Source organism: Diaphorobacter ruginosibacter (genome assembly GCF_014395975.1).
GTDB lineage: Bacteria > Pseudomonadota > Gammaproteobacteria > Burkholderiales > Burkholderiaceae_C > Diaphorobacter_A > Diaphorobacter_A ruginosibacter.
Genome location: NZ_CP060714.1, coordinates 3,987,243 through 4,044,913, shown reverse-complemented (window position 1 = coordinate 4,044,913; position 57,671 = coordinate 3,987,243). Strand labels below are relative to the sequence as shown.

Genomic DNA, 57,671 nt, shown 5'->3' with positions numbered 1-57,671 from the left:
CGCCGAGATGCTGCGCGATGCGCTGGACGAGGCCGGCGTGCGCCATCGCGTGATTGCCGTGTCCGCATGCTATTCGGGTGGCTGGATCGCTCCGCTCGAGAACGAGGGCACGCTGATCATGACGGCTGCCGACGCCCTGAACACGTCCTACGGATGCGGCAGCCTGTCGCCGCTCACCTACTTCGGCCGCGCGGTGTTCGACGAGCAACTGCGTGCCACGTACTCGTTCGAGAAGGCCTTTCGCGCGGCCGTGCCCGTGATCCGCTCGCGTGAACAGGAAGTGGGCAAGGAGGACTTCTCCAACCCGCAGATCAGCGTCGGCGCGCGGATCGCGGACGTGCTTGCGGGCCTAGAGCGGCGGCTGGATGCAGGGGAGGAGCCCCGGTGAACAGGTGGGCGCAGGCGAAGTCGACAAATGCGCGCACCTTGGGTGACAGCTGGCGGCTCGAGGGCCACAGCGCGGAGAACTGCCCGGTGTGCGTGAGGTGATCGGCCAGCACGCGCACCAGGTCACCGCGCGCGATGGCGTCCTGCGCCAGGAAATCGGGCATGTAGGCGAGCCCCATGCCGGCGATCGCCGCGCCGAGCATGGCCTCCATGTTGTTGCAGACCAGCGAGACCGGCAGCTTGTCCGGCATGCCCGGCAGTTGCCATTCCTCCAGCTTGCCGTTGGAGAGAAAGCGGTAGCGCAGGCAGACGTGCTGCTTCAGGTCGGCCGGTGACCGCGGTGTTCCCCGGTCGCCGAGATAGGCGGGTGAAGCCGCCAGGATGAAACGGAAGGGACCGAGGCGGCGCGCCACCAGCCGTGAGTCCGGCAGCTCTCCGCTGCGGATCACCACGTCCATGCCGGAATCGATCACATCGACCAGGTGGTCGTTGAAATCGAGGTCGAGGTCGATCTCGGGATATTGCGCGCGGAACGATGGCAGGACGGGCAGCAGAAAACGGTAGCCGATGGTGGGCAGGCTCACGCGCAGCTTGCCGCGTGGCGCCAGTGACAGCTCCTGCATGGCTGCGCGCGCGTCGTGCAGCTCGCCCAGCACACGAAGACAGCGCTCGTGGAACAGCTCACCCTCCTGCGTGAGCCGCACCTGCCGCGTCGTGCGGTGGAACAGGCGGAGTCCCAACTGGCCCTCCAGCCGCGCAATGTTCTTGCCGACGGCCGAGGACGATATGCCTAAGGCGCGGCCGGCCTGCGCAAAGCTCAGGTGATCGGCCGCGCACACGAAGGATTCAATGCCGCTCAGGCTGTCGGTGTTGCGCATGTCATGGGATCGGCAAGGGCGGAGGAAGGACCTGATGGCGATGGCGGAATATTGCCAACCTCAGGTTGGAAGTGAAGAGAGTTCAGGCCCTATTCTCACGGAATTGAGGAGCCCATATCGTTCATTGCGCACCCCTGGTCCCGTACAAGCTCACGCTGAGCGCGTCGATCCGGTCTTCGGGGGCGCGTTCCTTGACGAATCGAAAGCGGCTCCTCCATGACTTCCATTTCCACATCCCCCGGCAGCCCGAGGCCCTGCATGCCGCCACCGGCTGCAGGTGACGCACGAGGCCGGTCACGCGCCGGCGTGCTGGCGGCCGTCTGCCTCGGCGCCATCGGCATGCCGATGAGCTTCACGGGACCGGCTGTTGCACTGACGGCCCTGCACGATGCACTGGGCGGTTCGCCGGCCATGCTTGCGTGGGTGACCAATGCTTTCATGCTGAGCTTCGGCGCCTGCCTGATGGTGGCCGGATCGCTGGCGGATGCGGTGGGGCGCCGCCGCGTCTTCCGCGCGGGGCTGTGGGTGGTGATCTTCAGTTCGTTGGCCATGTCGCTGCTGCCCGGCCAGGGGGCGATGGGCCTGTTCGTCGCGCTGCGGGCGGTGCAGGGACTGGGCTCCGCTGCGGTGTTTGCCGGTGGCATGGCGGTGCTGGCCCAGGCGTTCGACGGCCCGGGCAGGGCACGGGTCTTCAGTCTTGTCGGGACCTCCTTTGGTGCGGGGCTGTCGTTCGGGCCGCTGCTCTCGGGGTGGCTTCTGTCCGCCGTGGGCTGGCGTGCGGTGACGGCCAGCGTGATCGTGGTGGCCCTGCTGTCGCTGGTGCTTGGCTGGCGCAGCATGGCCGAATCGCGCAACCCGGATGCGACCGGGCTGGACGTTCCCGGCGCCGCCAGCTTCACCTGCGCGCTGGCATTGCTCACATGGGGCGTCATGCAGGTGCCGGTGCATGGCTGGCGGGACCTGCATGTGCTGCTGCCCCTTGCGGGTGCGCTGCTTTCGCTGGCCGCATTCGTGCGTGTCGAGAGCCGCAGCGCGCAGCCCATGCTCGATCTGTCGCTGCTGCGGCATCCGCGATTCGTGGGCGTGCAGCTGCTCGCCGCCGCGCCGGCCTATGGATTCGTCGTGCTGCTGATCCTGCTGCCCATACGCTTCATCGGCGTGGAGCGCATGTCGCCGCTGGTGGCCGGCCAACTGGTCTTTGCGCTGTCCCTGCCGATGCTGGTGGTGCCTCCGGTGGTGGGCTGGCTTGTGCGCTGGGTCTCGGCGGCACGGCTGTGCAGCCTGGGACTGGGGATCTGTGCGGCGGGGCTGTTGTGGCTGGCCCGTTGCCAGCCGGGCACGCCGATCCTGCAGATGGCCGCGCCGTTGCTCTTGATCGGTGCCGGCATGAGCCTGCCCTGGGGCCTGATGGACGGCCTCGCGGTCAGCGTGGTGCCGGTGGAGCAGGCAGGAATGGCCGCGGGCATCTTCAACACGGTGCGCGTGGCGGGCGAGGGTATCGCGCTGGCCGTCGTCGGGGCCGCGCTCTCGGGATGGCTTGCCTCGGGCCTGGCCCATGTCGGCGACGCCACGGCCGTCCAGGCGGGCGTGCAGCAGTTGCTGAGCGGCAACCTGTCCGCTGCGCTGGCGGCCATGCCGGGACTGTCGGTGGACGCATTGCTGGGTATCTACGGACAGGCATTCTCGACACTGCTGCAGGCGCTTGCTGCCGTGACCGCCCTGACGGCGTGCGTGGTGTTTGCCTTTCTGCGGCAGCCCGGGCGCTGAAACCACCAATCTGCCTCAAGCTACCCCGAGCCGCCGCAAGCCGCCGGGATGCGGGACAATCATGGTCTTTCCCATTTTGTATCCTGATTGATCGAGCAGCGCGCCATGTCCGAAGAGTCCACAAGCCAGACCACCCCGTCCACGCCTTTCGAATGGATCGGCGGCGAAGAGAAGGTGCATGAGCTGGTCACACGCTTCTACGACCTCATGGACCTGGAGCCGGTCTACAAGGAACTGCGCGCCGTGCACGGCCCGTCGCTCGACGATGCGCGCCAGAAGCTGTTCTGGTTTCTTTGCGGCTGGCTGGGCGGACCGGACCACTACCAGGAGCGATTCGGCCATCCGCGCCTGCGCATGCGGCATTTTCCCTACTCCATCGGCATCCAGGAGCGTGACCAGTGGGTCGCATGCATGGACCAGGCGATGGGCGATACCGGCGTGCCGCAGGCCTTGCGCGACCGGCTGAATCAGAGCTTCATGGGGACGGCCGACTGGATGAGGAACAGGTAGTGACCGAGCCCGGCGCGTTGAGGTTCGGGCGCAACGTCACAGGTATGTAAAGACAACTTTACACACTTCGGGCTTTCCATTTCGAGGCCCGATATGCCCCATCTCTTCGCGCGACATCCTTCCTGCTCCAGCTTCGCGCTTTCATCGTTGTCTTCCCGTCGTCATGTGCTGGGTGCCGTGGCCGCAGCCGCGTTGCTGGCTGCCTGCGGCGGAGGCAGCGACTCGTCGCCCGAAACCAAGGCCGCGACGGCCACGCTCGCGGTGCTGGAAACCACCGACCTGCATTTCAATGTGCGCAGCTATGACTATTTCAAGCTCGCGGAAGACAAGAGCTACGGCTTCGAGCGCACGGCGACGCTGGTGCGCGCGGCGCGCAAGGAGTTCGCCAACACGCTGCTCGTGGACAACGGCGACACCATCCAGGGCACGGCGCTGGCCGACTACGAGGCGGTCGTAAAGACCATTCCCTGCACGCAGCAGCTCTCGATGTACAAGGCCATGGGTGCGCTCGGCTTCGATGCGGGCACGCTCGGCAATCATGAATTCAACTACGGCCTGCCGTTCCTCAACCAGGTGCTGGGCGGTGGCCTGGACGTGGAGGGTGTCGACGCCAAGCAGAAATGCGCCGGCAATTCCTACCCCGTGGCGCTGGCCAACGTCTACAGCAGCAAGACGAAGAAGCCCCTGGTGCAGCCCTACGCGCTGCTGGAGCGCACGGTTGCCGCGAAGGACGCGGACGGCAAGGATGTGAAGCTGCCGATCAAGATCGGCGTGATCGGCTTCACCACGCCCGGCATCATGAACTGGGACAAGCGCTACCTGGAAGGCAAGGTCTATACGCAGGGCGCTGTGGAGGCTGCAAGGCAGTATGTCCCCGAGCTCAAGGCCAAGGGCGCAGACATCGTGGTCGCGATGCTGCACGGCGGACTGGACGGCGCCGCATACTCCGAAAGCATGGAGAACCCGGGCCTGTATCTCTCCAAGGTCGCGGGTATCGATGCCATGGTCATGGGCCACCAGCACGGTGTGTTCCCGGACCTGTCCGCAACGCCCGCGTTCTCGCAGAGCGGCGCCGACAACAAGGCCGGTACCGTGAACGGCGTGCCGGCGGTGATGGCCAGCTCCTGGGGCAAGGCGCTCGGCGTGATCCAGCTTTCGCTCAAGTGGGACGGCAAGGCCTGGAGCGTCGACAAGACCAAGAGCAAGAGCGAGCTGCGCAACATCCAGACCGGAAAGGACGCGGCGGGCAAGGCCGTGTACGTGGAGGCCGATGCCAGCGTCGCTCCGCTCATCGAGACGCAGCACCAGGCGGCCATCACCTACGTGAAGACGCCGATCGGCAGCACGGATTTCCGCATGAGCACGCAGTTCGCCGATGTTGGTGACCCGGGCGCGATCCAGATCGTGAACCAGGCGCAGCGCGACTACGTGGCCGCCTACATCGAGGCGAACCTGCCGCAGTACAAGGGCCTGCCGGTGCTGTCGGTGAGCGCGCCGTTCAAGTCGGGCTTCCAGGGCGCGGCCGACTACACCGATGTGGCAAGCGGGGCACTGTCGATCTCGAGCGCCGCCGACCTGTACCTCTATCCGAACACGGTGTATGCGGTGAAGGTCAACGGCGCCGACGTCAAGGACTGGCTCGAGGCCGCGTCCAAGCGCTTCAACCAGATCGACCCCGCGAAGACCGGCGAGCAGCAGCTCATCAGCAGCTTCCCTGGCTACAACTTCGACATGTTCACGACGCCGGATGTGCAGTACGAGATCGACGTGACACAGGCCGCGGGCAGCCGCATCAAGAACCTCACCTACCTGGGCAAGCCCATCGATGCGGCGCAGGAGTTCGTGATCGCGACCAACAACTACCGCGCAACCAGCGGCAAGAGCTTCATCTCCAAGCTCGACGGTTCGTCCACCATCTGGGCCTCGCCCGATGCGAACCGCGACGTGGTGATCGACTATGTGAAGAAGCACGCCAACATCACGCGCGTGGCCCACGGCAGCGCCAGGAGCTGGCGATTCGCCAAGGTCCGCATCGCGGGTGACGTGGTGTTCAGCTCGGGCCCGAATGCCATCGGGGTGGCGCAGGCCGCGGGCCTGTCGAACATCTCGCTGGTGGCGGCCGACGATGGCTCGGGCAAGGGCACGTCGAAGTACCGCGTGAACCTGGCGGACTGATCGGGGGCCAAGGCATGGGCCGAGGCGGGGGCCGGGAAGGCTAGCCGCCGCTGCCCATGCGGCGCTGTGACGGCTGCAGCAGCACGACCAGCGCGCCGGCCCCGCCCTCCGCGGGCCGCGCCTGGACAAAGGCCAGCACTTCCTTCTTCTGCACCAGCCAGCTCTGCACGCGTCCCTTGAGCACGGGCATCTTCCCCGGCGACCCGAGCCCCTTGCCATGCACTACGCGCACGCAGCGGATGCCGGTGCGAAACGACAGCCGGATGAACTCGCCCAGCGCCTCGCGCGCCTCCTCGGTGCGCAGGCCGTGCAGATCGAGCTGCCGCTGGATGCTCCAGTGCCCCGCGCGCAGCTTGCGCGTGACATCCAGGCCGATGCCGGGCCGGCGAAAGCTCAATTGGTCGTCGGTGTCGAGCAGGGTGCTCACGTCGAAGGCATCGCTCAGCGATTCGCGCAGCACCCGCTCCTCGTCCCGCTCGCGCTGAACGGGGATAGGGTCGGGCGGCTCGGGCGTGTACCAGAGCCGGTCATGCTGGCCCTTGAGCGCCGTGACCGTGCCGATGGCTTCCCTGAACAGATTCTGCCGACGACGCGCCTCGCGCTCGGCCTCTGCCAACGCCCGCTGCCTCTCGGCCTCGCGCTCGGCCGCCTCTGCAAGGGCTTTGCGCAAGGTCTTGAGATCGGAGAGAGAGCGGACTTTGATATCTGGCATGGCACGACTGACAACTATCGTGTTTGTACATCATGCAATGCGAGGATTTCTGCTGGCGAGGAAAGTTTTGGAAAGAGGACTGTTTACATGTCCCCAGACTCCGCCATCGAAAGAACCTCCCCCACCCCCACCACCAGATGATCCAGCACCCGCACATCCACCAGAGCCAGCGAAGCCGACAGCTGCCTGGTCAACTGCACATCCGCCTGGCTGGGCCGCGTATTTCCGCTGGGATGGTTGTGCGCAAGGATCACCGCCGCCGCGTGGTGGTGCAGGGCGCGCTTCACCACCTCGCGCGGATAGACGCTGGCCTGGGTGAGCGTGCCCTGGAACATCTCCTCCATGGCGATCAGCCGGTGCTGGCCGTCGAGGAACAGCACGGCGAACACCTCGTGCATCCTGCCGGAGAGATGCAGCTTCAGGTAGTGCTTGACCACCTGCGGCGAGTCGAACACTGTGCGTGCGCTCAACTGCTCGGCCATGGCGCGGCGCGATAGCTCGAGCACGGCCATCAGCTCGGCCCGCTTGGCGGGTCCCAGGCCCTTGATGCGCCGCAGATCGTCGGCGCTTGCCTGCAGGAGTGCCGAGATGCCGCTGAATCCTCTGGCCGTGCTGCCGGGCGAGGGCTCCCGGATGGTCGGATCGGTGGACGAGGGCGGCGGCAGTGAAATCAGCTCCGTCGCCAGCTGCAGAACCCCCATGCCCTTGATGCCCGTGCGCAGCAGGACGGCCAGCAATTCGGCGTCCGACAAGGCCTGGGGGCCTCGGGACAGCAGCTTTTCGCGCGGGCGGGAGTCGGGGGGCAGGTCTTTGAGGGGCATGGCGGGCAAACGGTCTCTCGTCAGGGGTGGGTATGGGGGAATCCCTGATTTTTTACAATGGAGGCAAATAGCGAGGCCATCCATGTCAAGTTCCACTTCCTCTGCCGATTCCCGTGATTCCACCGTGCCCACGGTGCAGGCAGGCTCCTTTCTCACGTTGCACTATCGTCTGGCCGGTCCGGCGGGCGATGTGATCAACACCTTCGATGGCCAGCCCGCCACGCTGTCCCTGGGGGCGGGTGAGCTGGCACCCGCGGTGGAGGAGCGCCTGATCGGCATGGCCGAGGGCGCGCGCGCCACGTTCGAGCTGCCCGCGGGCGTCGCCTTCGGTGAGCGCAACCCGGACATGCAGCAGTGGCTGGCGCGCAAGGTGCTCAACGAGCTGGGCGATCCCATGGAGCAGTACACCGTGGGCGACGTGGTGCAATTCCCCACACCCGACAATTCGGGCACGTTCGCCGGCACGGTGCTCGATGTGCGCGAGAGCGACGGCGCCGTGCTGTTCGACTTCAGCCACCCCCTGGCGGGCCTGCCCGTGACCTTCGAGGTGCAACTGATCGGCGTGCTCTGAGCCAGGCGCCCAGAAAGCGCCCGCACAAGCACCTCAGACCAAAAATACAGAAGAGAGACCCCGTCAGCCCCATGCAAAAACCCCAGGAAATCGTTCTCGCCGAGCCGCGCGGCTTCTGCGCAGGTGTGGACCGCGCCATCGAGATCGTCGAGCGCGCACTGCAGAAGTTCGGCCGCCCGATCTATGTACGCCATGAAATCGTGCACAACACCTATGTGGTGAACGATCTCAAGAACAAGGGCGCGATCTTCATCGAGGACCTGGACGAGGTGCCCCCGGGCGCGACGCTGGTGTTCAGCGCGCATGGCGTGAGCAAGGCGGTGCAGAGCGAGGCCGAGGCGCGCGGTTTCAGGATCTTCGATGCGACCTGTCCGCTCGTGACCAAGGTGCACGTGGAAGTGGCCAAGCTCGCGCGCGAAGGCTATGAATTCATCATGATCGGCCACAAGGGGCATCCCGAGGTCGAAGGCACGATGGGCCAGCTCTCCGAAGGCATCCATCTGGTGGAGGACGTGACCGATGTGGCGGCGGTGCAGCCCGCGCAGACCGAATTGCTGGCGGTCGTCACGCAGACCACACTGTCGGTGGACGATGCGGCAGAGATCACGGAGGCCGTGCGCAAGCGCTTCCCCCATGTGCGCGAGCCCAAGCAGCAGGACATCTGCTACGCCACCCAGAACCGCCAGGATGCGGTGAAGGTGCTCAGCGGCCAGGTCGATCTGGTGATCGTGGTCGGCAGCCCCACCAGCTCCAACAGCAACCGCCTGCGCGAGCTCGCGGCCCGCCTGGGAACTCCCGCCTACATGATCGACGGCGCCGAGGAGCTGCGCCACGAGTGGTTCGACGGCATCGCGCGCGTGGGACTGACGGCCGGGGCCTCCGCGCCCGAGGTGCTGGTGAAGGACGTGATCGCGCGCATCAAGGAGCTGGGAGCCACGTCCGTGCGCAAGATGGACGGCATCGAGGAAACGGTGAAGTTCCCTCTGCCCAAGGGGCTGAAGATCGACGCGGCCACGGGCCTGGAAATCGAGGTCCACAAGCTGCCGGAGACCGGGCACTGAGCCACAGAGGGCCTGAATCATGGGTTTGTTGCTTCTCTAAAAGGAGCAACAAACATCAGCTGGATGTAGGATTGCGTCGCCTTTTCATCAGAAATTCACAGACGATTCCACCGCGCCAACTATGATGTCCTCCGTGCGCAGCGGGTACTCGTCCAGCCCCCGATGCACAAATCCCTACAATTTGGGCTTCTCTACACCGGGGGAGTGCATCGGACTCCCTGACTATGGAAATAGCAATACTGTTCGCCCTCATCCTGCTCAATGGCCTCTTTGCCATGTCGGAGCTGGCCTTGGTTTCAGCGCGCAAGACGCGACTGCAAAAACTCATCGATGAGGGCGATAGCGGCGCAAAGGCAGCCGTCAAGCTGGGCGAAGACCCCACGCGTTTTCTCTCCACCATCCAGATCGGCATCACCTCGATCGGCGTGCTCAACGGCATCGTCGGCGAGTCCGCGCTCGCCCAGCCGCTGGGCGTGTGGCTCGTCCAGATGGGCATGGAGGCCAAGATGGCGGGCTACGTGTCCACGGGCCTCGTCGTGGTGCTCATCACCTATTTCTCGATCGTGGTCGGCGAACTCGTGCCCAAGCGTCTGGGGCAGAGCTACCCCGAGACGCTGGCCCGCATCGTGGCCCGCCCCATCAACTGGCTGGCGATCGCGACCAAGCCGTTCGTGCGCCTGCTCGCGGGATCCACCGCGGCGCTGCTGCGCGCGCTGGGCGTGAAGGAGGGCGTCGGGAGCTCCGTGACCGAGGATGAGATCCATGCCGTGCTGGCGGAGGGCACCAGTGCCGGCGTGATCGAAACCCACGAGCACCAGATGGTGCGCAATGTGTTCCGCCTGGACGACCGCCAGATCGGCTCGCTGATGCTGCCGCGCGCCGACGTGGTGTATCTCGATGTGGAGGACTCGTTCGAGGCCAACCTCAAGCTGGTGGAAGAGTCCGATCATGCGCGTTTCCCGGTGGTGCGCGGCTCGATGGAAAACATCCTGGGCGTGATCAATGCGCGCCAATGGCTGGCCCGCGCGGTACGCGATCCGGCGGCCCGCGATCTGGCGGAGCAGCCGCTGAAGGCGGCGCTGTATGTGCCCGAAACCATCAACGGCCTGGAGCTGCTCGACGAGTTCCGCCAGTCCGACGTGCAGATGGCCTTCGTCATCGACGAGTACGGCGAGGTGCAGGGCATCGTCACGCTGCAGGACCTGATCGAGGCCATCACCGGTGAATTCCAGCCGCGCGATCCCGAGACCTCCTGGGCAGTGCAGCGCGAGGATGGCAGCTGGCTGCTGGACGGCCACATTCCCGTGCCCGAGCTCAAGGATCGCCTGAACCTGGCCAGCGTGCCCGAGGAAGACCGGGGCCGCTACCACACGCTCAGCGGCATGTTGATGTTCCTCACCGGCAAGCTGCCGGCCGAGACCGACACCGTGCAGTGGGAAAACTGGCGCTTCGAAGTCATCGACATGGATGGCAAGACCATCGACAAGGTTCTGGCCACGCGCCTGCCCGAGCCGGAAATCGATCTCTCCACCGACTCCGTTTCCAACTGAGCCTTCGTTGCCGGGCCCGTGCGCTGCGGCGCGCGGTCCCTTGTGCTGCAAGCGTTTAAAATTCAGCCCCTATGCTAGACATCCTTCAACTCCGTAAAGACCTCGATTCGGTCGTCGCTCGTCTCGAGACCCGCAAAAAGCCTCAGGCATTCCTGAATGTGGATGCGTTCAAGTCCCTGGAATCCGAGCGCAAGACCATCCAGACCCGCACGGAGGAGCTGCAATCCAAGCGCAACCAGCTCTCCAAGCAGATCGGCATGCTGATGGGCAAGGGCGAGAAGGATGCTGCAGAGGCCGCCAAGGCCGAGGTGGCCGCGCTCAAGGGCGAACTGGATGCATCTGCTGCACGCCTCGACCAGATCCAGGCCGAGATGCAGGCCATGCTGCAGGCGGTTCCGAACATGCCGCATGAGTCGGTGCCCGTGGGCGCGGACGAGCATGCGAACGTGGAAGTGCGCAAGTGGGGCACGCCGCGCGCATTCGATTTTCCGGTGAAGGACCACGTCGACGTCGGCACGCCGCTGGGGCTCGATTTCGACATGGGCGTGAAGATCACGGGTGCACGCTTCACCGTGATGAAAGGCGGCATCGCGCGCCTGCATCGTGCGCTGGCGCAGTTCATGCTCGACCTGCAGACCGGCGAGCACGGCTATGCCGAGTGCTACGTACCCTACATCGTCAACTCCGATTCGCTGCGCGGCACGGGCCAGTTGCCCAAGTTCGAGGGCGACATGTTTGCCGCCAAGAAGGGCGGACAAGATGGCGAGCCGGTGCCGGACAACGCGGCGCTCTACCTGATTTCGACCAGCGAGATTCCGCTCACGAACTTCATGCGCGACGAGATCGTGGCCGAGTCCGAGCTGCCGATCCGCCTGACGGCACATACGCCGTGCTTCCGCTCCGAGGCAGGCAGCTATGGCCGCGACACGCGCGGGATGATCCGCCAGCACCAGTTCGACAAGGTCGAGATGGTTCAGATCGTGCATCCCGAGAAGAGCTACGAAGCCCTGGAAGAGATGACGGGGCACGCCGAGGCCGTGCTGCAGAAGCTGGGCCTGCCGTATCGCGTGATGCTGCTGTCCACCGGCGACATGGGCTTCGGCGCGGCCAAGACCTACGACCTTGAAGTCTGGGTTCCGGCGCAGGGCGTGTACCGCGAGATTTCCTCGGTCTCCAACTGCGAGGCCTTCCAGGCACGCCGGATGCAGGCGCGCTTCAAGAATGCGGCAGGCAAGAACGAGCTGGTGCATACGCTCAACGGCTCGGGACTGGCGGTGGGGCGGGCGCTGGTCGCGGTGCTGGAGAACTACCAGAATGCGGATGGGTCGGTGACGATTCCTGAAGTGCTGCGGCCGTATATGGGTGGGCTGGCTGTGTTGAAGGCTGGCTGAGCTTTTTGTTGGGCCTTTTCTGGCTCGGTCTCTGTTTTTGGCCTGCCGTTGGTGGATGAGGCACAGAGGCCGGGAGTGCCCTCGGCGGGGCAGTCCCTTTTTGGTCTTGCCCAAAAAGGAACCAAAAATGCGCTTTGAATGCGGGGGCACGCGGTAAAACTCACTGCGCGCCTGCGGCGCTCCGTTCAGACAGCCACCGTGAGTCAGCTTGCAAGAGGTGTGTACGGCACATCGCTGCGCTCGTGCCGGGGTCGCCCGACTTCGGGCGAGCCGACAGCGCCAAGTTTGAACAGCAGGATTGAATTGGGGCACGCTACATCTCGCGAAGTCGCGAGATGCCCAGGCACGAGCGCAGCGACGTGCCGAATGCTCCTCCCCTTCAACTGACTCACGGCGGCTGTCTGAACGGAGTGACGAAGGAACGAAGAGAGTTCTGACGTGGGTATTAAAACGCCTTTTTGGTGACTTTTTGCGCGTGCAAAAAGTTACTGCCCCGCCGGGGGCACTCCCGGCCTCTGTCATCAAACAGACCTTGGCAACAAATAGTGCCAGCCCAAGAAGTGCCCGCTGCTCTTCTTGTAAAGTTTTCTTCCTGCTCTTGTCATCCCCCGGGTTGACCGCACGTTAAGGACTGGCAGCCGCCTGGCTGCAAGGTGCCTGCATCTGGCCCTTTTCTCTGTGTCCTGACGAATGATGGAGTACTGCCATGTGGAAGCTCGGTCGCCTTTTCACCATGTTCCGAAAGGAAATCATGCTTGCGTGGGCCGTTCTGCGCGACCCGCGTGCGCCTCGGGCGGCCAAGCTGGTGACGGTTCTGGCCGCGCTCTATGTGATCAGTCCCGTGGACTTCGTTCCGGACACCATCCCCATCCTGGGCTGGCTGGATGATGGCTTGATTGGCTACTTCCTGTTGCAGCTGGCGTTCCGGTTCCTGCCGGGGGAGCTGTTGCAGTCGCTGCGTGCACGGGTGGGCACGCGTGGCGCCACGAAGTGAGATGGCTGCCGGCGCCTGATTGCCAGCCAGGTTGACGATCCATATTTTGGTCAATCTGGTTGTGATTTACGTCTTCGAATACCCTATTTAGGTGATAGGCAAACACTCTTAAATCGTATTTAATTGTTTTAGGTACAACAAAATTTGATTTGAGATGGGCCTGCTCTGACGCACATCATCCGGCGTGCATGCGTTGCTGCATTCATGGAATGCAGCAGGCGTCTGCAGCGGAGCGGGCCTTGCAATGAATGGGTTGGCCGCGTTGCAGCGCGGCCCCGCTTCACCTGGCGATGACGATGACGAACGAGACTGGCGCCGTGTGTGGATGGGGAGTGGCTTCATGCTGCAGGCGATGACACGTCCCTCCATCCTCTGCATCGAGGACGAGCCGCAGCTGCTGGCGGATCTGTGCGAGGAACTCAGCGCGGCCGGCTATGCCCCCGTGGGCGTCCCGGACATCGAGCAGGCGCGTCAGAAGCTGTCTGCGAGTACTCCCAGTCTCATCATCTGCGACGTGAACCTGCCGGGCATGAGCGGCATGGAGTTTCTCTCCGAGGTGCGCGAGCGCAACCTGCTTCCTGGTGTGCCTTTCATGCTGCTCACAGCGCTCTCCGACCGGGAGGATGTCCTGCGGGGCAAGTGGGCGGGTGCGGACGACTACCTCGTCAAGCCGGTGGATTACGACATGCTGCTGGCCAGCGTGGCGTCGCGGCTTGCGCAGGTTGGCCGTCTTCAGGTCAGCCATCAGGCGCAGATGAGAAGCCGTGTCGGCGAGCTGCTGTCGCAGTGGACCAACGTGCTGGACAAGGTCAGCCACTGTGCCCTGGTGTGCGATGCACAACTCGGCGTGCGCTTTGCCAATCGCGCCGCCTACAGCTTGTGCGGCAGCGCCGGCGAGGGCCTGCTGTCGGTGGACTCCGCCGGAACGCTGCAGCTCAACAGGAGCATCGTGGGCCACCCGGAGGTGCAGAGCTTTCTGCGGGGCAGCCTCGAGTCGCTGCGGGTGGATATCGCTTCCCAGGAATCACCGCGCAGGCACTGGCAGGTGTCGCTGCTGGCCATGGGCGAGCGCCATCCGGCGTCGGGCCATGACGAGAGCTTCGTCGTGTTCCTCTCCGATCTGCGGCAACGCACGCTGCACAACCGTGCCGCACTGGGCCGGCGTTTCGGGCTCACCCCCACCGAGGTGCAGGTGGCAAGCCTGCTCACCGATGGCCTGAGCAAGCAGGAGATGTGCGAGCAGATGCATGTGAGCGCGGCCACGATGGCCTACCACCTGCGCAACCTGTTCCACAAGACGGACACCAGTCGCCAGGCAGAACTGGTGGCGGTGCTGCTGGCGGTCGCCTGGAATGACATCGTGATGCCGTCTTCGCAGGCGGCGCCACCGGTGCCCGCCAAGTCCTGAACAATGCATCGATGACAGATGGATGTCCCGGACCCGCTCTCACCCGCCGCTTCCGGTGCGCAGGCGCGCCGGCGCTGGACCGTGCTGTCCAGCATCGTGCTGCTGTTCTTCTCGTTCAGCGTGGCCGTGGCATGGCAGCTCGTGGGGCTCTACGGGGAACTCGATGTGCGCGATGGGCGCAACACCTTGTGGCTGCTCACGCAGGCGCACAACATGGGGCACCTGCTGGTGCAGGACGACGAATTGCTGCGCCGCGGCCTCGTCGAGCGCGATGCGCTGGAACAGCAGGAGAACATTTTCAATAACCGGCTCAGGCTGCTGAGCGAGGAGGCGCAGCAGCAGCGGCTCGAGTATTTTCATCAGCGAGAACGGGTGGCTGGTGCGATCGCGCAGTACGAGACCATCGCGCAGGGCGGCTCGATCGCGGATGCACCGCGGGGTTCCAGCATGCACGCCTCGCTGGTGTCGCTGATCGATGTGCTCGAGCGGGCGAGCAGCGATGTCATGGCGCAGGACCAGAACGAGCGCGGGGAGCAGCTGGCGCAGTTCGGCAGCCTGGTGCGCGCGGCCTTCGTTGCGTTCAGCATGGTGCTGATCACGGGCGGTCTGCTGATATGGCAGCTCATGCGCTCCCTGTCGCAGCAACGGGAGCAGACGCGCATCATCGCGGTCCAGCGCGACGAGCTGCAGCAGACCGTGTACGACCTGCACCAGGCGCAGCAGGCGACAGAGACCTATCGCAACTTCGTCTCGCTGGTCTCGCACCAGTTCCGCACGCCGCTTGCGGTGATCGACTCTACCGCGCAGCGGCTCATGCGCAGTGCGCGCGAGGAAGTCCAATCCGGATTCACCGATTCGCAGATGGTGCTGGACAAGATGAACCTCACGCGCAGCACGATCCAGCATCTGAACAAGCTGATCGACAGCGTGCTGACCAGCGTGCGGCTGGAGAGCGGCGCGATCCAGGTGCAGACGCAGCGCGTGAACCTCTCCACGCTGATGGGGGAGGTGGTGGCGGCCAATGCCCACCTGCTGCAGGACCGGCCGCTGCTGTTGGAAACCTCCGGCGATGCGGATGCCTACTACTGCCTGGGCGATGCCGTGCTGCTGGAGCACGTCCTGCAGAACCTGCTTTCGAACGCCTGCAAGTACACGCAGCCGGGGACGGCGATCGCGGTGACGCTCGCGCGCGCGGGCTACGGCACCATCGTCTGCTCGGTGCGCGATTGGGGAGAGGGCGTTCCGGAGAATGAGCTCCCGCTGCTGTTCGAGCGCTTCTACCGCTCCCGCAGGTCGCGTGCCGCCGAGGGCACAGGGCTGGGGCTGTATCTCGCGCGCTCGATCGCGCGGCTGCACGGTGGAAACATGGACGCCAGCCTGCCGGAGGGCGGAGGGCTTGCCATCCATCTGAAGATCCCCGCCGAATACATGAAGGCGCCCCCTCCGCTGGGGTGATGCATCGCGCCCTTGTTGTTAGAAATGTACCGAAATGTGCTTTTCCCCATCCAAACGGATGGGGCGCCGTTCGTTGCAATTTTTTAACATTCTTTCCAACCATCTCCTGTGCGATATGGAGCCTCCGAAACGATCCAACCAGGGTTGATTTCGCGGTGTAAGCAGTAAACGGGCGTATCGCGACCCGTTGGGCACGAGTTGGTGGGTGGGCCGGGCCAGCAGCCCGTCAGCACTCCCGTGGAGCCTTGATCTGTTCCATTGGATCTGCGTGAGCCTGATCGTTTTATTTACAGAAATCTCAAGATGCAACGAGAGAAATTCATTCTTCATCGAGCGCAGGGACGGGGCGCGGCATCGGAGCAGCGATGGGCCCGGCCGTACATCGGTGCGGCCCTCTGCGTGGTTGGCATGGCAAGCTCCGCTGCCGTCATGGCGGCGGGTATCACCGTCAATGCGGGCGATGACGTCACCTGGGGCGCCTCCATGGATCTGGGGTGCGACGATCTCGTCGTCAACGGGATCCTGAATGCGCCCGGCGTGGCCTTCACGCGGGTCGGCAACGTCATCATCGGATCTGCAGGCCAGCTCAACGCCGCCAACACCACGTTCGAGGTCACCAGCAGCTGGCAGAACAGCGGTGCCTTCAGCGGCGCGGGCAGTACGGTCACGGCCTCGAACGCCTGCTCGAACACCAGCACCGCCTTCTCTGGCAACACGAACTTCGCCAACCTGACCGCGACATCGCCCGGCCTGCAACTGAACTTTGCGGCAGGCAGCGAGCAGACGGTGAGCGGCGCATTGACCTTGAATGGCGTCACGCTGACAGGACAGGGAGGAACGGCTTTTCTCACGCTGGCAGGCGGCGGTTCGCAGAACATCGCCAACGTGGGTGTCAACGGCGTGGACGCCTCGCACGGCACGCGCCTTGCGCCGACCGGCACCAACGTCATCCCCAACGGCGCGGCCAACAACTGGTTCGCGGCCAAGACGCCACCGGTCACGCCGACCGCTGCCACGCCGGTGCCGGTCACAGGCCCTGGAGGCCTGGCATTGCTCGCCGGCCTGATGCTGGGCGCGGCCCATTGGGTGCGGCGCCGTTCGCCGGGCTCATCGCGCCGCAAGGCCGACTGACACAGCCACCCAGATCAGTTCATCTCATTCAGATATTCGACCAGACAGGAAGCACTTGTCATGAAAAAGCATACCTTGACCTCTCGCGCAACAACCATCAGCCCCTTGCTCGTAGGTCTGATCGCGCTGTCCTTCGGCTACAGCGCCCACGCGCAAGTGACCATCTCCGGCACCAACGGCGTGGCCATCAAGTCGTCGCCTGGCAATGCCACCATCACCGGCTTTGCCAACGACGGCACGGTCACGATTCCCAAGCTGGCCGCACCGAATGGCGGTTATGTGAAGAGTGACGCGAACGGTGTACTGACCGTGGATACGGGTGTGGGACCGAAGGGGGATCAGGGAGATATCGGCCCTCAAGGGCCCCAGGGGCCGCAGGGCATTCAAGGTATTCCGGGTATCGCAGGCACCCCAGGGCAAAACGGTACTGACGGTATCAATGGTACTAACGGTAGCAATGGTGCTAATGGTACTAACGGAGAAAAGGGGGACGCAGGTGCCAGCATGCTGTCTGGTGCCAACGATCCAGATGCCAACGTGGGCACGGTCGGGGACACCTACGTCAATTTGACAACTGGTGCGACATTCTTAAATAAGCCTAACAACGGATGGGAGCCAACAGGATTGAGCTTGAAAGGTCCCACGGGAGACGTAGGTGCCCCGGGACCTAAGGGCGCAGATGGGCTTCCCGGCGCTCCAGGCCTACCCGGTGCAGCGGGGGAAAAAGGTGATAAGGGCGACATTGGCCCTCAAGGCCCTCAAGGCCCTCAAGGTCTGCAGGGCCTACCGGGCTCCACCAGCATTGCGGCGTTGGGTCTTGAGTGGAAGGAGGCGGAAGGGAATAGCAGTAGTGCTACGGCTTACTGCTCTCCCGGGAAAAAAGTGATCGGTGGTGGTGGAATCCCGCCAAACAACAGCAGCAACTTGCGGTCCAGCAGGCCGACATCGAGCAATACGGCATGGACGGTGACATACGGTGGCGGCGGCAGTGGTGGTGATGCCACCGCCTACGCAATCTGCATCAACGCACAATGACAGAGCGGCTCCTCGTCTCGCCTGATGGCGTGCGAGATGACGAGTCAATCAGCCGTTTTTAGTAGTGAACCCTCGAGCCTCGGACCTGCGTGAGCACCGAGGCCTTTGCGGAGCACAAGAGCCCCCTCTTGTGCTCCGTTTTTCTGTTCCAATCCGGCATGCCTGCCATCAGCTTGCCACTCACCGCCCAACGCTTCATCGAGATTGCACGGGGCAATCCCGTCAACGCAGCGCTTCTCGAGCGCCTTCCGGCACTGGGTCTGAAGCAATGCCATCTCACGGCGGGTTGTCTCTTCCAGGCGCTGTGGAACCTGCAGAGCGGACGCGCGGCCGATTGGGGTGTGAGCGACTACGACATCTTCTACTTCGATGACTCCGACCTCTCCTGGGAGGCGGAGGATGCCGAGATCCGGCGGGTGGATGCCCTGTGCGCCGACCTTGGCGTGAAGATCGAGGTGCGCAACCAGGCGCGCGTGCACCTGTGGTACCCCGAGCGTTTCGGCAGGCCCTATGAGCCGCTTCGAAGTGCACGCGAGGGCATCGATCGCTATCTCGTGGCCTGCACGTGCGTCGGCATCGAGGTGGCCAGTGGCCACCTGTACTCACCCGATCCGCTGGATGACCTGGCGGCGGGCATCCTGCGCGTCAACCCACGGTTTCCCGATCCCGGCCAGTTCCTGCGCAAGGCCGAGAGCTACCGGCTGCGCTGGCCATGGTTGCGGCTGGCGCAGGGCGACGCGGCCACACGGTGATACGGCCTGCGTGACCTGTCGCCTCTTGCGGATGGTCAACATGTTTGCCAATTCCTGAGTGGAAAGCATTGGGAAAGAATACGAACTATTATCATTATTAGGTATTTCTTTTTTCCTCGGTTTCCCACTGCACGCCCCTTTTCAGGGGCGTTTCATCGACTCCCCCATGCTTGAAAATCACACAACAAAGAAGAATGATGCGGGTGGTCTGCACTGCGAATTGACGCAAATCGTCATCGCTGCGGGCCTCTGCCTTTCCGGTGCCGCTGTCCACGCACAGCAGCCATCCGCACCGTCCGCGGGCACGCTGCCGACGGTGAACGTGGAGGCCGCCCAGGAGGTGCCTCTGAACCCGCAGACCTCGTCGCGTGCCAAGTTCACGGCACCGTTGATCGACACGCCGAAGACGGTGAACGTCATTCCCCAGGAGGTGATCGAGCAGACCAATTCGGTCACGCTGACTGATGCGCTGCGGCTGAGCCCCGGCATCACCTTCGGCTCCGGCGAAGGCGGCAACCCGATGGGCGACCGCCCGTTCATTCGCGGCAGCGATGCGCAGGGCAGCATCTACGTGGATGGCGTGCGCGACATCGCCGCCGGTTCGCGCGAGATGTTCAATGTGGAGAGCGTCGAGGTCGTGAAGGGCGCAGATTCGGCCTATGGCGGCCGCGGCGGCGCGGGCGGCTCCATCAACCTGACCACCAAGACCGCGAAGAAGGAAAACTTCATTTCCGGCGACGTGAGCCTGGGCAATGCCGACTACAAGCGCGCGACCGTTGACATGAACCGCATGATCAACGACACCACGGCCTTCCGCCTGAATGCCATGGTGCACGACAGCGAGATCGCGGGCCGCGAAGGCCCCCAGAATAAACGCTGGGGCATTGCACCCACCATCACATTCGGCCTGGGCACTGCCGACCAGCTCACGCTGTCCTACCAGCATCTGGATGTGGACGACATGCCCGACGGCGGCATTCCGTACTACAACGCAAAGACCATTCCCGGCATGACGAGCGACGTCACGCTGCGCCCCACCAACGGCGGCAACCGCGAGAACTGGTACGGCCTGAAGGCGCGCGACAAGCGCAAGGAGCAGAGCGACCTGCTGTCGGCCAACTACGAGCACAAGTTCAGCGACACCAACAAGGTGCGCAACACGCTGCGCTGGAGCGGCTCGGAGCAGGACTACATCTGGACGCAGCCCGACGACAGCCAGGGCAACGTGGCCAACGGCAAGGTGTGGCGCCGCTTCAATTCGCGCTACAGCAAGACCTACACGCTGCAGAACGCGACAGAGTTCACCGGCAAGGCAGAGACCGGCAGCGTCAAGCACAGCTTTGCATTGGGCCTTGAGCTCTCCACCGAGCGCTCCAAGGTCGACAGCTACAGCATGGTCGATGCCAACGGCAATGCCATCGCAAACAGCAACCAGTGCGTGACGGGCCTCTCGCCCTACATGTGCACGAGCCTGACCGATCCGAACGGCAACGACCCCTGGACCGGCAGCATGGTGCGCGCCAACGCATTCACCAACTACAAGACCGATACGGCCTCGCTCTACGCCTTCGATACGCTCACGCTCACTCCGCAGTGGATCGTGAACGGCGGCCTGCGCTACGACCACTACAAGACCAGCCTGGTCAACACCAAGGGCGTCGAATACGGACGTACCGACAACCTGCTGAACTACCAGTTGGGCGTGGTCTACAAGCTGCAGCCCGATGCCAGCGTCTATGCGAGCATCGGCTCGTCGTCCACGCCGGGCAATGCCGGCCTGGGCCAGGGGGCCGACAGCACGATCGATCCGACCGGCGGCCGCACGCCGATCACCAATGCCGACATGCTCAAGCCTGAGAAGACGCGCTCCTACGAGCTGGGCACCAAGTGGGACCTGATGGACAAGCGCCTGGGCCTGACCGCGGCGATCTTCCGCAACGAGACCACCAACGCCCGCATCACCGATCCCACGGGCAACACCGCATCGATGGCCGGCAAGAAGATCGTGAACGGTCTCGAGTTGGGAGCCACCGGCCGCGTGACCAGGCAAGTGGACGTGTTCGCGGGCTATACCTTCATGGACAGCGAGCAGAAGAACATCGGCACCGTGACGTCCGGCGCACTGGCGGGCCGTCCGGCGGCCGGCACGGGCGAAGCGTTCCCGAACACGCCAAGGCACAGCTTCAGCCTGTGGGCCAACTACCGGCCCGATGCCAAGCTCACGCTCGGCCTTGGTGCATTCGGCCAGAGCGAAGCCAATGGCGGCTATGGCTACACCACGGACGGTCACCTGATCACGCGCGGCATCGCCGGCTACGTGCGCCTCGACGCCATGGCCAGCTACAAGTTCAACCCGAACCTCTCCCTGCAGGTGAACATCCAGAACCTGACCGACAAGGAATACTACGCCTCCACCTATTCCACGCACTATGCGACGCCCGCTGCGGGTCGCACGGTGATTGCGACGCTGAAGGCCCGGTTCTGAGCAAACGGGTCATTCGACGGACTTCCGTTGCCGAGATCCTCCAAGGTGGGCCCCGCTTCGGCGGGGCCTTTTTTTGTATTAAGGTGGCAGCATTGCCCGATGCTCAATGCCCGATGGCCTGGCGCAAGGGTTCTGCGGCGCCTCACCGGCAGCATCCATTCTTTCATTGACCTGGACCTCTTTCTATGATGCTTCGAATTCCCGGGCTGCTGACGCCCGACGAAGTGCAACACTGTCGCAATGCGCTCAAGGCTGCGTCATGGCAGGACGGCAAGGCCACCGCCGGCCATCTTGCGGCGCAGGTCAAGCACAACGAGCAGCTGCCGCTGCAGAGCGCGGAGGGCAAGGCGCTTGGCGACCTGATCCTCGACCGGCTCGGGCAGAACCCGCTGTTCCTTTCCGCCGCGCTGCCCGCCAAGGTGCTGCCGCCGCGCTTCAATCGCTATGCGGGCGGGGGCACCTACGGCAACCACGTCGATAACGCGCTGTTCATCATTCCGGGCAGTGCGATCAAGGTGCGTTCGGACGTCTCGACCACGGTGTTCCTCAGCGAGCCGGATGAGTACGACGGCGGCGAGTTGATCGTCGAGGACACCTATGGCGAGCAGAGCGTGAAGCTGGCAGCGGGTGACGCGATCCTGTATCCGGGAACCAGCCTGCATCGCGTGAACCCGGTCACGCGCGGCACACGGCTTGCCAGTTTTTTCTGGACACAGAGTCTGATCAAATCCGCCGAGCAGCGCAGGGTGCTGTTCGATCTGGACCGCTCGATCCAGCAACTGGGCGCCGAACTTCCCGGCAGTCCGAGCGTCGCAGCGCTGTCGGGCACTTATCACAACCTGCTGCGCATGTGGGCCGAAGCATGAAGATCCTCAACGCTCTGGGCGAGCCCGTGCAGCCTGCGCATCAGCGCATTCCCGCCGACATTCTTTCGCTGGCCGACTATGAGCGCCATGCTGTCCACCACGTCGAGCAAGCCGCCTGGGCACACGTGGAGAGCGGCGCGGACCAGGGCATCACGCTGGCGCACAACCGCGCGGCCTACGATGCGCTGCGGCTGCTGCCCGAGCCGCTGGCCGATCTGCGCGAGGCACATACGCGCACCACGCTTTTCGGCCGCGAGCTGATCAGCCCGCTGCTGCTCGCGCCCGTCGCCTACCAGCGCCTGGTGCATGCCGATGGCGAGATTGCCACCGCGCGCGCCGCCATGGCGATGCAGATTCCGATGACGATCAGCACGCTCGCAAGCCACCTGATCGAGGACATCGCGCAGGCCGCGCGCAGCGCAAGCCGGGAACTCGGCCGCAGCGCACCACTGTGGTTCCAGCTCTACAGCCAGCCCGAGCGCGATACGTCGCTTGATCTCGTCCGCCGTGCCGAAGCCGCGGGTTGCGAGGCCGTGGTGTGGACGGTGGATGCCAGCATCAAGCGCTCGCGCTATCCACTGCCCGTGGGCGTTGATGCCGTCAATCTGCGCGGCAACGCCCAGCCTCGCCAGACCAGCGATCTCATGAGTGAGAACATCCTGTTCGGCACGCCTCTGGCGCAGCAGGCGCCGCGCTGGGACGAGCTCGCATGGCTGCGCGAGCAGACCCGACTGCCGCTGGCGGTGAAGGGCATCCTGTCGCCAGCGGCGGCGGTGCGCGCGGTGGACATGGGGGCCGATGCGCTCGTCCTCTCCAATCATGGCGGGCGCGTGCTCGACGGCGTGGTCTCGCCGATCGAGGTGCTGCCCGCGATCCGTGATGCCGTGCCCGCGCACATTCCGATCATCGTGGACAGCGGCGTGCGCTACGGAACGGACATCGTCAAGGCGGTGGCGCTCGGCGCCAGTGCCGTCATGATCGGTCGGCCGCAGCTGCATGCGCTGGCCACGGCCGGCATGCTGGGCGTGGCGCACATGCTGCACATGCTGCGTGCCGAGCTGGAACTGGCGATGGCGCAGACCGGCTGCGCCACGCTGGCGCAGATATCGCCTCGCGTGCTGCAGCCGCACCCGCGCTGAGATCGCCAGCACCTCGGCGTCAGAAGCCGACCGTCATGCTGAGCCAGTAGCGGCGTCCGTCATACACCGTGCCGTAGCCGGTGTAGTCGACCTGCTTGTCGAACAGGTTGTAGATGCCGGCGCCGATCTTCACGTTCTTCGAATAGGTGTAGTTCAGGCCCAGGTCCACGAAGGTGAATGCGGGGGTACCGGCAGCCATGCTGGTGCGGCTCAGGTAGTCCGACGTGCGGCTGCGGAAGTTCACGCGCGTCCACGCGCCGAGCTGTTCGGTGGCCTGCCAGTCCAGCGTGCCGTTGAGCATGTGGCGTGGCATCTGGTTGAGTGGCTGGCCCGAGAATGCGCCGCTCTTCTGCTTCGACTGCGTGAAGGTGTAGTTGGCAGCGAGGCGCAGGCCCTGCTGGAGGGTCCAGGTCGTGGTGGCCTCGATACCGCGCATGTTGGCCTTGTCCACGTTGATGCGGTCGCTGATGAATTTGTAGGCCGTGCCGTGGATGCTGCAGTTGCCCGTCACGATCTTCTGGCCCCGGCCTGCGGTGTCAGCGCAGGTCCGCACCTCGGTGATCTTGTCCTTGAAGTCGGTGTTGAAGAACGTGAGGCTGGCGCTCAGGTCCGCATGGTTGTCCCAGATGATTCCGATTTCCTGGCTCGTGCTTTTCTCGGGCTTGAGCGCCGGATTGCCGCGGATGATGGCGGGGTCACCGCCCCCGCCGGTGATCTGGCCCCAGTCCGCCACGGCCGCGCGCAGCGATGGTGCCTTGAAGCCCGTGGAGATGCCGCCCTTGACGCTCAGGTGCTCGCTGGCATGCCACACGCCATACAGGCGTGGAGTCCAGTCGGTGCCGTAGTTCTCGTCGCGGTTCATGCGCAGCCCGGCGGTCAGTGCGAACGCATCCGTCATGCGCCATTCGTTCTCGGCGAACAGCGCCCATTGATAGCGTTCGAGGTGGCTGATCGGATTGGCCACGCGCAACTGGTTGCCCTGGTCCGACAGGCTTTCCTTGCGATAGGAAAGCCCTGCCGTCGTCAGGTTGCGCGCGCCCAGGGGCATGGTGATCTGGCTGCTGAGCTCGGTGTTCTTCAGGTGCATCTGGCGCGAGGGATTGTCGAACTCCTCGTGCTGGACATGGGTGCTCGAAGTGCCGAGACTCCAGCGCCCGGTGTGCGAGAGCGCGACATGGTTGCGCGCATAGCTGGCATCGGTGGGTGAGCGGCTGGCCGATCTGCCCACCGTGGACAGGCGGTCCTGCAGCATGCGGCCGGCCTCCAGGACGATGTCGTGGTCCTTGTTCGGCGTCAGGCTCAGCTTCGCGGTGCCCGCATTGGTGGCCTGGTGGTTGAAGCCGTTGATGATGCGGTCTTCCTGGCGCCTCGACGTCTGTCCGTGGATCTGCAGGCCGAGCACGTCGCTGCGGATGGGGCCGGCCAGGTAGAAGTTGGACTGGAGGATGTCTCCAGACTTCGAGGACTCCTGCCGTGTGGTCTCGGCGCGCACGGTGCCGGTCCATGCCTGCGGCACCTTGCGCGTGATGATGTTGACCACGCCGCCCATTGCATCCGACCCATACAGCGAGGACATGGGCCCGCGGATGACCTCGATGCGCTCGATCGCCTCCAGTGGCGGCAGCCAGCCCTGCTCGATGCCGGGGCCGTCGCTGTTGGGCCGCGTTTCGCGCGATCCCGTGCGGCGGCCGTCCACCAGCAGCATGGTGTAGCCCGACGCCATGCCGCGGATGCTGATGTCGCTCGTGCTGCCGCCGCCCGTGATGACGACACCGGGCACGTCCCTGAGCGCATCGGTCACATCGCGGTAGCTGCGCTTTTCGAGTTCGGAGCGCGGGATCACGGTGATGGAGGCCGGGGCATCTTCCAGTGCCTGCTCATAGCCCGATGCCGTCACGACGACGGCATCGAGGGCCTTGGCCTCGGCTGCGGTGGTCGTACTTGTGGGATCTTGCGCCTGCGCATGCACAGCGAGGGCGCTGCCCATCAGGCCGGTCAGGCACAGGGCATGGGCCAGGCGGGTTCTTCGGGACGCGCGGGTGTGTTGGGGGAACGGGAAGAAGGGGACGGCACGGGTGGCGCAGAGGGAAGAAATAGTGGAAAGAGGGCGTGAGAGCCGGGATGATGTCGACATGGATGATCTGCTTTGGCAGCCTGGAGTGGAAAAGCAAGCCATCGTGGGAACGCGTTGATTGTAATTTGAGAATGATTCTTATTTAAATTTGTGTAAAGTTGCAAATAGAAATTTCAGATACCGCATGGCATGCCGTGGAATCATTTGCCGCGAATGGCGATGTGGCCTATATGCGCGTCCAGGCGCGCGCGATGATCGCGAAGGCGAGCGGGGTTCAGTTTCCCGGGCTGAGCAGCTGGAGGAGCAGGCCTTTGAACCACTGGTGCCGGGCGGAGGCTTCATGGCGCTGGTGCCAGACCATTTCCACCACGCGCGCAGGCGCCTCGATCGGCAGCGGCCTGCAGACGATGCCGGGCGTGGGTGGCGATGCGGGCAGATCGGACCAGGGCAGCACGGCGATCAGGTCGGTCTGCCGCAGGACCTCGTAGGCGACGAGATAGTGGTTGACGGTGGCGCCCAGCCGGCGGCTCGCACCCAGGCTGCTCAGGAACATGTCATAGGCCGGCACGCTCTTTCCGGGCAGGCTGACGTCGATGTGCAGGGCGTCGAGGAAATCCTGCATCGGCGGAATGCGGTGGTGCGCCAGCGGATGGCCCTCGCGCATGAAGCACATCATGCGCAGGGACCAGAGGCGCCGGGAGAGCAGATTGCGAGGCCGCGAAATCTCTTCGTTGTTCACGCCGACCACGAAGTCCGCCTGGCTTGTCTCGAGCAGTTCGTAGAAATCCACCAGCGAGTTGCTCAGCGTCTGCAGCCGGGTATGCGGCGCATCCAGCGCGAGTGCACTGATCAGAGGCGGGCTGACGACCGCGCTGACGAAATCGGACATCGCGATGCTGAGCTCGCCGTGGTCGGTGCGTGCATCGAACACCTCGCCGTCCACTGATTCGCGTATCAGCTGCAGGGACGGTGCAATGCGGTTCCACAGCTCATGCGCCTGCAATGTGGGGCGCACGCCGCCGCTGGTGCGCACGAACAGCGGATCGTGGAAGGTGTCGCGCAGGCGCTTGAGTGCGTTGCTCACGCTGGGCTGTGTCAGGGCCAGCTTGTCGGCCGCGCGGCTCACGCTGCCCTCGGTCATCAATGCCTCGAACACCTTGAGCAGGTTCAGATCGGTGGTGCGGTAGCGTGCCATGCGTGATATTCATTGAATCAATATAGAAGATCATTACATCAAATTTGCCAATAAGGGACCATCTCCCTAGCATTGCTCGCGGTTCCCCAGGAGTTTGGCAAGAACTCCCAAAACAACTCATAAAGAGAGACTGATCCATGACCATGCTGTCCGCGCGCATCGAGCGCATTCCGTACTCCGGCTTCCACTGGAAGCTTCTGCTGATGGGCGGCTTTGGCTATGCCTTCGACGCGATGGACGCCGCGATGGTGTCCTTCGTGCTCCCCGTGCTCAAGACCGAGTGGAATCTCTCCAGCGTGCAACTCGGCGTTCTGGCCAGCGCCAACTTCATCGGCTACTTCTTTGGTGCGCTTCTGTCAGGCACCTTGGGCGATCTGATCGGGAGAAAGCGGATCATGATGTCCGCGCTGGTCATCTACTGCATTGCCTCCCTGGCCAGTGCCTTGGTGAACAGCTGGGAGCATTTCCTCGCGTTCCGCATCTTCGCGGGTGCGGGAGCAGGGGCGGAGAGCGTGATCATCGCGCCGTATCTCTCCGAATTCGTGGCGCGCAGGTACCGCGGGGCATTCACGGGGGCGCTGGCCGGTTTCTTCTCCTTTGGCTTCGTGGCTGCCGCGCTGCTCAGTTACCTGATCGTTCCCGCTTTCGAAGAAGGGTGGCGCTATGTGCTGCTCATCACGGCGACTCCTGTGGTGATGTTGCTGTGGTGGCGTCGCTCGCTGCCCGAGTCGCCGCGCTGGCTGGAAAGCCAGGGCCGCAACGAGGAGGCCGAAGCCATCGTTGCCCGCATGGAGTCCGAGGCCCTGCGGCGCGGCATCAGCCTGCCGGCGCCTGCGCAGGAGGACATCGACGCGCCGGCGCCCAGCAAGGAGCGCGGCGGGCTCGTCAAGAACTACGGCGTGCTGCTGGGAGCGAAGCTGCGCCGCATCACCTTCATGACCTGGGCGATGTGGCTGTCGATCACGTTCGCCTACTACTCGTTCTTCACATGGATCCCCAGCCTGCTGGTGCAGAACGGAATGACCATCACCAAGAGCTTCGGCTATTCGCTCGTGATGTTCATCGCACAGGTGCCGGGGTATTTCTCGGCAGCGTGGCTGAACGAGCGCATCGGCCGCCGCGCCACCATCGTCTCCTACATGCTGTGCGGCGGCGCGTGCGCGCTCGGCATGGCGTTCACGCAGACCGACATGCAGATCATGGTGGCGGGCGTGCTGTTGTCGTTCTTCATGAATGGGGTATATGCGGGCGTCTATGCCTACACGCCCGAAGTGTTTCCAACGCAGGTGCGCACCACCGGTGCGGGGCTGGCCTCCGCCATCGGCCGCCTGGGAGGCATCGCGGCTCCGATCCTGGTCGGTTATGTCTATCCGGCCTTCGGCTTCGCGGGCGTGTTCGGCATGACCACGGCCGTATTGCTGCTGGGCTCGGCCGCGGTGCTGGTCTTCGGCGTGCGCACCAAGGGCCGCTCGCTGGAGGAGATCACGGCCGGTGAGGTTTCCCACGGCCAGGGTGCGCACTGAGATCCCCAGCCTTCCTATCAACACAATACAACGCAACGCAAGGAGCCATTCCCGTGAACACCCCCCATCCTTCCCACGTCGTCGTCATTCGCAACGCCAACCTGCTCGATCCGCTGAAGTCCGAGCTGCAGGGGCGCCATGACATCCTCATCGAGAACGGCGAGATCAGCCGGGTGAGCCGCGAGGCCATCGATGCACCCGGATCTGCCCTGGTCATCGACGCGGGTGGCAGGACCGTGATGCCGGGACTGATCGACCTGCACGTGCATGTCATCGCCACGCAGTTGAACCTGTCGGCCCAGGTGAGCATGCCCAACGTGCTGATCACGCTGCGCAGCGTGCCCATCATGGAAGCCATGTTGCGCCGAGGCTTCACCACCGTGCGCGACGCGGGCGGGGCGGGGGATGCCTTCAAGCAGTCGATGGATGCGGGGCTGGTCAAGGGGCCGCGCCTGTTCGTGTCGGGACGCGCGCTGAGCCAGACGGGAGGCCATGGCGACATGCGGGCCCGCTCGGACTTCATCGGCCTGGATGCGCCATGCCCCTGCTGCGCCCGCGTGGGTGCCCTCGCGCGCGTGGTAGACGGCGTGGACGCGCTGCGCAAGGCGGTGCGCGAAGAACTGCAGATGGGCGCGGACCAGATCAAGGTGATGGCCTCGGGCGGCGTGGCATCGCCCACCGATCCGGTGGGTGCCTGGGGCTACAGCGAGGACGAACTGTGTGCCGTGGTGCATGAAGCCAGGGCGCGCGGCACCTATGTGCTGGCGCATGCCTACATGCCTGACGCGATCATGCGTGCGGTGCGCTGCGGCGTGCGCACCATCGAGCACGGCAATCTTGTCGATGACGAGGCCGCCGCCGTGATGGCCGAGCATGGCGCCTATGCCGTGCCTACCCTGGTGACCTACGATGCGCTGGCCAGCGAAGGCGCCGATCTGGGCTTGCCCCAGGCGAGCGTGGAGAAGGTGGCGAACGTGCGCGAGGAAGGACTGAAGTCGCTGTCCATCTTCAAGAAGGCGGGCGTGAAGATGGGTTTCGGAACGGACCTGCTTGGCGAGTCGCATCGCCTGCAAAGCGACGAATTCCGCCTGCGCACGCAGGTGCTGAGCAACCAGGAAGTGATTGCCAGCGCAACGGTTATCGGCGCAGAAATCCTGAATCAGCAGGGGCGCCTCGGCCGTCTGCAGCCCGGAGCCTGGGCCGACCTGCTGATCGTCGATGGCAACCCGCTCGAGGACGTCGGTTGCCTGCTGGGCCAGGGAGAGCATATTCCGCTGGTGATGAAGCAGGGCGTGGTGCAGTTCAACGCGCTGGACTGACCTCCGGATTTCTCCTGTCGCACTGGCCACGGCTTTTGCCGTGGCCTTTTTTTATGTGCTCACGATATTTGCAGGCGTTCGAATGGTCTTGAATATGACAGGGGAGGTTTTATGAATAAATATGATTTATTTTGAGCTTCCAGGATGGAGATTATCGAATTGCAAATGATTTCAAGAGCTTGTCGGCGCGACCGCTGAGTAGGGAGAGGAGGGGTTGGGCGTTGCTGAAGGAATCTGCGTGAGTTTATCGACTGATATGTCGTTTTACTCAATATGGCTACGCTGATTCATATTAAGACAAGTTATTGTTTTTGTTTGTTTTTACTGCCAATCTTCGTTTCGGTGGCGTGGATTTGATAGGTGATTTTTTCTTCCATTGAATCCCTGGCATCGAGTGGTTGGCGGTGTTTGATGGATATTCGCGGTTCCGTGTGAATATCGAATGGAGTAGTGCCTCGTGGTGCATCCTGTCGAATTTCCGCTCCTTGCAATGGATGGGGAATGGAGGGCGGGAATGGCGCAGGATGTCGAAAGAAAACTGGGCTTGCCGGCGCTGATCGGCATGGTTGTGGGATCGATGGTGGGCGCCGGGATCTTTTCCCTGCCGCGCACGTTTGGTGGTGCAACCGGCGTTGCCGGAGCGGTCATTGCCTGGGCGATCGCGGGCGGCGGCATGTATGCCCTCGCGCGGGTGTTCCAGATCCTTGCCGAGCGAAAACCGGATCTCGATGCCGGTGTGTTCGCCTACGCGAAGGCGGGGTTTGGCGACTACGCGGGCTTTCTCGCCGCCTTCGGCTACTGGATCGGCAGCTGCATCGGCAACGTGTCGTACTGGGTGCTGATCAAGTCCACGCTGGGCGCATTCTTTCCCTTCTTCGGCGACGGCAACACGGTCGCTGCGATCGCGACCGCGTCCGTCGGTATCTGGGCATTCCACTTCCTGATCCTCAAGGGCGTGCAGCAGGCGGCGTTCATCAACGCGGTGGTGACGGTGGCCAAGGTCATTCCCATCGTGCTGTTCATCCTCATCCTGCTGCTGGCTTTCAAGGCCGACCTGTTCCGCGCGAACCTGTGGGGCTCCTTCAGCCACGCGGGGCTGTTCGAGCAGGTGCGACGCACCATGCTCGTCACCGTGTTCGTCTTCATCGGCATCGAAGGCGCGAGCGTGTATTCGCGCCATGCCCAGAGGCGGTCGCATGTAGGCGCTGCCACGCTGATCGGCTTCACGTCGGTGCTGATGCTGATGGTGCTGGTCTCGCTGCTGCCTTATGCGGTGATGACGCAGGCAGACATCGCCGGGCTGCGCCAGCCCTCGATGGCCGGGGTGCTTGCGCATGTGGTGGGGCCATGGGGCGCGGTGTTCGTCAGCGTCGGCCTGCTGATCTCGGTGCTGGGCGCGTATCTCGCCTGGTCGCTGATCTGTGCGGAGGTGCTGTTCGCGGCATCGCGCAACAACGACATGCCCGCCGTCTTTTCAAGGATGAACCGCAACGGCGTGCCTTCCACCGCGCTGTGGGTCAGCAACGGCGTCGTGCAGCTGTTCGTGATCAGTACCTACTGGTCGAGCGATGCATTCGCTCTGATGCTCAACCTCACCAGCGTGATGTCGCTGGTGCCCTATCTGCTGGTGGCGGGCTATGGCTTCACGCTGGCGCGGCGCGGAGGCGCTCACTCGCCCGCCGAAACACGCCGCCGCGACCTGACGCTGGCCGGCATCGCCGTGGTCTACACGGGCTTCATGGTGCTGGCGGGCGGCACCAAATACATGCTGCTGTCGGCCCTGCTCTACGCGCCGGGTACCGCGCTGTATTTCTGGGCTCGCGCCGAGCAGGGGCGGCGCGTCTTCCGCCGCTGGGAGCTGTGGTTGTTTGCCGCCGCCTGCGCGGGCTGTTTCGCCGCCGTGGTGGGACTGGGACGCGGCTGGCTGGTGATCTGAGCGTTTCCCCTTGATCGATGAACCAACGAGGAGCATGACATGAACGAGAGCCATACCGCCCTGGGCGTGCATTCGGAAGTAGGCCACCTGCGCAAGGTGATGGTGTGTGCGCCGGGCAAGGCGCACGACCGGCTGACACCGAGCAACTGCGATGCACTGCTCTTCGACGACGTGATGTGGGTGGACAACGCCAGGCGCGACCACTTCGACTTCGTCACCAAGATGCGCCAGCGCGGCGTCGAGGTGGTGGAGATGCACAACCTGCTGGCCGAGACCGTGAGCATTCCGCAGGCGCGGCAATGGATCCTCGACCACCAGGTGGTTGCCAACCAGATGGGCGTGGGCCTGCTGGACGAGGTGCGCGATTACCTCGACGGCATGGCATCGCGCCATCTTGCCGAGACGCTGATCGGCGGGCTGTCCACCGATGAGTTTCCCGAGCATATCGGCGGCGGGCAGCTGGCGCTGATCCGGGAAGCCGCTGGCGTGACCGAGTATCTGCTGCCGCCCTTGCCCAACATGCTCTACACGCGCGACACCACTTCCTGGATCTACGGCGGCGTGACGCTCAATGCGCTGTACTGGCCCGCACGGCACGAAGAGACCATCCTGACCACCGCGATCTACCGGTTCCATCCCGACTTTGCGGGCAAGGTGAAGGTTTGGTGGGGTGATCCGCGCGTGGATCACGGCCTGGCCACGCTCGAGGGCGGCGACGTGATGCCCATCGGCAACCGCACGCTGCTGATCGGCATGAGCGAGCGCACCTCGCGCCCGGCGATCAGCCAGCTGGCGGCAGTGCTGTTCGATCACGGCGTGGTGGACCGTGTCATCGTTGCCGCCATGCCGAGGCTGCGCGCGGCCATGCACCTGGATACCGTGTTCACCTTCGCCGATCGCGACTGCGTGCTGGTGTACCCGGATATCGTGAACGGCATACAGGCGTTCTCATATCGCCCCGGCGCGAAGCCCGGGGAGCTCGACTTGCGCAAGGACGAGGGCCCGCTGGTCGACGTGGTGGCCGAGGCGCTCGGCATCGCGAAGATGCGCGTGGTGGAGACGGGCGGCAATGCCTACATGCGCGAGCGCACGCAATGGGACAGCGGAGCCAACCTGGTCTGCCTGTCGCCGGGCGTGGTGATGGCCTATGACCGCAACGTGTACACCAACACGCTGCTGCGCAAGGCCGGCATCGAAGTCGTCACCATCGTCGGCGCGGAGCTGGGGCGCGGGCGAGGCGGCGGGCACTGCATGACCTGCCCGATCATCCGTGATCCGGCCTGACCTGCAAGGGGGCCGCGGCGGTGTGCCGGGGCCTGCTGGTTGCGGGTAACTCCTCTTGTTTGTCCACGCGCATTTGCTGGTATGGTGGGAAAGGGAATGGCGTTTACCATGTGATCGCCAGGATCTAACAATCAGGACAACAAAGGAACAACAGACATGCAGATGCGAAGATTCTGGCCCCTGGCCCCCGTTTCGGCGGCCATCTTTCTGGCAAGTTGCGGCGGCAGCTTTCACGACAATGGTTTCGAGGAAACCCGCATCATCGACAAGAACCCGGCCAGCTGCACGGTATTGAGCAGCAGCGGCGGCTCGGTGGTGGTGGGCTCGGGCGTTGCAGGCGACCCGGCGGCGCCCGAGGCGGCTTCCGGCTACCGGCTCGGAATGAAGGCCAAGACATCGAACAGCTACATGGCGGTTGCCAACACGCCGCTGGCCAGCAAGGCGGGTTGCGAGATCCTCAAGGCCGGCGGCACGGCCGTCGATGCGGCGGTCGCGATGCAGGCCGTGCTGGGGCTGGTGGAGCCCCAGTCGAGCACGGTGGCGGGCAGCGCGTTCATGATCTACTACGACGCAGCCACCAAGAAGGTCGTGGCCTATGACGGACGCGAGGCGGCTCCCGCCGCCGCCACGGGCTACTATCTTTCGCGGCAGGACCAGGCGGACTCCGCCTCGCCTGCTCCCGTGCCTTCGGCGCGCCGCAGCGGCCGCTCGATCGGCGTGCCGGGCGTGATGCGCATGCTGGAGATGGCGCAGAAGGAACACGGCAAGCTGCCGTGGAAGGGGTTGTTCGACGACGGCATCAAGCTGGCCAACGACGGCTTCAAGGTGCCCGGCCGCCTGGGCGCCGCCATCGCGAGCAACGCATCGAGCCTGGCGCTCGATGCGAACGCCATGGCCACCTATTTCCACGCCGATGGCAAGCCCTACGCCACCGGCGAGACCATGACCAACAAGGCCTACGCGAGCACGCTGCGCACCATGGCCGACTATGGCGCGGATGCGCTCTACACCGGAGACATTGCCCGTGCCATCGTTGCCAAGGCCGGCCAGACGGTGGGTGACGATGCGGCCAAGACCCCCATCACGCCCAGCCTGATGACCGTGGCCGACTTGGCCAACTACAAGGCCAAGAAGCGCGAGCCGGTCTGCGTGAACTACCGTGGCGCCTACCATGTCTGCACGATGTCGCCGCCATCGTCGGGCGGTATCGCGATCGCGCAGTCGCTGGGCATCCTGGGACAGTTCGACATGTCGCAGTATCCGCCGACCAATCCCCAGAACGAGGGCGGCGTGCCCAGCGTGATGGGGGCGCACCTGCTGACCGAGGCCGAGCGTCTCGCGTACGCGGACCGCGACAAGTATGTGGCCGACACCGATTTCATTCCGCTGCCCGGCAATGGCGTGTCCACCATGCTGAATGCGGACTACCTCAAGCAGCGCGCGAGCCTCATCAATCCCGACAAGAGCATGGGCACGGCGCAGGCCGGCGATCTCGGCTCCGTGCCGCTGGGCGTGGACAAGACGGTCGAGCATGGCACGACCCACCTGTCGGTGGTCGACGCCTACGGCAACGTGGTGTCGATGACCACCACGGTGGAGGCCAGCATGGGTTCGTTCCACATGGTCGGCGGTTTCCTGCTCACCAACCAGCTCACCGACTTCTCCGCCAATCCCGTCGATGCGAGCGGCACGCCGGTGGCCAACCGCGTCGCACCGGGCAAGCGTCCGCGCAGCACGATGGCTCCCACGCTGGTGTTCAAGGGCGACAAGCCGGGCGATTTCGTCATGGCCACGGGTTCGCCCGGCGGTGGCGCGATCATCCAGTACGTGATGAAGACCGTCGTCGGCGCGCTGGACTGGGGACTCGATGCCCAGCAGGCGACGTCGCTGGTGAACATCGGTGCATCCAACAGCCCGACCACGGGTGTGGATGGCTCGAACACGTCGCTGGACACCTCGGCCCTGGTCGAAGGACTCAAGGCCAGGGGACACACCGTCAGCACCTCCGCGCAGTCGAGCGGGGTCGCGACCATCATGCGGGTGACCAAGGATGGGAAGCCCGTGCTGCAGGGCGGGGCCGATCCGCGGCGCGAAGGCATCGTGCTGGGTGACGGCGCGCTGTAAGAAGAAGGGTTCGTGAAAGCAAAAGCGCCTGTCATTGCGACAGGCGCTTTTTTCGTTGGAGGCTCCTGATGTTGTCCGGGACAGGGCACCCCGCCCCGCCGGAAGCTACTCCAGCACCTGGCGGCAGATGTTCTGCCCGGTGGTTGTGAGTTGCAGACTGCCGCCCATCCACTCCAGCCAGTGCAATGACACCAGATCATCGATGACCGTTTCATCGACCTCGTTGGCGCGCCGTTTCTGCAGCAGCGCTGCCACGCCGGGCAGTTCGCCGCGCAGTTCTTCCCGCCGCGCATGCGGGATGGGGGACACCTGGTTCATACGATCCCTTCTTTCATGCAGTCTCGAAAAAGCAGCGTACACCCGGGATGGGGTGGGCGCGTGAGGGGAGGAACCCCAAGTCATCAGGCCATTCACCTGTCCGTTCGGTCCGGCATGGTGCCATGTTCGCATAAATCGGTTGAACGGCCTTCATCTCGAATCCAACAAGCGTGAAACCATGCGTTTCCACCCCGCAGATTAACTGATGCGGATGATGGGCCGATGTCAGGCGCAACCAGGGTCCTTCGGGGAGCGGGGCGGGCGTGAAGGGCCGCAGTCGCGTACGTGTCGCGCATGAAACAGATGGGGGTGCGAGAATCTTTCGCACCCCCACGCACTCTTTCACCGACACCATGCCGCAAGAGAACATCACCTATCCCATCGAGGCCCCGGAGCCGGGCCACTGGCGCGAAGTGGCGCAGGGCGTCTACTGGGTGCGCCTGCCCATGCCGCTGGCGCTCAACCACATCAATGTCTGGCTGATCGAGGATGGTGATGGCTTCGCGCTCGTAGACACGGGCATGCGCACCGAGCAGACCGTGGAGATATGGAACGCGCTGCTCGGGGCGCCGCCGTTCGACAGGCCGCTCACGCGTGTTTTCGTCACCCACATGCACCCCGATCACGTCGGCATGGCGGGCTGGCTCACGCGGCGCTTCAAGGTCAGGCTGTGGATGTCGCGGCTTGAATACCTCACCTGCCGGGTGATGCTCTCGGACATGAGCCGCGAAGCGCCGCCGGATGCGCTCGAGTACTTCCATGAAGCCGGCTGGCCCGATGCGGCCATGGAGAAGTACCGCACACGCTTCGGCGCCTTCGGAAAGATGATCTATGCGCTGCCCGACAGCTTTCATCGTCTCGCGCATGGGCAGAGGATCCGCATCGGAGCGAGCGACTGGCAGGTGGTGATCGGACGCGGGCATTCGCCGGAGCATGCATGCCTGTACAACGAGGACAAGAAGCTGCTGATCTCGGGCGATCAGGTGCTGCCCAGAATCTCGTCCAACGTGTCGGTCCATCCCATCGAGCCTGCCGCGAACCCGATGCGCGACTGGATGGAGTCGCTGGACTGGATCGAGCAGAACATTCCCGACGACGTGCTGGTCATGCCGGCGCACGATGGGTGCTTCCGCGGCCTGCATGCGCGCGTGCAGCATCTGCGCGAGAGCCAGGAGCGTTCGTTCGAGCGGCTGCGCGCGGCGCTGGCGGAGGGCCCCCGGCGCGTCACCGATGTCTTTCCCGCACTGTTCTCGCGGCCCATCGATCCGAGCTCATCGCACTACCATCTCGCGACCGGCGAGGCGCAATCCTGCATGAACTATCTGCTGGAGCGCGGTGAGATCACGCGCGCGCTGCAGGACGGCGTGGCGTGGTATCGGCTGGCTGGTGAGTGAACGGGGGGGGGCCGGCATGGGGCGAGCCGGCAGGGGCCGAACTTGCCTTGGGTTATAAACCGGGCATGTTCGACTCGTCGCTCCCTTACCTCACGGGCTGGGGGAGTGCTGGCAGGGGATCCCATCTTGAGCGTGCAATTTCTCGTGATTTCCGGTGGTGAGCTGTGGCTGCATGGCCCCGATGGCGCATCCACCCAGATCGTTTCGCCCTTCGCCACGGAGATGCTCCAGCGCGAAACGGACAGGCAGCGCACCACCTCGTGGAAGCATGCCGAGCGCGAGGGCGGCCAGGGCCTGATCGGGCCCGCATTGTGGGGGCGCGGCGATGGCAATGCGAGCCTGACACCCCCGCGCTTTCACCATGTGTGCAGGGCAGGCGATCCGCGCACCATCTACTATGTGCTGAGCGTGGGGCGCACGATCGGGCTGTTCCGATACCACCTGGACGAGCAGCGCGAGATCCGGCTCTTTCATCGTCAGCAGACCCAGATCCTGGGCCTGGCCTATCTGCCTCAGACCCGGCATGTCGTGATGGCGGCGATGCACGGCGACGGCACGGCGCACCTCGATGTGTATGACGAGGAGGGCACGCACAAGGGCTCCATCACGCACGGAGACAGCATCGATGCGGCACCCGCCGCCATGCCGGGGGCGGAGGCCACCGTGGTCTATCAATCCTGGGGCCTCGCGCGCAATGCCGACTCCGGCGCGGTGGTCGGGATCGGGCACTCGGCCGTGCACTGGGTGGACTACCGGGCCGGCGAGATGGACAGCCTGATCGACGATGCCGCCTGGGATCACGTCGCGCCGCGCATCTCGGCGGACCGCGTGCTCTACGCCATCCGCAGGCCCGCCGACAAGCCGTTGCACGAGAAGGCGGGCGGTGCCGCGAAGGACGCGCTGCTGATGCCGCTGCGGCTCGGCAAGGCGGTGTTTGGCTATCTCAACGTGTTCTCCATGCTGTATGGCAAGGAGCCGCTGCGCTCGGCCGGCGGCCCGCGTGCCCCGCAGCTCGACCAGGACCTGGGATCGCTGTGGCTGCACGGTCGGCGCATCGAGCTCTCGAAGGTGCGCAACGATCCCGAGTACGCGGGCAATCTGGTGCCGGGGTCGTGGAAACTCGTGGCGCAGGCCGGTCGCCACGCTGCTGCGCAGGAAATCGCCAGCCACGTCGCACAGTTCGATGTGCTGGACGACGGGTCGCTGCTTTATTCCAACGGTTACGACATCTGGCACTGGCGCGGCGGCGAGGCCCGCAAGCTGGCGCGGCGCGAGCTGGTCGAGGGCCTGCTGGGACTTTGAGCCCTGGATCGTGGGGCGGGTGACACGCCATCGACTTGGCTTTGTCATCAAATCATCACGGACGGTCGCAATCATGATGTTCATTGCGCCTTGGGCGCCGATTGGATAAATGCATCATGGAAACCATTGCCACCCATTCCCGTGGGGTTCAGGCTACGTCCTCTCTCTCGTCATCCCCTGCCGCGCCTCAGGGGCACCGTCCCAATCTGCAAGGCAGGCCGGGCATGGCGTCGATCGTGCTGTTCGTGGGGCTGCTGGCGATGGGGCTGGCCTATGCGGCCTACAGCCTTTCCAGCGACGTGACGGCCGCGGGCATCGGCACGGTGACCTATGTCTCGTTCATCCTGCTTGGCGTGGCGCTGCTGATCGCACTGGGCTTCGAGTTCGTCAACGGCTTTCACGACACGGCCAATGCGGTGGCCACGGTGATCTACACGCACTCCATGCCGCCCGGCGTGGCGGTGGTGTGGTCGGGCTTCTTCAACTTCCTGGGCGTGCTGCTCTCGAGCGGGGTCGTGGCCTTCGGCATCATTTCGTTGCTGCCGGTGGAACTGATCCTGCAGGTGGGCTCCGGGGCGGGCTTCGCGATGGTGTTCGCATTGCTGATCGCCGCCATTGCCTGGAACCTGGGTACATGGTGGCTCGGGCTGCCGGCTTCCTCGTCGCACACGCTGGTGGGGTCGATCATCGGCGTGGGAATCGCGAACGCGCTGATGCATGGCCGCGACGGAACGAGTGGTGTCGACTGGGCGCAGGCCGCATCGGTGGGCAAGGCGCTGCTGATCTCGCCGATCGTCGGGTTCGTCTGTGCGGCTCTGCTGCTGCTGGCAATGAAGGCATTGATCCGCAACCGGGCGCTGTATGAAGCGCCCAGCAGCGATGCACCGCCGCCGCTGTGGATCCGCTGCCTGCTGATCTTCACCTGCACCGGCGTGTCGTTTGCGCACGGATCCAATGATGGGCAGAAGGGCATGGGCCTGATCATGCTGATCCTCGTGGGCACCGTGCCGATGGCCTACGCCCTGAACCGCGCGATGCCCGAGGCCCACATGCAGCAGTTCGTGGTGACGGCGCAGACCACGCAGGCACAGCTCATGAAGCGCACGGCGCTCGTTGCTCCCGCATCGGACAAGGAGGCCCGCGAGGAAGTGGCCGAGTTCATCCGCACCAGGACGCCGGTGCCCGAGGTGGTTCCCGCGCTGGCCACGCTTGCGGGCAGCATCGGCAGGCAGGTGCAGGACCATGGATCGCTTGCCAGGGTGCCCGCGGCCGCCGTGGCCAACGTGCGCAACGACATGTACCTCGCGTCCGAGGCGATCCGCGTGATCCAGAAGAACGGGAACCTGCCGCAGCTCGCTGACGGTGATGCGCAGAAGCAGCTCAAGGCCTTCAAGGGCGAGCTCGACGATGCGACCAAGTTCATCCCGCTGTGGGTGAAGGTGAGCGTGGCGATTGCCCTGGGCCTGGGCACCATGGTGGGCTGGAAGCGCATCGTCGTGACCGTGGGCGAGAAGATCGGCAAGACGCACCTGACCTATGCACAGGGCGCATCGGCGGAGCTCGTGGCCATGGCCACCATCGGCGCGGCCGATGTCTATGGCATGCCGGTTTCCACGACCCACGTGCTTTCCTCGGGCGTGGCCGGCACCATGGCGGCCAATCGCTCGGGTCTGCAGATGTCCACCTTGCGCAACCTGTTGCTCGCGTGGGTGCTGACGCTGCCCGCGGCCATGCTGTTGTCGGGCAGCCTGTACTGGCTGCTGTCGCATGTGTTCTGAGCGGATGCGGACGAACTTTCCTCGCGGGTGCCGATGCGCACATGACTGACACCCTTGCCGCCCAGGCGCTCACAGCCGCAGATGCCGGACTCATCTGCGGCTGGCGCTTTTTCACCGATGCCAGCGAGCCCGCAGAGGTCGTGAACGCGCTGTCGGCGGCCGAATGGCTGCAGCGGCACAGTGCGGGTGATGCATCGCCGCGCGATTTTCTCTGGTTGCACTTCAATCTCTCCAATGCGCTGTCCCTGCGCTGGCTCGAACGCCATGCGGACCTGCCGGACGAGTTCTATGCCGCACTCCGGGAGGGCGTGACGGCCACGCGCCTGGAGCGCTCGGACGATGCGCTCGTGGCCGTGCTCAATGATGTGAACTTCGAATTCAACTACGAGTCCGCCGACATTGCCACGCTGTGGATCTGCGTGAACGAGCGGCTCGTGGTCACGGCGCGCACCAGACCCCTGCGCTCCGTGGACGACCTGCGCGCCGCAGTGCGCCAGGGCGACAGCCCCGCCAGCACAGCGGAATTGCTGGAGCACCTGATGCGCACGCAGGCCGATGTGCTCGTCAAGGTGGTGCGCGAGACCACGGCACGCGTGGACCATATCGAGGACGCCATCATCGCGCAGCGCTACCACCATCATCGTTCGCAGCTGGGCAGCCTGCGCCGCCTGCTGGTGCGCCTGCAGCGACTGCTTGCGCCGGAGCCCGCGGCGCTCTTCCGTCTGCTGCAGCGCCCCCCTGCGTGGATGAGCGAGGACGACCGTCAGGGCCTTGCATCGGCCAGCGAGGAGTTTTCGCTGATGCTGCGCGACATGCAGACGCTGCAGGACCGGATCAAGCTGCTGCAGGAGGAAGTGGCCGCAGCCGTGAACGAGGACAACAACAAGAGCCTGTTCGTGCTGACGGTGGTGACCGTGCTGGCCCTTCCGATCAATATTCTCGCGGGGTTGTTCGGTATGAATGTGGGAGGCATTCCGCTGGCGGAGCATGCGCATGGCTTCTGGATCGTCGTATCCCTGGTCTTCACTTTCACCGTCATCGCCGCATGGGCCGCCTTCTGGCGCAAGCGCCGCGATACCCGTCGCTAGAACGAAGCCTGCTCCGGCCGGCGGGCTTCACGCCATGCTTCAGCGGCGGGCCTCGAAGACGCTGTGCGCGACCCGGGCGATGGCGCCCTCGCGTACCGGCATGTCCGCGGAGGACGCGGTCAGGTAGGCCACCGCGACCACGGGGGGCCTGCCGGGAGGCCAGTAGATGCCCACGTCGTTGGTGGAGCCGCGGCCGCCGGTGCCGGTCTTGCTGCCCACACGCCATCCGCCGGGCAGGCCGCTGGCAAGCCGGTTGCGGTTGGTGGTGGTGGCCTGCATCCATTGCGCGAGCTGTGCACGGCTTGAGGTACTGAGCAGCTCGCCCAGCACCAGAGTCTTCAGCAACTGCGCCATGGCGCGCGGGCTGGTGGTGTCGCGCGGGTCGCCGGGGGTGGCTTCGTTGAGTTCCGTCTCCCAGCGGTCGAGGCGTGTCACATCGTCGCCCGCCATGCGTGCAAAGGCAGTCAGGCCCTGTGGCCCGCCAAGCGTATTGAGGATCAGGTTGGCTGCGGCGTTGTCGCTCTGGGTGATGGTGGCGTGGCACAGCTCGCCCATGGTCATGCCATCCTTGCCGGCGTGCGGCTCGGTCAGTGGCGAGTGGCTCACGAGGACATCGCGGCCATAGGTCACGCGGCGGTCGAGTCGCTCCTCGTTGCGGTCGACGCGATGCAGCACATGTGCTGCGGCAAGCCACTTGAAGGTGCTGCACATCGGGAAGCGTTCATCCAGGCGATGGCCCTGCAGGGATCCGGTCGCCGTGTCGAGCACGGCAATGCCCATGCGGCCGCGAGCGGATCTTTCGATCTCCTCGAAGGAGGGCAGGGCCTGCGCATCGGCGGAACGGGACCGCGCGGCCGTGGGAATGAGGGCAGCGGCGCAGGCCGATAGCGCGGTGAGCGAGAAATGGCGGCGATGGAGCAGGTGCATGGTGATGGGGTGAATGAAGGAAATGAGGTGGGTGATGTCGATGTGATCGTGAATGTGATCACGGCCGCCATGGTGCCTGCCGGCCGCGTCTTCGTAAAATGCAGATTCATAACATTCATAACTTGGAACTCACCATGCCATTGCCGGGTGCCGGCGAGAAGCCGCCCATCGTCGTCGAGCTGCAATCTCCATGGCACATGGGCGAGCGGCCCGCCTCGCGCGTTGCCAACCTGATGCTGCTGGCCATGGCCGTGGCACGGCGTTCCGCGGGCGCAGAGGTTGCCGTGCCCGTGGCCGGACTGGCATGTGCCGCGCCGCCGGGCAATGCCTTCGCGATGGCGGTCAGCCGCGCGTTCGCGCACTTCGATCGTGCCGGACTCGTTGTCGGCTGGGGTGAGGATCCGCTGCAGCCCGTGTCCAGCCTGCCTCGCCGCGGCCGCGTGCACGGGCCGTTCTGGCTTGCGCAGGGCCAGCTGGCGCGATTGCGCTTCCACTACGAAGGCAGGACGCTGACCGCGCGCCAGCAGCGTGCGCTGTGGAGCCAATGCGCGGGCGCGGCGCAAGGGCCGGCAGCCGAGCCGCGGGGGGACGCGCGGCGGCTGGAGGCCGGGCTTGAAACCTGGGTGCGGCTGCTGGTGCTGCGCCAGGCCGCGGAAGAAGGGCGGCTGCCGCTTGCGGAGGTGGTCGGCGCCTTCGAGGGCGTGCTGGACCCCGCCCACTCCTCCGACGACGATCTCTCCCGCCTGTGGGCGCTTCATCTGCAGGCGCGGTATGCACGCCTTGCACGCCAGACGGATGTTTCGCGCGGACTCTACGCCAGGCTGCTCGCACGCTGCCGCGCAAGCGCGCGCCGTGCGCAGGTGCCGCGGCAGGAGCGTGTGCGCATCCCGGTACTGCAGGCCATGGCCGAGATAGGCATCGCGTGGTGCGATCACCAGGACAATCGCAGCGCCATCGCGCTGCGCCGCCTGCAGCGCATGCGTGCGCAGTTCGACGGAGATGCTGCCGCGTCGCCGCCGCTGCGCCTGAGCTCGCGCCTGGCCGCCGAGTATTTCAACCTGCGCGCGCTGGCCCGGCGTTCCGTGATGCTGTCGGATGACGGGGCGCCATCCCGTGCCGAAGATGCGGCGCAGGTGCTGAACGACATGCAGCTCGCGCTGCTCTGCGCTGTCGAGACCGATTCACTCACCCTCATGGAGGCCGTGGCCTCGAATCTCGGCTACACGCTGTGGCTGCTGGGCCCGGCGCTCGATGAGCGCCTGGGGCGCGATGCGGGCCGCCTGCTCGCGATCCGCTGGATCCTGGCCGGAGAGGCGCTGTGCAGGCGCCACGGCCTCGGCTCGGGCTCGTACTGGAACATCATCTACATCTGCCGTGTCGCGCGCGGAGCGCTCAGCCAGACGCATGACGGATCGTTTGGCGAAGGGCGCCAGCACGAGGGCGATCCGGTGCGGTTCTGGCGAGCGCGCGTGTGGCCCCTGGCCGACCTGCGCGCACAGCTTCAGTCCCCTTCGCCGGAAGCTGCGGGCAGCGCATTGGCCGACAGGCAGCTCCAGTCGCTGTGCGATCTGCTGCTGCCTCCCTCATTGCCCGACTGGCTCACGCTCACGGGGCGCATGCTGGCGGCGGTGCAGCAGGAGGGCGACGCGGTGTCTCCGGTGCAGCTCGGCGCGGCCATGCTGGAGCATCTCTGGCAACTGGCATTGCATGGACATGGCCTTGCGCCGCTGCGGCAGCAATTGCGGGCGCTGATGCCGCAGCTCACGGGCGCCCAGCGGCGCTATGTCCGCGAGGAACTGCGCCGCCTGTCGTACCTGTCCTGCGACTGAGTCGGCTGCTACTCGGTCTGGGTGGCCGCAAGGCTCTCGAGGATCACTTCCAGCTGCGGGCTCATCGGCAGGTTCAGCGTCTGACCACCGGGCAGTTTCTTCAGGAACCAGCGCTGGTACTGGCGTTCGATCTCGCCGTCGGATGCGAGCGCCTGGAAGGCCTCCGTCACCAGCCGGGAGAGCTGTGCATCGTCCTTGCGGAACATCACGCCATACGGGTCATACGAGAGAAAGTCGCCCACCACCTGGTATTGGCCCCTGCCGCCGGGCGTCTGGGCGATGAGGCCGTAGAGCAGCACGTCGTCGGTGGCGAACGCATCGACCTTGCCGCTCGTCACCTGCGCAAAGGACTCCGCATGGTCGCGCATGGGCAGGATCTTCAGGTCGAGCTTGAAGCGGTCCGAGAGATCATGCAGGGTCTTCTCGTTCGTGGTGCCAGAGGTCACCGCCACGCGCTTGCCGGCGAGCTGGCGGTAGTCACGCACCGGCGAACCCTTGCGCACCAGCAGCTTTGTGCCTGCGACAAAGTAGGTGGGCGAGAAGGCCACCGTCTTCTGGCGTTCGCGGTTGCTGGTGGTGGATCCGCATTCGAGGTCGGCCTGTTCCGAGACGATGGCGTCCATGCGCGTGGCCGATGTCACCGGCACCCACTGGATGGCGAGCGGCCTGTGCACGGCGGCCGACATGGCCTGGACGATGCCTTTGCACAGTTCGATCGCATAGCCGATGGGCTGGCGCTGCGCGTCGAGGTAGGAGAACGGCACCGAGCTTTCGCGGTAGGCGATCGCCACGCGGCCGCTCGCATGCACCTTGGCGAGCGTGCCGCTCAGCTGGGTGGGAGCGGAGACCACGCTGCTCCAGCGGATGCTGGAGAGGGGCGGTTCCTGAGCGGCGGGCTGTTCCTGCGCCGCCGCGGTGCCGATGCAAAGCACGGCATAGGTGGCAACAGTGGCGAAGGTGGCAAGCCGTTGAAGAGCGGGGCGGCGACTCATGGGGTCACCTCGCCTCAGGCCACGTCGGGCGTGTTCAGCGGATGCGCCTGGGCCGCGGCTTCCGCATCGAGCTTGCGCGCCAGTTCCTCGGCCTCGTCCTCGGGCAGCAACTCGCCCTCCCACTTCGCGACCACGGCCGATGCGATGGAATTGCCCACGGCATTCGTTGCCGAGCGGCCCATGTCGAGGAAGGTGTCCACGCCCAGGATCAGCAGCAGGCCTGCTTCGGGAATATTGAAATGATTGAGCGTGGCCGCGATCACCACCAGCGAGGCGCGCGGCACGCCGGCCATGCCCTTGGAGGTGAGCATGAGGATCAGCAACATGGTGATCTGCGTGCTGAGCGGCAGGTGGATGCCGTAGGCCTGTGCGATGAACAGCGTGGCAAACGTGCAGTACATCATCGAGCCATCGAGGTTGAAGGAGTAACCCATCGGCATCACGAAGCTGGAGATCTTGCGCTTGACGCCAAAGCGGTCGAGCGCATCGAGGATCTTGGGGTAGGCGGCCTCCGAGCTGGCGGTGGCGAACGACAGCATGAACGCTTCCTTGATGAGCACCAGCAGCTTGAACACGCGCTTGCCGAGGAAGGCAAAGCCGGCGCCGGTCAGGATGCACCACAGCAGGATCAGGCCGAGGTAGAAGTCTCCCATGAACACCGCGAACTTGAGCAGGATGCCCAGGCCGTTGGTGGCCACGGTGGCGGCCATGGCGGCCAGCACGGCGAGCGGTGCGAGCTTCATCACGTAGCCCGTGATCTTGAGCATCACGTGCGAGAGCTCGTCGATGGCGGCCACCAGCGTCTTGCCTTTTTCGCCGAGCGCCGCGAGCGCAACACCGAAGAACATCGAGAACACCACGATCTGCAGGATCTCGTTGTTGGCCATGGCCTCGGCAAAGGACTTGGGGATCAGGTGGCTGACGAACTCCTTGAGCGTGAACTTGCCGGTGGCCAGGTTGGCTGATGCGCCAATGTCGGGCAGCGGCAGGCCGAGGTCCTGGCCGGGCTGCAGCAGGTTGGCCAGCACCAGCCCCAGTACCAGCGAGATCAGCGATGCGGTCACGAACCAGGCCATGGCCTTGAGGAACACACGCCCGACGGAGGCGGCATCACCCATGTGCGCGATGCCCACGACCAGCGTCGAGAACACCAGCGGCCCGATCAGCATCTTGATGAGCCTGAGGAAGACGTCCGAGACGATCGAGATGTAGCCCGCGATCTCCTTGGCAGTGCCCTTGTCCGGGAACTGCGTGAACACCATGTAGCCCACGAAAATGCCGACCACCATGGCTCCGAGGATCAGGAATGCGGGCGGGATTTTTCGTTTTGATGCTTGTGACATGGCATTCACCTCTGGTTTTTTGATGTTGGGAGTGGCGATCTTGTCCGTGGGCCTGGCCTGCGCAAACCGCTCGCGCGGGGGACTGCTCATGCCGTCGTTTATGGCCTGTGAAGCGGGGGCGCGCGTGTAGGAAAGCACCTGCTTTTGCGGATGTTACCGAGCAGGAAACCGTCATCAGACAGACACGCGGGGCGCATGCGTGCGCGAGATTGTCAAAACCTGCGGGCCTCTGCATACTGGCCCGAGGGCACCACTGGGGTAGCAGTGCGGCGCCTTCGGATGATCCACGATCCAAACTACGATCACAACCCGACGCAGGAGACACGGAAATGGCGAATTTTACACAGCGGTGGCTGCAACGCATGGGATGGGGCTGGGTGGCCGGATGCGCCATGGTGATGCATGCGGCCCAGGCACAGCCGCAACAGCCGCCCGCGGCAGCACCGGGGCAGCCCGTGGTGGTGTTCATCGCGACGGGCGGCACGATCGCGATGAAGGTGGATCCCGTGACGCGCGGCGTGGTGCCTGCGATTTCGGGCGACGACCTGATGCAGAGCGTGCCCGACGCGGGGAAGTACGCGCGCATCGAGGTCAACAACTTCTCGAAGATGAGTGCCAACTACATCACCAACGACTGGTGGGCACGCTTGAGCAAGACCATCGACGAGACGCTGGCGCGGCCCGAGGTGGCGGGCGTGGTGGTGGCGCAGGGCACGGACACCATGGAGGAGACGGCCTTCTGGCTCGACCTGACCGTGAAATCATCCAAGCCCGTGGTGATGATCGGAGCGCAGCGCAACGCGTCCTCGCCCGACTTCGACGGCCCGCGCAACCTGCTGAACGCGATCCGCATTGCGGTCACGCCGCAGGCGCGCGACAAGGGTGTGATGGTGGCGATGAACAACGAGATCAATGCGGCCCGCAGCGTGACCAAGACGCATACGGCCGCGGTCGAGACCTTCCAGGGCGGCAACTACGGCTGGCTGGGCGAGGTGTGGGATGACAAGGTGGTGTTCTCGCGCGCACCGCTGCGCCGCATGCACATACCGATCACGGCGGAAAAGTTTCCCGTGGTGCACATCTTCCCGATGTATGCGGGGGCCGACGGCAGCTTCATCCGCTACGCGGTGGACAACGGCACCCAGGGCATCGTCGTGCAGGCCGTGGGCATGGGCAACATGAACGTGTCGATGTTCGAGGCGGTGAAGTACGCGCTCTCCAAGGGGGTCCCGGTGGTGGTGGCGAGCCGCGTGCCGAACGGGCGCACCTATCCTCTCTACGGCTTCGAGGGCGGCGGCAAGACCACGTTCGATGCCGGCGCGATCATGTCGGGCGACCTGAGCGCGCAGAAGGCCAAGGTGCTGCTCACCCTGATGATCCAGAACGGAAGCGCGGACCGGGAGGCGATCCGCAAGGCGTTTGAGCAGTGAAACCCGGGATCGTCAGCACGCGCCGGGAGCGTGCTGACGATCCGCGAGGTGACGCCATGTGGCGCGATGTGATGCGCCGTGTCGTTCAACCGCGGCGGCGCTGGCGCCCGGTGCGTGCGCTGCCGAACGCGAACAGGCCGAGCAGGCCCGACAGTGCCATGAGTCCCCACTGGCTCAATGTCGGCACGGCCGTGGTGGTGGGCGTCACGCCCGATCCTTCGGGCACTGCGAACAGCACCGGATCGGTGATCACGCCGGGCGTGGGGTCGCTGTCGCCGGTGGCGGCGGCCGTGGACGGATCGGTGCTGTCGGTTACCGTGAACCGTACCGTGTTGCCGCTGATGGTGGCTGGCCAGCTCACCCACTCGGAACCGATCTTCTTGAACATCTGCGCGTTGCCGGGAAGCTGGGTGCCGGCCGGCAACTGCAGCGTCACCTGGGTGGGTTGGCCCACGGGGCAGTGATCTGCCGTGAAGCGCAACTGGCCATAGGGGAACCTGAAGCCGGCGGGGGCGCCGGTCAGCGGCGCGGCGGTGATGCTGGGGCTGCCGGGCAGCAGGGTGCAGGTGCTGGGCGTGCTGCCGCCGCCACCGCCTGGGTTGGTGAGGGTCACGTCGACGGGCGTGCCGTCCGGTGTCTGGGTGCTGCCGGTGGCCGTGCCCACCTTGAGCTCGACGGCTCCGATGTCGCACGGGCTGCCCGCCGCATCCGGGCGAGGCTCGCCGCGCTGGTCCACCGTGCTGCCGCCCACACTGCAGGCCACCGCATTGATGGCAGGGCTGTTCCGTGCAGGCAGCATGGTCTGGGTGCTGCCGCCGTTGTCGGCGAGCGGGGCGAGCAGGGGATCCGCGTCGAGATTGGCCGAACCGGTCGCACTCCAGCCGCCCTGGATGATGCTGTGCGCCACCACCGTGGTAGCCGATCCCGTGGCGGGATTGGTGGGCGTGATGGTGTTGGTGGGAGGGGAGCTGGGATCACTGGAGGTGGCTGTGCCCTCTCCATTGAACACGACAGTCGCCGGACCGGTTCCCGAGGCGCCGGGCCAGAGAATGCTGCTCTGGATGTCCAGCGTAGCCTGGCCACGGCCTGTGCCAGGCGCCGATGTGCCGGCCATGTCCCATGTCGTGTTGGCCACCGCGCTGCCCTGCTGATCGCTGGTGTTGCCGCTGAACGTGGAGTTCCTGATGGTGACGGCCGATGTGTTGCCATCGAAGGCGGTCAGGTTGGCGATGGCACCGCCGATGCCCTCCGGTGCACCTGTCGGCGCGGCTGCGTTCTTCGCCTGGTTGGCGTTGAAGGTGGAGTTGGTGATGCTCAATGTGTGAGCCCTGGAGGCTACCGGGCCGCCCGAACCAACGGGGCTGTACATCGCAAGGCTGGCAATGGCACCACCCAGAGGCGCCACATTACCGCTGAAGGTGGATGACTCGATCTGCACATCACCACTTCCAGCGGTTGCATTTCCCAGGAAGTTGGCGCCAAACTGGGCAATCGCTCCCCCGCCCATCGCCGCGGTGTTGTTGCGGAACGTGCTTCCCGAGATGCGTGCCTTCACGCTGCCAGAACTGCTGCTGAGCGCAATAGCACCACCAGTGGCTGGAAAAGGAAGCGCGAGGGCGCCATTGCCCGCGATATTGCCGTCGAATAGGGAGCTGTTGATGTCCAGGGTGAGCGGCGTGCTGGATGAGGTACCAAAGACCGTGACGGCCCCGCCGAATCCCATGGAGCGATTGCTGGAAAAGGTCGAGCGACTGATCCTGATCGTTCCGGAGCCTGTGGCGTTTTCCCCGGCCCACCCAGCAAAGACAGCACCCGTGATGGCGGTTGCATTGCCGCTGAACGTGGACTGTTCGATGGAGAGGTTGGTGACGTTGGCGCCGGTCAGCATCGGCAGGCTGACTGCCGAGCCGACGAGGCCTGCATTGCCACTGAAGCGCATGGATTGCAGGGCGGGGCTGCATTCCGCCATGGGTGCGCCGGCGAGCGACGGCACCATCTGGGCCGTGCAGGAGAGTCCTCCGCCTATGGGCAGCCCGGTGCCGCTGGCTGCGCCCAAGCTGTTTCCGCCGGTGATGGTCAGTCCTTCCAGTTGGGTGAAGCTGGATTCCCCTGGTGCGCTGGTGAACGAGGCGCTGACGGGTGTGCCCGGCGGTTCGCTGAACACGGAAGGGCCGACGACAACGACGGCGGTGGAGTTGTTGCCCTTGAGATCACCGGATACGGCGAAAGGCGAACTCGGATCCGCGAATTCCGCTGAGCGTGTAATCCCGCCTTCCACCAGGTCATTGCCATCGATGTCGCCCGACAGCACGGTGTTGTCCGCCTGGATCACCCGCGTGTCGCCGCTGCCGGTATAGCCGCCCTTGAGCAGCATGGGGCGTGCAATGTTGAAGGACATGGAGAGCGCGGCATTGATGACACCCGAATTCGTCTCCGCAGGATCCAGCGTGGCGGGCTTGTACACGCCCTGCTTGATGCGGACCTCGTAGCATTGGCTGAGCGTCGTGTCCGCATTGGCCACCGCCAGGGCGTTCTGCAGCGTGACGGCATCCCCCCAGCCGAGCTTGCCCGTCTTGCCGGAGGTGACCATGTCCTGGGCGTCGTGGGTGGCATACAGCACCTGGGTGCCGGCGCATGCCGCCGCGTGCGCATCGTGTGCCGCGAGCGACAGCAGTGCGCCGCCGAGGGCGAGCGCGAGTTGTGTGGGACGGATCGAGGGCCGTGACGTGGCATGACGCGAGTGCCTTTGCATGTGAGCTTTCCCCTTCGGTTGTGTGATGTGGTGTGCCGCGCACGCAAGTGGCCAAGCGCCTCGCAGCCGAAGCAGGCAATCGTCGACTGCGATAGGTCTCGTGCCTATCCCGTAGATACGGTATTTGAGTCCCTGTATATACCTATTGATTTTGTTGCAAATTGTTGTTAACAATCAAGTGACATTCCAACCCGAGATTGCCCATGAGAGGGCCTGCCTGCGTCATTCGCAAGGGTCTGCAGGCGGTTTTCAAGTCTTTGCGGCCACTGCCTTCCTCAGGAAAAATCAGATAGTGGATAATTAATAGGAATTATTTTCATTATCATTTCTGATTGGTTGGTCATGAGTATCCATCCCCTCCTGCGCCCGCTGGCGCTTTTTTCGTTGAGCCCGCTGGCCCTGGCCGTGAGCGCCGTGACAGCCATGGCGCAGGATGTGCCCCTTGAGCCGAGCCTGGGCGAGGTGGTTGTGAATGCGAGCGCCGACGCGTCGGCGGAGGGCCTCAGCAAGCCATTCTCGGGCGGGATGGTGGCGCGCGGCGCGCGTGTCGGCATCCTCGGCACGCAGGATTTCATGGAGACGCCGTTCCAGATCACCTCGTACACCCAGGAGCTGATCGCCAACCAGCAGGCGCAGAGCGTGGCCGACGTGTTGCGCAACGCGGCCTCCGTACGGCAGGCGCGCGGCTTCGGCAATTTCCAGGAGGTGTACGTGGTGCGCGGCTACCCGCTGTACTCGGACGACATCGCCTACAACGGGCTCTACGGCATGTTGCCCCGCCAATACGTGGCGTCGCAGTTCTTCGAGCGCGTGGAGGTTCTGCTGGGAGCGAACGCGTTCCTGAACGGCGCCGCGCCAGGAGGCTCGGCGTTGGGCGGATCGGTCAACCTGCTGCCCAAGCGTGCAGGCACCGAGCCGCTCACGCAGGTGAGCGCCGGCGTGGAGAGCGGAGGCCAGGGCTTCGTGGCCGCGGACATCTCGCGCCGTTTCGGGCCCGATCAGAGCACCGGCGTGCGGTTGAACATGGCGCAGCGCAATGGCGACACGGCCATCGACCGTGAAAGCCGCAAGCTCGGCATGCTGGGGCTGGGCGTGGACTGGCGCTCGTCCAGCGTGCGCGTGTCGGCGGACCTGGGCTACCAGGACAATGACCTGCGCGTGGGCCGCGCCCAGGTCACGCCGGCCGCAGGGTTGCCGACGCCCGCCCTGCCTGGCAGCACGGGCAACTACTCCCAGCCCTGGACCTATTCCAAGGAGAAGGACCTGTTCGGCACCGTACGCGCCGAATGGGACATCAGCGACGAGGTCACCGCGTGGGCCGCTGGCGGCGTGCGCGCAGGAGAGGAGCGCAACGTGCTTACCGGCCTCACACTGCAGGACGCTGCCGGCAACGCGACCACGTCGCCGTTCGACAACCATCGCAAGGACAACATCCGCACGGCGGAGGTGGGCGTGCGCGCGAAGTTTTCGACGGGCTCGATCGGCCATCAACTGGTCGCGTCGATGAACAGCTACAGCGGCACGGAGCGCAACGCCTACGGCATGGCCGCGGGCACGCCCACCAACCTCTACCGTCCGGTGGACGTGGCGCGCGGCACGCAATACCTGTGGAGCGGAGGCGACCTGAATGATCCATCGCGCGTGGGCGTGGTCAAGACGCGGAGCCTGGCATTGGTCGACACCCTGTCCTTCATGGATGGCAGATTGCTGCCCACCGTCGGCCTGCGCTACCAGAAGATCGAGCAGTCGGGCTTCGACTACAGCACCAGGGAGTTGACGAGCGAGTATGACAAATCACGCGTGACGCCCATGGCCGGGGTCGTGTTCAAGCTGCAGCCGTCGCTGTCGGTGTACGCGAGCTATGTCGAGGGTCTGCAGAAGGGCGAGACGGCACCCGCGAGCGCCAACGGCCAGCCCGTGCTGAATGGCGGCGCCCTGCTGCAGCCCATGCGCACCCGGCAGAAGGAGGTGGGGCTGAAGTGGGAGCAGGGGGACATGGGGGCGAGCGCGGCCTATTTCATCTCCGACAAGCCCACCAGCTACGTGCGCGACCAGGTGTTTGCCGAGAACGGCAAGGAGCGCCGACAGGGCGTGGAGCTCAATGTGTTCGGCCAGCCGCTGAAAGGGCTGCGGGTGCTGGGCGGCGTGACCTTTCTCGATGCCAAGCAGAAGCAGACCGAGGGCGGATTGCTGGACGGCAAGCGCGTGATCGGCGTGCCCCGCCAGCAGGCATCGCTCGGCGTCGACTGGGATGTACCGGGTGTGCGCGGGCTGGCGCTCAATGCCCAGCTGCTCTATACCGGCAGCCAATGGGCGGATGGTGCGAACACGCAGAAGGTGGCGGCCTGGACGCGTACCGACCTGGGCGTGCGTTACCTGATGCCGATGGGCGACTCGCGCCTGCTCACGCTGCGCGCCAATCTGGCCAACGCATTCGACAGGAACTACTGGGCTTCGGTGGGTGGTTTCCCGGGCGCGAACTACCTGGTGCAATCGACGCCGCGCACGCTGGCCGTGAGCGCGACAGTGGACTTCTGAAGGCGTGCCGCCATCGGCATGATGGTATCGGCGGCACGGCCGTGCCGTCAGGTCGTCATGCCTGTGTGCTGCCCGCCGCTTGCTTGAGGGCCGCCAGCGCCGTGGGGTTCAGCGTGCACTCACCGATCTTGCGCAGCGTGTTGCGGTCGGTGTGGGGGAACGGCTCCTTGCGGTCCGGGGTGACGAGCGTCGTGGTCTGGTCGTAGGACCAGGTTCCGTCGGCATGCTTGGTCACGGTGACGCGGTAGCTCTCCGTCCTGAAGGCATATTCGAGGAATGGATTGGACGAGATGCCGTTGGTGAGCGAGCCGCGCACGGCCTCCAGCGTGAAGCTGGTGGCATCGGCCGCAGCCTTGCCCACCGCCATCGCGGTCTGGCCGCGGGGGATGGTCAGTGTCTGGATGATGGTGCCGGTGGCAGGCTCCCACAGCCAGTAGCCCACCTGGTCGTGGAAGGTCTCCGGATCATCCGGCTTGAAGATCTGCGTGTGGTAGCGCAAACCGTAGAAGAGCTGCGGCCCGTTGGTCTGGGCATCGATGGGATGCAGCTGCATGTGCTCGATGAAGGCCTGCTTCTCCGGGCCATCCGCCTTGGGGTTCACATCGAGGCCTCGCGTGCCCGTCCAGATGCCTGCCATGCCGCTCAGAGGCCCCAGGTTGCCCAGCGTATCGGTGCTGGGTTCCGGTTCGGTATAGATGTCGGCTGGGTATTCGCTCACGATGGATCCTCGCTGAATGGATGGTTGGCGAAATCATTGTAAGCAGCGATGGTTGCCGCCGTGCCACACCAGAAAGCAGAACGCGAATCCAGAACGCTAGAACGCGAATCGAACCAACCGTCCCGTCGCTCCGCCGGGGAATCGATAGGTGCCTTCCCGGCGGTTCGAGAACTGCATGGAAAAGGTGCCCATGGCCCGGTCCAGCGTGACGGCCCTGCCCGGGCCGTTCAGCGAGCGGCCTCCGACATAGCGCCCGAGCGGGATGGCCAGGCGGCCCGCTTCGATCCGCCCGGTGCCGGAATACCATTCGGGCCGCCCGTTGGGTGCGTAGGTGAAGATGGCCATATAGGCGAGGGCACCCTGGAATTCGATGAAGCAGCCCCACCCCGGCTGCTGGGCGTCCCACCACCAGCCCGATTCAGGTGCGTCCGCGGCGGGGCCTTGCGCGATGGTGCCTGGGCCCGCGAACTCGAAGCGCGCAAGCGGTTGCTCGGGCGCGATCCAGCGCAGGCTGCCCTGGGTGCCCGAGTCTGCCTCCAGGTTGAAGTAGCTCACCTGGTCATTCGTGCGGGCCACGGGGCGGAAGGCGCCGTCGAATGGCGTGCCGCCTTCGGACTCCGACAGGTAGGATGCGGTGGCCGTGCGCAGCACGTCCATGCGCTGCCCGTCGGGAAGCCAGGCGCTGGCCTCGCCGCCGCTGCTGTACCAGATGGGCTGGCCGCTGCGGTCGTACATGAACACGGCGCAAAAGAAACGCATGTCATGCATCTCCCAGCCGATGCCCATGCCGGACTCGTTCGGGTTCCACCACCAGCCATTCTGTGGCGAGGCAAGCGGATTCCAGCCGCCCGCCTTGGTCGTGGGCGGGCATTGCCGCGGCCATGGCCTATCTGGCGCGCAGGCGTCGATCGATTCGTGCAGAGGCTCTCTAGCGCCCATGCCACGGCAGGAGCCACTGCTCCAGCCTGCGCAGCAAGGCGTCCAGCACCAGGGCGATCGTGCCGATCACGAAGATGCCCATCACCACGATATCGGTGCGCAGGAAGTTGGAGGCATTGAGCACCATCTGGCCCAGGCCTTGCGTGGCGGCCACCATTTCGGCCGCGACCAGGGTGGTCCAGGCAAAGCCCATGGCGATGCGCAGGCCTACGAGGATGTCGGGTAACGCGGCGGGAATGATCACGTAGCGCAGCATCTGCCAGTGCGTTGCGCCCAGCGAGCGCAGTGCGTTGATCTGTTCCGCGGTGGCGTTGTGCGTGCCCGAGCGCGCCGCGAGGGCGATGGGTGCGAAGCAGGCCAGGTAGATCAGCAGCCATTTCGAGGCCTCGTCGATCCCCAGCCAGATCACGATCAACGGGAGATAGGCCAAGGGCGGCAATGGGCGGTAGAACTCCAGCAATGGATCGAGCAGTGCCTGGGCCCAGCGATTGACACCCATGGCAATGCCCACGGGCACGGCCGTGAGGACCGCGAGGATGAAGGCACCGAACACACGCAGGCTGCTCCACTGCGCATGCACCCACAGCGGGTCGCCGCCCTGGTCCCCCCGGACGGCCTGACCGAAGGCCTTGAGAACGGCTTCGGGGGGCGGCAGGAACAGGGGGGCCACCCAGCGCTGCTCCGTCGCCAGCCACCACAGCGCGAGCCACGCGGCCACGAACACCAGGCTCCACCAGCGCACAGGGCGGGGGCGCAAGCTGCGATACGGTGCAACGGCGGGAAGTGCCTTGTGGCGGGACGGGTGATGCAGGTCCGTCGGGTTGCCGACCTCCGTCCCGCGCGAGGGCGGGCGTGGACCGGCAGAGGTGGTGGGGGCGGTCGCTGGGGTCGTCGTGGTCGCCGTCAGGTGTGCAGTCAGGTCTACGGTCATGGGCGGTGCTTGTGGTCTCAGGCCGTGGCGGGCAAGGACGCTTCGGTGATGGCGCGCATGAGATGCTCGCGCATGGCGATGAATTCGGGCAGCGACTTGACCTCGCGCGCGGGCATCCCCGCGAGATGGCGGCGACCGAAATCGACGGGCAGGCTGTCGGTGATGCGCCCGGGCCTCGGGCTCATGACGATGATGCGCGAGGCGAGGAACAGGGCTTCCTCGACATCGTGCGTGATGAAGAAGACGGTGCGCTGCTCATGGGCCCACAGCCTGAGGATCAGTTCCTGAAGCGCCTCGCGCGTGAACACGTCGAGCGCGCCCATGGGCTCGTCCATGAGCAGCAGGTCGGCGTTGTTGGCGAGCGCCCGCGCAATGCCCACGCGCTGCTGCATGCCGCCCGAGAGCTGCCACGGGAAGGCCCTGGCCCGATCGGCCAGGCCCACATGCAAGAGCTGCTCGCGCGCCAGGCGCATGCGCTCTTCGCGCGGCACGCCGCGCAGCCGCAGGCCCAGGGCCACGTTGTCGATTACGTTGAGCCAGGGCAGCAGCGCATGTTTCTGGAACACCACGCCGCGCTCTGCGCTCGCATCCACGACGGCCTTGCCATTCCACCGGATGCTGCCCGCCGAAGGCGAGGTGAAGCCCGCGATGCAGTTGAGCAGCGTGGTCTTGCCGCAACCCGATGCACCGACCGCGACGACGAATTCACCGCGCTCGATCTTCAGGTGCACATCGTGCAGGGCGAGGGCGGTGCGGTCATCGGCCGGCGCGCCCTCGTAGCGCACCGACAGGTCACGAACTTCCAGGCCACGAACCTCCTGGCCGTTCTTCAGTTCATCATGGCTGGGCGGCACGGCGCACCCATGTGTCGTTCACGCCGACGGAATAGTCCGCAAGCACCTGCTGCACGGAGCCCTGCGACTGCAGGAACTGCGCCGTGGCCTCTAGCGACCGGGCCACGACCGAGTTCTTGCCGCCGCCGAGCCATTGCGGGCCTGCCTGTTCGGATGCGGGCACGAAGGCATAGAGCTTCAGGCTGTCCGGAACGCTGGAGGGTTCCGCGCCGGACCATTTGGCGACCGCCTTGACCTCGGCGGAGTCGGCCGTCCATGCGCCGGGGTTGCTGCTGTAGCGACGGTCGCTGGCATCGAGCACCTTCACGAATTGCTGCAGAAATGCGTCATGGTCCCTCGCGAAATCGGTGCGCACGGCGAGCGCATCGAACGTGGCCTTGCCGGTCTGCGCGGCGATCTGGCCCGAGGTGGTGAGAACGTCGCCGCTCTGCTTGATCTTTGCGAGCACCGGGTCCCAGACGAAGGCGGCATCGATGTCGCCCCGCTCCCAGGCCGCCAGGATTTCCGGCGGACGCAGGTTGAGGATCTTCACGTCCTTGGCGTTGAGCCCCGCGGCCTGAAGCGCCACCAGGGCATGGAAGTGGCTGGTGGATACATGGGGGATACCGATCTTCCGGCCCTTCAGGTCTGCCAGTGTCTTCACCTGGCTGCCCCTGCGGGCCACGAGGGCCTCGGCATTGTTGATGTTGTCGGCGATCCAGAAGATCTGTATCGGCACGCCCTGAGACAGTGCGGCGGCAAACGGGGATGAACCAGCCTCGCCGATCTGGATGGCGCCGCTCGCCAGCGCACGCGTGACTTCCGCTCCGCTGGCGAGCTTGCGGTAGGTGATCTTGTAGCCCGTGGCTTTCTCGACGGCCTGCGTCTCCTGCGCATGGCGCCACGGCAGAACCATGTCCTGGTAGCCGATGACGACTTCCTTGGGCCCGGCGGCGTGTACGACGCAAGCGCCCGTGAGCGAGCCCGCGAAAAGGAGTGCGGCAAAGAGATGGCGGCGCATACGGCTGAAGGAGGGAGCGGTCATGGAGCGTGGTGTTCAAGTCATTGGAATGAGGGCAAGTCTAGAAAGAATGCCCGTGTTCGCATGCGCGGAATTCGCATGTGCACATGCGAAAAACATGCAGCAACCGATGGCGCCGCACAGCACACTCGGAGGCCTGTCCGCATTGCAATGAACACACCAGAAGATGGAAATCCAGACCCTCGGCCCGGCCCTCGGAGCCCTGATCCACGGCATCGACCTCACCCGCCCCATCACCGACCCGCAGCAATCGGCCCTGCATGCCGCGCTGCTCAGGCACCAGGTGCTGTTCTTCGAGAACCAGCCCATCACGCCCGGGCAGCAGCGGGATCTTGCCGCGCGGTTTGGCGCGCTGCACATCCATCCGGTCTACCGCAATGTCCCCGAGGTGCCCGAGATCATCGTGCTCGATACCGACGACGACAACCCGCCGGATAACGACAACTGGCACACCGACATCACGTTCACCGAGACGCCGGCGCAGGCCGCGATCCTGTCCGCGCAGCAGCTTCCCCCGGCGGGCGGCGACACGCTATGGGCCAGCAGCAGCGCAGCCTACGAAGCGCTCTCCGCGCCGTATCGCCACATGCTCGAAGGCCTGCATGCCGAACACGACTTTCTCAAGTCATTCCCGGCATGGCGCTTCGCGCGCACGCCCGAGGAGCGCGTGCGATGGGAGGCCGCGCGCGACAGGCATCGCCCCGTGCTGCACCCGGTGGTGCGCACGCATCCGGAAACGGGACGGCAGGCGCTGTTCGTGAATGAGGGGTTCACGACACGCATCGTCGAGCTGGGTGCGTCGGAGAGCGATGCCGTACTGCGCCAGTTGTTTGCCCACATGGCCAGGCCGGAGTTCGTTGTGCGCTGGCGCTGGAAGCGCCACGACCTGGCGTTCTGGGACAACCGCATCACGCAGCACTACGCCTGCGCGAACTATCTGCCCCATCGGCGGGTGATGCACCGGGCGACGGTGC

The 57,671-nt window shown here is 65.0% G+C and carries 45 protein-coding genes (2 of these 45 cut by a window edge); 30 read left to right on the top strand and 15 right to left on the bottom strand.

Features of this window, described 5'->3' with window-relative positions:
• On the top strand, window positions 1-388 hold the 3' portion of the coding sequence (locus H9K76_RS18325; protein WP_187596740.1) for a C13 family peptidase. It extends 1,094 nt beyond the left edge of the window; only the last 388 of its 1,482 coding nucleotides appear in the window; its start codon lies off the left edge, out of view; it ends in the stop codon at window positions 386-388.
• Here the strand turns inward: H9K76_RS18325 and H9K76_RS18320 are convergent.
• On the bottom strand, window positions 312-1,265 hold the full coding sequence (locus tag H9K76_RS18320; protein WP_187596739.1) for a LysR family transcriptional regulator: 954 nt from the start codon (window positions 1,263-1,265) through the stop codon (window positions 312-314). The genes H9K76_RS18325 and H9K76_RS18320 overlap by 77 nt on opposite strands.
• A gap of 339 nt (window positions 1,266-1,604) precedes the next feature.
• Here H9K76_RS18320 and H9K76_RS18315 point away from each other — a divergent pair, with 339 nt between their 5' ends.
• From H9K76_RS18315 to H9K76_RS18305, 3 genes are all read left to right on the top strand, one after another.
• A complete protein-coding gene (locus H9K76_RS18315; RefSeq protein ID WP_246475551.1) occupies window positions 1,605-3,032 on the top strand; it encodes an MFS transporter in 1,428 nt (475 codons plus the stop codon).
• 105 nt (window positions 3,033-3,137) lie between these two features.
• Window positions 3,138-3,542, top strand: coding sequence for a group II truncated hemoglobin (locus H9K76_RS18310; RefSeq protein ID WP_187596738.1), 405 nt, complete (start codon window positions 3,138-3,140; stop codon window positions 3,540-3,542).
• Between the two features lie 93 nt (window positions 3,543-3,635).
• The gene (locus H9K76_RS18305) at window positions 3,636-5,717 is read left to right on the top strand and encodes a bifunctional 2',3'-cyclic-nucleotide 2'-phosphodiesterase/3'-nucleotidase (protein WP_187596737.1); all 2,082 of its coding nucleotides are present in this window, start codon (window positions 3,636-3,638) and stop codon (window positions 5,715-5,717) included.
• Between the two features lie 40 nt (window positions 5,718-5,757).
• On the opposite strand, the gene H9K76_RS18300 is transcribed toward H9K76_RS18305, so the two are convergent.
• Together H9K76_RS18300 and radC are read right to left on the bottom strand one after the other, a co-directional pair.
• Complete coding sequence (locus H9K76_RS18300; RefSeq protein WP_187596736.1) at window positions 5,758-6,429, bottom strand: Smr/MutS family protein; 672 nt, start codon at window positions 6,427-6,429, stop codon at window positions 5,758-5,760.
• Between the two features lie 83 nt (window positions 6,430-6,512).
• Window positions 6,513-7,250, bottom strand: a complete 738-nt coding sequence (gene radC, locus H9K76_RS18295) for a RadC family protein (RefSeq protein WP_187596735.1) — start codon at window positions 7,248-7,250, stop codon at window positions 6,513-6,515.
• A gap of 82 nt (window positions 7,251-7,332) precedes the next feature.
• Between radC and H9K76_RS18290 the strand changes: the two genes are divergently transcribed.
• From H9K76_RS18290 to H9K76_RS18230, 13 genes are all read left to right on the top strand, one after another.
• A complete protein-coding gene (locus tag H9K76_RS18290) occupies window positions 7,333-7,821 on the top strand; it encodes an FKBP-type peptidyl-prolyl cis-trans isomerase (protein WP_187596734.1) in 489 nt (162 codons plus the stop codon).
• A gap of 71 nt (window positions 7,822-7,892) precedes the next feature.
• On the top strand, window positions 7,893-8,882 hold the full coding sequence (gene ispH / locus H9K76_RS18285) for a 4-hydroxy-3-methylbut-2-enyl diphosphate reductase (RefSeq protein ID WP_187596733.1): 990 nt from the start codon (window positions 7,893-7,895) through the stop codon (window positions 8,880-8,882).
• 224 nt (window positions 8,883-9,106) lie between these two features.
• The gene (locus H9K76_RS18280; protein ID WP_187596732.1) at window positions 9,107-10,432 is read left to right on the top strand and encodes a hemolysin family protein; all 1,326 of its coding nucleotides are present in this window, start codon (window positions 9,107-9,109) and stop codon (window positions 10,430-10,432) included.
• Between the two features lie 71 nt (window positions 10,433-10,503).
• A complete protein-coding gene (gene serS / locus H9K76_RS18275; RefSeq protein WP_187596731.1) occupies window positions 10,504-11,823 on the top strand; it encodes a serine--tRNA ligase in 1,320 nt (439 codons plus the stop codon).
• Window positions 11,824-12,529: 706 nt separating this feature from the next.
• Complete coding sequence (locus H9K76_RS18270) at window positions 12,530-12,817, top strand: YkvA family protein (RefSeq protein ID WP_187596730.1); 288 nt, start codon at window positions 12,530-12,532, stop codon at window positions 12,815-12,817.
• 244 nt (window positions 12,818-13,061) lie between these two features.
• Window positions 13,062-14,225: a response regulator gene (locus H9K76_RS18265; protein WP_187596729.1), complete on the top strand. Its 1,164-nt coding sequence runs from the start codon at window positions 13,062-13,064 to the stop codon at window positions 14,223-14,225.
• 18 nt (window positions 14,226-14,243) lie between these two features.
• Window positions 14,244-15,680 (top strand): sensor histidine kinase, encoded by a 1,437-nt coding sequence (locus H9K76_RS18260; RefSeq protein WP_187596728.1) that lies wholly within the window; start codon window positions 14,244-14,246, stop codon window positions 15,678-15,680.
• 303 nt (window positions 15,681-15,983) lie between these two features.
• Window positions 15,984-16,811, top strand: coding sequence for an IPTL-CTERM sorting domain-containing protein (locus H9K76_RS18255; protein WP_187596727.1), 828 nt, complete (start codon window positions 15,984-15,986; stop codon window positions 16,809-16,811).
• A gap of 60 nt (window positions 16,812-16,871) precedes the next feature.
• On the top strand, window positions 16,872-17,846 hold the full coding sequence (locus H9K76_RS18250) for a collagen-like domain-containing protein (protein ID WP_187596726.1): 975 nt from the start codon (window positions 16,872-16,874) through the stop codon (window positions 17,844-17,846).
• 158 nt (window positions 17,847-18,004) lie between these two features.
• The gene (locus H9K76_RS18245) at window positions 18,005-18,598 is read left to right on the top strand and encodes a nucleotidyltransferase family protein (RefSeq protein WP_187596725.1); all 594 of its coding nucleotides are present in this window, start codon (window positions 18,005-18,007) and stop codon (window positions 18,596-18,598) included.
• A 166-nt stretch (window positions 18,599-18,764) separates the two neighbouring features.
• Entirely contained in the window at window positions 18,765-21,083 is a 2,319-nt protein-coding gene (locus tag H9K76_RS18240; RefSeq protein WP_187596724.1) for a TonB-dependent receptor, read from the top strand.
• Between the two features lie 185 nt (window positions 21,084-21,268).
• Window positions 21,269-21,949 carry a Fe2+-dependent dioxygenase gene (locus H9K76_RS18235; protein WP_187596723.1) on the top strand — a complete coding sequence of 227 codons (681 nt, stop codon included), beginning with the start codon at window positions 21,269-21,271 and terminating at the stop codon, window positions 21,947-21,949.
• Entirely contained in the window at window positions 21,946-23,088 is a 1,143-nt protein-coding gene (locus tag H9K76_RS18230; protein ID WP_187596722.1) for an alpha-hydroxy acid oxidase, read from the top strand. The genes H9K76_RS18235 and H9K76_RS18230 overlap by 4 nt, the downstream gene beginning before the upstream one ends.
• Before the next feature lie 19 nt (window positions 23,089-23,107).
• On the opposite strand, the gene H9K76_RS18225 is transcribed toward H9K76_RS18230, so the two are convergent.
• Window positions 23,108-25,222, bottom strand: a complete 2,115-nt coding sequence (locus tag H9K76_RS18225) for a ligand-gated channel protein (RefSeq protein WP_246475122.1) — start codon at window positions 25,220-25,222, stop codon at window positions 23,108-23,110.
• A gap of 214 nt (window positions 25,223-25,436) precedes the next feature.
• Window positions 25,437-26,357, bottom strand: coding sequence for a LysR family transcriptional regulator (locus tag H9K76_RS18220; RefSeq protein WP_187596721.1), 921 nt, complete (start codon window positions 26,355-26,357; stop codon window positions 25,437-25,439).
• 137 nt (window positions 26,358-26,494) lie between these two features.
• Here H9K76_RS18220 and H9K76_RS18215 point away from each other — a divergent pair, with 137 nt between their 5' ends.
• From H9K76_RS18215 to ggt, 5 genes are all read left to right on the top strand, one after another.
• Window positions 26,495-27,880 (top strand): MFS transporter, encoded by a 1,386-nt coding sequence (locus H9K76_RS18215; protein ID WP_187596720.1) that lies wholly within the window; start codon window positions 26,495-26,497, stop codon window positions 27,878-27,880.
• 53 nt (window positions 27,881-27,933) lie between these two features.
• Window positions 27,934-29,199, top strand: a complete 1,266-nt coding sequence (locus tag H9K76_RS18210; RefSeq protein WP_187596719.1) for a metal-dependent hydrolase family protein — start codon at window positions 27,934-27,936, stop codon at window positions 29,197-29,199.
• Window positions 29,200-29,713: 514 nt separating this feature from the next.
• Window positions 29,714-31,135: a basic amino acid/polyamine antiporter gene (locus tag H9K76_RS18205; protein ID WP_187596718.1), complete on the top strand. Its 1,422-nt coding sequence runs from the start codon at window positions 29,714-29,716 to the stop codon at window positions 31,133-31,135.
• Window positions 31,136-31,174: 39 nt separating this feature from the next.
• Complete coding sequence (locus H9K76_RS18200) at window positions 31,175-32,419, top strand: arginine deiminase (RefSeq protein ID WP_187596717.1); 1,245 nt, start codon at window positions 31,175-31,177, stop codon at window positions 32,417-32,419.
• A gap of 156 nt (window positions 32,420-32,575) precedes the next feature.
• Entirely contained in the window at window positions 32,576-34,543 is a 1,968-nt protein-coding gene (ggt, locus tag H9K76_RS18195) for a gamma-glutamyltransferase (RefSeq protein WP_187596716.1), read from the top strand.
• A gap of 105 nt (window positions 34,544-34,648) precedes the next feature.
• On the opposite strand, the gene H9K76_RS18190 is transcribed toward ggt, so the two are convergent.
• Window positions 34,649-34,861, bottom strand: a complete 213-nt coding sequence (locus tag H9K76_RS18190; RefSeq protein WP_246475121.1) for a hypothetical protein — start codon at window positions 34,859-34,861, stop codon at window positions 34,649-34,651.
• A gap of 353 nt (window positions 34,862-35,214) precedes the next feature.
• Between H9K76_RS18190 and H9K76_RS18185 the strand changes: the two genes are divergently transcribed.
• From H9K76_RS18185 to H9K76_RS18170, 4 genes are all read left to right on the top strand, one after another.
• The gene (locus H9K76_RS18185) at window positions 35,215-36,255 is read left to right on the top strand and encodes an MBL fold metallo-hydrolase (protein ID WP_187596715.1); all 1,041 of its coding nucleotides are present in this window, start codon (window positions 35,215-35,217) and stop codon (window positions 36,253-36,255) included.
• 126 nt (window positions 36,256-36,381) lie between these two features.
• Window positions 36,382-37,557 (top strand): hypothetical protein, encoded by a 1,176-nt coding sequence (locus H9K76_RS18180; RefSeq protein ID WP_187596714.1) that lies wholly within the window; start codon window positions 36,382-36,384, stop codon window positions 37,555-37,557.
• A 224-nt stretch (window positions 37,558-37,781) separates the two neighbouring features.
• Window positions 37,782-39,335 carry an inorganic phosphate transporter gene (locus tag H9K76_RS18175; protein ID WP_223196314.1) on the top strand — a complete coding sequence of 518 codons (1,554 nt, stop codon included), beginning with the start codon at window positions 37,782-37,784 and terminating at the stop codon, window positions 39,333-39,335.
• A gap of 41 nt (window positions 39,336-39,376) precedes the next feature.
• Window positions 39,377-40,423 carry a transporter gene (locus tag H9K76_RS18170; protein WP_187596712.1) on the top strand — a complete coding sequence of 349 codons (1,047 nt, stop codon included), beginning with the start codon at window positions 39,377-39,379 and terminating at the stop codon, window positions 40,421-40,423.
• A gap of 39 nt (window positions 40,424-40,462) precedes the next feature.
• Here the strand turns inward: H9K76_RS18170 and bla are convergent, their stop codons facing one another.
• A complete protein-coding gene (gene bla / locus H9K76_RS18165; RefSeq protein WP_187596711.1) occupies window positions 40,463-41,350 on the bottom strand; it encodes a class A beta-lactamase in 888 nt (295 codons plus the stop codon).
• 134 nt (window positions 41,351-41,484) lie between these two features.
• Here bla and H9K76_RS18160 point away from each other — a divergent pair, with 134 nt between their 5' ends.
• Entirely contained in the window at window positions 41,485-43,179 is a 1,695-nt protein-coding gene (locus H9K76_RS18160; protein WP_187596710.1) for a hypothetical protein, read from the top strand.
• Window positions 43,180-43,187: 8 nt separating this feature from the next.
• On the opposite strand, the gene H9K76_RS18155 is transcribed toward H9K76_RS18160, so the two are convergent.
• Window positions 43,188-44,171 carry an amino acid ABC transporter substrate-binding protein gene (locus H9K76_RS18155; RefSeq protein ID WP_187596709.1) on the bottom strand — a complete coding sequence of 328 codons (984 nt, stop codon included), beginning with the start codon at window positions 44,169-44,171 and terminating at the stop codon, window positions 43,188-43,190.
• Between the two features lie 14 nt (window positions 44,172-44,185).
• Window positions 44,186-45,514, bottom strand: a complete 1,329-nt coding sequence (locus H9K76_RS18150; RefSeq protein ID WP_187596708.1) for a dicarboxylate/amino acid:cation symporter — start codon at window positions 45,512-45,514, stop codon at window positions 44,186-44,188.
• Between the two features lie 392 nt (window positions 45,515-45,906).
• Here H9K76_RS18150 and H9K76_RS18145 point away from each other — a divergent pair, with 392 nt between their 5' ends.
• Window positions 45,907-46,944: an asparaginase gene (locus H9K76_RS18145; protein ID WP_223196313.1), complete on the top strand. Its 1,038-nt coding sequence runs from the start codon at window positions 45,907-45,909 to the stop codon at window positions 46,942-46,944.
• An 85-nt stretch (window positions 46,945-47,029) separates the two neighbouring features.
• Here H9K76_RS18145 and H9K76_RS18140 read toward each other — a convergent pair whose 3' ends face one another.
• Complete coding sequence (locus tag H9K76_RS18140) at window positions 47,030-49,696, bottom strand: IPTL-CTERM sorting domain-containing protein (protein WP_187596707.1); 2,667 nt, start codon at window positions 49,694-49,696, stop codon at window positions 47,030-47,032.
• A gap of 342 nt (window positions 49,697-50,038) precedes the next feature.
• Between H9K76_RS18140 and H9K76_RS18135 the strand changes: the two genes are divergently transcribed.
• Window positions 50,039-52,234, top strand: a complete 2,196-nt coding sequence (locus tag H9K76_RS18135; protein WP_187596706.1) for a TonB-dependent receptor — start codon at window positions 50,039-50,041, stop codon at window positions 52,232-52,234.
• A gap of 55 nt (window positions 52,235-52,289) precedes the next feature.
• Here H9K76_RS18135 and H9K76_RS18130 read toward each other — a convergent pair whose 3' ends face one another.
• From H9K76_RS18130 to tauA, 5 genes are all read right to left on the bottom strand, one after another.
• A complete protein-coding gene (locus H9K76_RS18130; RefSeq protein ID WP_187596705.1) occupies window positions 52,290-52,952 on the bottom strand; it encodes an FABP family protein in 663 nt (220 codons plus the stop codon).
• A 96-nt stretch (window positions 52,953-53,048) separates the two neighbouring features.
• The gene (locus H9K76_RS18125; RefSeq protein ID WP_187596704.1) at window positions 53,049-53,891 is read right to left on the bottom strand and encodes a hypothetical protein; all 843 of its coding nucleotides are present in this window, start codon (window positions 53,889-53,891) and stop codon (window positions 53,049-53,051) included.
• The gene (locus tag H9K76_RS18120; RefSeq protein WP_187596703.1) at window positions 53,881-54,822 is read right to left on the bottom strand and encodes an ABC transporter permease; all 942 of its coding nucleotides are present in this window, start codon (window positions 54,820-54,822) and stop codon (window positions 53,881-53,883) included. The genes H9K76_RS18125 and H9K76_RS18120 overlap by 11 nt, the downstream gene beginning before the upstream one ends.
• Before the next feature lie 17 nt (window positions 54,823-54,839).
• Window positions 54,840-55,676 (bottom strand): taurine ABC transporter ATP-binding protein, encoded by an 837-nt coding sequence (locus tag H9K76_RS18115; RefSeq protein WP_246475120.1) that lies wholly within the window; start codon window positions 55,674-55,676, stop codon window positions 54,840-54,842.
• Window positions 55,660-56,700 (bottom strand): taurine ABC transporter substrate-binding protein, encoded by a 1,041-nt coding sequence (gene tauA / locus H9K76_RS18110; RefSeq protein WP_246475118.1) that lies wholly within the window; start codon window positions 56,698-56,700, stop codon window positions 55,660-55,662. Before tauA ends, H9K76_RS18115 begins: the two co-directional genes overlap by 17 nt.
• A 163-nt stretch (window positions 56,701-56,863) precedes the next feature.
• Here tauA and tauD point away from each other — a divergent pair, with 163 nt between their 5' ends.
• A protein-coding gene (gene tauD / locus H9K76_RS18105) for a taurine dioxygenase (RefSeq protein ID WP_187596702.1) crosses the window boundary here: on the top strand, window positions 56,864-57,671 show its 5' portion. Its footprint extends 68 nt past the window's final position; the window shows 808 of its 876 coding nt (coding positions 1-808); it begins with the start codon at window positions 56,864-56,866; its stop codon lies beyond the right edge, outside the window.

Coding starts and splice junctions, on each gene's coding strand:
- H9K76_RS18320 (WP_187596739.1), bottom strand. CDS start 1,265: ATGCGCAACACCGACAGCCTGAGCGGCATTGAATCCTTCGTGTGCGCG.
- H9K76_RS18315 (WP_246475551.1), top strand. CDS start 1,605: ATGCCGATGAGCTTCACGGGACCGGCTGTTGCACTGACGGCCCTGCAC.
- H9K76_RS18310 (WP_187596738.1), top strand. CDS start 3,138: ATGTCCGAAGAGTCCACAAGCCAGACCACCCCGTCCACGCCTTTCGAA.
- H9K76_RS18305 (WP_187596737.1), top strand. CDS start 3,636: ATGCCCCATCTCTTCGCGCGACATCCTTCCTGCTCCAGCTTCGCGCTT.
- H9K76_RS18300 (WP_187596736.1), bottom strand. CDS start 6,429: ATGCCAGATATCAAAGTCCGCTCTCTCTCCGATCTCAAGACCTTGCGC.
- radC (WP_187596735.1), bottom strand. CDS start 7,250: ATGCCCCTCAAAGACCTGCCCCCCGACTCCCGCCCGCGCGAAAAGCTG.
- H9K76_RS18290 (WP_187596734.1), top strand. CDS start 7,333: ATGTCAAGTTCCACTTCCTCTGCCGATTCCCGTGATTCCACCGTGCCC.
- ispH (WP_187596733.1), top strand. CDS start 7,893: ATGCAAAAACCCCAGGAAATCGTTCTCGCCGAGCCGCGCGGCTTCTGC.
- H9K76_RS18280 (WP_187596732.1), top strand. CDS start 9,107: ATGGAAATAGCAATACTGTTCGCCCTCATCCTGCTCAATGGCCTCTTT.
- serS (WP_187596731.1), top strand. CDS start 10,504: ATGCTAGACATCCTTCAACTCCGTAAAGACCTCGATTCGGTCGTCGCT.
- H9K76_RS18270 (WP_187596730.1), top strand. CDS start 12,530: ATGTGGAAGCTCGGTCGCCTTTTCACCATGTTCCGAAAGGAAATCATG.
- H9K76_RS18265 (WP_187596729.1), top strand. CDS start 13,062: ATGAATGGGTTGGCCGCGTTGCAGCGCGGCCCCGCTTCACCTGGCGAT.
- H9K76_RS18260 (WP_187596728.1), top strand. CDS start 14,244: ATGGATGTCCCGGACCCGCTCTCACCCGCCGCTTCCGGTGCGCAGGCG.
- H9K76_RS18255 (WP_187596727.1), top strand. CDS start 15,984: ATGCAACGAGAGAAATTCATTCTTCATCGAGCGCAGGGACGGGGCGCG.
- H9K76_RS18250 (WP_187596726.1), top strand. CDS start 16,872: ATGAAAAAGCATACCTTGACCTCTCGCGCAACAACCATCAGCCCCTTG.
- H9K76_RS18245 (WP_187596725.1), top strand. CDS start 18,005: ATGCCTGCCATCAGCTTGCCACTCACCGCCCAACGCTTCATCGAGATT.
- H9K76_RS18240 (WP_187596724.1), top strand. CDS start 18,765: ATGCTTGAAAATCACACAACAAAGAAGAATGATGCGGGTGGTCTGCAC.
- H9K76_RS18235 (WP_187596723.1), top strand. CDS start 21,269: ATGATGCTTCGAATTCCCGGGCTGCTGACGCCCGACGAAGTGCAACAC.
- H9K76_RS18230 (WP_187596722.1), top strand. CDS start 21,946: ATGAAGATCCTCAACGCTCTGGGCGAGCCCGTGCAGCCTGCGCATCAG.
- H9K76_RS18225 (WP_246475122.1), bottom strand. CDS start 25,222: ATGTCGACATCATCCCGGCTCTCACGCCCTCTTTCCACTATTTCTTCC.
- H9K76_RS18220 (WP_187596721.1), bottom strand. CDS start 26,357: ATGGCACGCTACCGCACCACCGATCTGAACCTGCTCAAGGTGTTCGAG.
- H9K76_RS18215 (WP_187596720.1), top strand. CDS start 26,495: ATGACCATGCTGTCCGCGCGCATCGAGCGCATTCCGTACTCCGGCTTC.
- H9K76_RS18205 (WP_187596718.1), top strand. CDS start 29,714: ATGGCGCAGGATGTCGAAAGAAAACTGGGCTTGCCGGCGCTGATCGGC.
- H9K76_RS18200 (WP_187596717.1), top strand. CDS start 31,175: ATGAACGAGAGCCATACCGCCCTGGGCGTGCATTCGGAAGTAGGCCAC.
- ggt (WP_187596716.1), top strand. CDS start 32,576: ATGCAGATGCGAAGATTCTGGCCCCTGGCCCCCGTTTCGGCGGCCATC.
- H9K76_RS18190 (WP_246475121.1), bottom strand. CDS start 34,861: ATGAACCAGGTGTCCCCCATCCCGCATGCGCGGCGGGAAGAACTGCGC.
- H9K76_RS18185 (WP_187596715.1), top strand. CDS start 35,215: ATGCCGCAAGAGAACATCACCTATCCCATCGAGGCCCCGGAGCCGGGC.
- H9K76_RS18175 (WP_223196314.1), top strand. CDS start 37,782: ATGGCGTCGATCGTGCTGTTCGTGGGGCTGCTGGCGATGGGGCTGGCC.
- H9K76_RS18170 (WP_187596712.1), top strand. CDS start 39,377: ATGACTGACACCCTTGCCGCCCAGGCGCTCACAGCCGCAGATGCCGGA.
- bla (WP_187596711.1), bottom strand. CDS start 41,350: ATGCACCTGCTCCATCGCCGCCATTTCTCGCTCACCGCGCTATCGGCC.
- H9K76_RS18160 (WP_187596710.1), top strand. CDS start 41,485: ATGCCATTGCCGGGTGCCGGCGAGAAGCCGCCCATCGTCGTCGAGCTG.
- H9K76_RS18155 (WP_187596709.1), bottom strand. CDS start 44,171: ATGAGTCGCCGCCCCGCTCTTCAACGGCTTGCCACCTTCGCCACTGTT.
- H9K76_RS18150 (WP_187596708.1), bottom strand. CDS start 45,514: ATGTCACAAGCATCAAAACGAAAAATCCCGCCCGCATTCCTGATCCTC.
- H9K76_RS18145 (WP_223196313.1), top strand. CDS start 45,907: ATGGTGATGCATGCGGCCCAGGCACAGCCGCAACAGCCGCCCGCGGCA.
- H9K76_RS18140 (WP_187596707.1), bottom strand. CDS start 49,696: ATGCAAAGGCACTCGCGTCATGCCACGTCACGGCCCTCGATCCGTCCC.
- H9K76_RS18135 (WP_187596706.1), top strand. CDS start 50,039: ATGAGTATCCATCCCCTCCTGCGCCCGCTGGCGCTTTTTTCGTTGAGC.
- H9K76_RS18125 (WP_187596704.1), bottom strand. CDS start 53,891: ATGGGCGCTAGAGAGCCTCTGCACGAATCGATCGACGCCTGCGCGCCA.
- H9K76_RS18120 (WP_187596703.1), bottom strand. CDS start 54,822: ATGACCGTAGACCTGACTGCACACCTGACGGCGACCACGACGACCCCA.
- tauA (WP_246475118.1), bottom strand. CDS start 56,700: ATGACCGCTCCCTCCTTCAGCCGTATGCGCCGCCATCTCTTTGCCGCA.